Annotated in this window: 53 protein-coding genes and 1 tRNA gene; 21 read left to right on the forward strand and 33 right to left on the reverse strand. The window is 64.3% G+C overall.

Translation table 11 applies throughout. The annotated features are described in order from the left end of the window. Window positions 1–22: 22 nt before the first annotated feature. A complete protein-coding gene (locus FXV83_RS10505) occupies window positions 23–2,260 on the reverse strand; it encodes a GumC family protein (protein ID WP_148739103.1) in 2,238 nt (745 codons plus the stop codon). A gap of 202 nt (window positions 2,261–2,462) precedes the next feature. Here FXV83_RS10505 and FXV83_RS10510 point away from each other — a divergent pair, with 202 nt between their 5' ends. The 3 genes from FXV83_RS10510 (at window position 2,463) to FXV83_RS10520 (ending at window position 6,676) form a co-directional block, all read left to right on the forward strand. Then, window positions 2,463–3,596 (forward strand): glycosyltransferase family 4 protein, encoded by a 1,134-nt coding sequence (locus FXV83_RS10510; protein ID WP_148739104.1) that lies wholly within the window; start codon window positions 2,463–2,465, stop codon window positions 3,594–3,596. Window positions 3,597–3,714: 118 nt separating this feature from the next. Next, window positions 3,715–5,262 carry an undecaprenyl-phosphate glucose phosphotransferase gene (locus tag FXV83_RS10515; RefSeq protein WP_148739105.1) on the forward strand — a complete coding sequence of 516 codons (1,548 nt, stop codon included), beginning with the start codon at window positions 3,715–3,717 and terminating at the stop codon, window positions 5,260–5,262. A 160-nt stretch (window positions 5,263–5,422) separates the two neighbouring features. After that, complete coding sequence (locus FXV83_RS10520) at window positions 5,423–6,676, forward strand: O-antigen ligase family protein (protein WP_187435813.1); 1,254 nt, start codon at window positions 5,423–5,425, stop codon at window positions 6,674–6,676. Here the strand turns inward: FXV83_RS10520 and FXV83_RS10525 are convergent. Continuing rightward, a complete protein-coding gene (locus tag FXV83_RS10525; RefSeq protein ID WP_187435819.1) occupies window positions 6,648–7,121 on the reverse strand; it encodes a MarR family transcriptional regulator in 474 nt (157 codons plus the stop codon). The two genes, FXV83_RS10520 and FXV83_RS10525, sit on opposite strands and share 29 nt — an antisense overlap. 147 nt (window positions 7,122–7,268) lie before the next feature. Here FXV83_RS10525 and FXV83_RS10530 point away from each other — a divergent pair, with 147 nt between their 5' ends. Then, the gene (locus FXV83_RS10530; RefSeq protein ID WP_148739108.1) at window positions 7,269–8,465 is read left to right on the forward strand and encodes an FAD-dependent monooxygenase; all 1,197 of its coding nucleotides are present in this window, start codon (window positions 7,269–7,271) and stop codon (window positions 8,463–8,465) included. 108 nt (window positions 8,466–8,573) lie between these two features. Here FXV83_RS10530 and FXV83_RS10535 read toward each other — a convergent pair whose 3' ends face one another. Genes FXV83_RS10535 through FXV83_RS10545 form a run of 3 tightly spaced genes read right to left on the reverse strand, consistent with a single transcriptional unit; the run spans window position 8,574 to window position 11,372 of the window. Further along, window positions 8,574–9,758 (reverse strand): saccharopine dehydrogenase family protein, encoded by a 1,185-nt coding sequence (locus tag FXV83_RS10535; RefSeq protein ID WP_148739109.1) that lies wholly within the window; start codon window positions 9,756–9,758, stop codon window positions 8,574–8,576. 9 nt (window positions 9,759–9,767) lie between these two features. Then, window positions 9,768–10,550 (reverse strand): DUF169 domain-containing protein, encoded by a 783-nt coding sequence (locus tag FXV83_RS10540; protein ID WP_148739110.1) that lies wholly within the window; start codon window positions 10,548–10,550, stop codon window positions 9,768–9,770. 54 nt (window positions 10,551–10,604) lie between these two features. Continuing rightward, on the reverse strand, window positions 10,605–11,372 hold the full coding sequence (locus tag FXV83_RS10545) for a YdcF family protein (protein ID WP_235939377.1): 768 nt from the start codon (window positions 11,370–11,372) through the stop codon (window positions 10,605–10,607). Window positions 11,373–11,563: 191 nt separating this feature from the next. Between FXV83_RS10545 and FXV83_RS10550 the strand changes: the two genes are divergently transcribed. From FXV83_RS10550 to FXV83_RS10560, 3 genes are all read left to right on the forward strand, one after another. Then, on the forward strand, window positions 11,564–12,505 hold the full coding sequence (locus FXV83_RS10550; RefSeq protein WP_148739149.1) for an acetamidase/formamidase family protein: 942 nt from the start codon (window positions 11,564–11,566) through the stop codon (window positions 12,503–12,505). A gap of 224 nt (window positions 12,506–12,729) precedes the next feature. After that, window positions 12,730–12,927 (forward strand): hypothetical protein, encoded by a 198-nt coding sequence (locus tag FXV83_RS10555; RefSeq protein ID WP_007603456.1) that lies wholly within the window; start codon window positions 12,730–12,732, stop codon window positions 12,925–12,927. A gap of 72 nt (window positions 12,928–12,999) precedes the next feature. Then, entirely contained in the window at window positions 13,000–13,470 is a 471-nt protein-coding gene (locus FXV83_RS10560) for a GcrA family cell cycle regulator (protein WP_187435814.1), read from the forward strand. A gap of 275 nt (window positions 13,471–13,745) precedes the next feature. Here the strand turns inward: FXV83_RS10560 and FXV83_RS10565 are convergent, their stop codons facing one another. Next, a complete protein-coding gene (locus FXV83_RS10565) occupies window positions 13,746–15,224 on the reverse strand; it encodes a porin (protein WP_148739113.1) in 1,479 nt (492 codons plus the stop codon). Between the two features lie 404 nt (window positions 15,225–15,628). Between FXV83_RS10565 and FXV83_RS10570 the strand changes: the two genes are divergently transcribed. Continuing rightward, a complete protein-coding gene (locus FXV83_RS10570) occupies window positions 15,629–16,135 on the forward strand; it encodes a MarR family winged helix-turn-helix transcriptional regulator (protein WP_148739114.1) in 507 nt (168 codons plus the stop codon). A gap of 10 nt (window positions 16,136–16,145) precedes the next feature. Here FXV83_RS10570 and FXV83_RS10575 read toward each other — a convergent pair whose 3' ends face one another. From FXV83_RS10575 to FXV83_RS10585, 3 genes are all read right to left on the reverse strand, one after another. Further along, complete coding sequence (locus tag FXV83_RS10575; protein ID WP_148739115.1) at window positions 16,146–17,258, reverse strand: alpha/beta hydrolase family protein; 1,113 nt, start codon at window positions 17,256–17,258, stop codon at window positions 16,146–16,148. 231 nt (window positions 17,259–17,489) lie between these two features. Continuing rightward, the gene (locus FXV83_RS10580) at window positions 17,490–18,461 is read right to left on the reverse strand and encodes an SDR family NAD(P)-dependent oxidoreductase (RefSeq protein ID WP_148739116.1); all 972 of its coding nucleotides are present in this window, start codon (window positions 18,459–18,461) and stop codon (window positions 17,490–17,492) included. A 144-nt stretch (window positions 18,462–18,605) separates the two neighbouring features. Continuing rightward, the gene (locus tag FXV83_RS10585) at window positions 18,606–19,514 is read right to left on the reverse strand and encodes a dihydrodipicolinate synthase family protein (protein ID WP_148739117.1); all 909 of its coding nucleotides are present in this window, start codon (window positions 19,512–19,514) and stop codon (window positions 18,606–18,608) included. A gap of 328 nt (window positions 19,515–19,842) precedes the next feature. Here FXV83_RS10585 and FXV83_RS10590 point away from each other — a divergent pair, with 328 nt between their 5' ends. Continuing rightward, window positions 19,843–20,082 carry a hypothetical protein gene (locus FXV83_RS10590; protein WP_187435815.1) on the forward strand — a complete coding sequence of 80 codons (240 nt, stop codon included), beginning with the start codon at window positions 19,843–19,845 and terminating at the stop codon, window positions 20,080–20,082. A 120-nt stretch (window positions 20,083–20,202) separates the two neighbouring features. On the opposite strand, the gene FXV83_RS10595 is transcribed toward FXV83_RS10590, so the two are convergent. Then, window positions 20,203–21,177, reverse strand: coding sequence for an alpha/beta hydrolase fold domain-containing protein (locus FXV83_RS10595; protein ID WP_148739118.1), 975 nt, complete (start codon window positions 21,175–21,177; stop codon window positions 20,203–20,205). 121 nt (window positions 21,178–21,298) lie between these two features. On the opposite strand from FXV83_RS10595, the gene FXV83_RS10600 reads away from it, so the two are divergent. After that, complete coding sequence (locus tag FXV83_RS10600; protein ID WP_148739119.1) at window positions 21,299–21,931, forward strand: TetR/AcrR family transcriptional regulator; 633 nt, start codon at window positions 21,299–21,301, stop codon at window positions 21,929–21,931. 482 nt (window positions 21,932–22,413) lie between these two features. Here the strand turns inward: FXV83_RS10600 and FXV83_RS10605 are convergent. From FXV83_RS10605 to FXV83_RS10635, 7 genes are all read right to left on the reverse strand, one after another. Next, a tRNA-Pro gene (locus tag FXV83_RS10605) sits at window positions 22,414–22,491 on the reverse strand. Between the two features lie 105 nt (window positions 22,492–22,596). Beyond that, window positions 22,597–23,172, reverse strand: coding sequence for a MerR family transcriptional regulator (locus FXV83_RS10610; RefSeq protein ID WP_148739120.1), 576 nt, complete (start codon window positions 23,170–23,172; stop codon window positions 22,597–22,599). A 24-nt stretch (window positions 23,173–23,196) separates the two neighbouring features. Beyond that, a complete protein-coding gene (locus FXV83_RS10615; RefSeq protein ID WP_028171641.1) occupies window positions 23,197–23,538 on the reverse strand; it encodes an integration host factor subunit alpha in 342 nt (113 codons plus the stop codon). Between the two features lie 133 nt (window positions 23,539–23,671). Further along, window positions 23,672–24,652, reverse strand: a complete 981-nt coding sequence (locus tag FXV83_RS10620; RefSeq protein WP_148739121.1) for a beta-ketoacyl-ACP synthase III — start codon at window positions 24,650–24,652, stop codon at window positions 23,672–23,674. Beyond that, the gene (gene plsX, locus FXV83_RS10625; protein WP_148739122.1) at window positions 24,649–25,710 is read right to left on the reverse strand and encodes a phosphate acyltransferase PlsX; all 1,062 of its coding nucleotides are present in this window, start codon (window positions 25,708–25,710) and stop codon (window positions 24,649–24,651) included. Before plsX ends, FXV83_RS10620 begins: the two co-directional genes overlap by 4 nt. Window positions 25,711–26,009: 299 nt before the next feature. Beyond that, window positions 26,010–26,573, reverse strand: coding sequence for a YceD family protein (locus FXV83_RS10630; protein WP_148739123.1), 564 nt, complete (start codon window positions 26,571–26,573; stop codon window positions 26,010–26,012). Then, window positions 26,570–27,121, reverse strand: a complete 552-nt coding sequence (locus FXV83_RS10635; RefSeq protein WP_148739124.1) for a ubiquinol-cytochrome C chaperone family protein — start codon at window positions 27,119–27,121, stop codon at window positions 26,570–26,572. The genes FXV83_RS10630 and FXV83_RS10635 overlap by 4 nt, the downstream gene beginning before the upstream one ends. Window positions 27,122–27,219: 98 nt before the next feature. On the opposite strand from FXV83_RS10635, the gene FXV83_RS10640 reads away from it, so the two are divergent. Together FXV83_RS10640 and FXV83_RS10645 are read left to right on the forward strand one after the other, a co-directional pair. Beyond that, a complete protein-coding gene (locus FXV83_RS10640) occupies window positions 27,220–27,696 on the forward strand; it encodes an outer membrane protein assembly factor BamE (protein ID WP_187435816.1) in 477 nt (158 codons plus the stop codon). A gap of 98 nt (window positions 27,697–27,794) precedes the next feature. After that, window positions 27,795–28,796, forward strand: a complete 1,002-nt coding sequence (locus FXV83_RS10645) for a Bug family tripartite tricarboxylate transporter substrate binding protein (protein ID WP_148739126.1) — start codon at window positions 27,795–27,797, stop codon at window positions 28,794–28,796. 188 nt (window positions 28,797–28,984) lie between these two features. On the opposite strand, the gene FXV83_RS10650 is transcribed toward FXV83_RS10645, so the two are convergent. The 12 genes from FXV83_RS10650 to FXV83_RS10705 form a co-directional block, all read right to left on the reverse strand. After that, window positions 28,985–31,105, reverse strand: a complete 2,121-nt coding sequence (locus FXV83_RS10650; protein ID WP_148739127.1) for a sodium-translocating pyrophosphatase — start codon at window positions 31,103–31,105, stop codon at window positions 28,985–28,987. 222 nt (window positions 31,106–31,327) lie between these two features. Continuing rightward, window positions 31,328–32,329 carry a thiamine-phosphate kinase gene (thiL, locus tag FXV83_RS10655; RefSeq protein ID WP_235939369.1) on the reverse strand — a complete coding sequence of 334 codons (1,002 nt, stop codon included), beginning with the start codon at window positions 32,327–32,329 and terminating at the stop codon, window positions 31,328–31,330. Window positions 32,330–32,511: 182 nt separating this feature from the next. Continuing rightward, window positions 32,512–33,009 carry a transcription antitermination factor NusB gene (nusB, locus tag FXV83_RS10660; protein WP_148739129.1) on the reverse strand — a complete coding sequence of 166 codons (498 nt, stop codon included), beginning with the start codon at window positions 33,007–33,009 and terminating at the stop codon, window positions 32,512–32,514. Between the two features lie 2 nt (window positions 33,010–33,011). Beyond that, window positions 33,012–33,503: a 6,7-dimethyl-8-ribityllumazine synthase gene (ribH, locus tag FXV83_RS10665; RefSeq protein WP_148739130.1), complete on the reverse strand. Its 492-nt coding sequence runs from the start codon at window positions 33,501–33,503 to the stop codon at window positions 33,012–33,014. Between the two features lie 114 nt (window positions 33,504–33,617). After that, window positions 33,618–34,226, reverse strand: a complete 609-nt coding sequence (locus tag FXV83_RS10670; RefSeq protein WP_148739131.1) for a riboflavin synthase — start codon at window positions 34,224–34,226, stop codon at window positions 33,618–33,620. Window position 34,227: 1 nt separating this feature from the next. After that, the gene (ribD, locus tag FXV83_RS10675; RefSeq protein ID WP_148739132.1) at window positions 34,228–35,376 is read right to left on the reverse strand and encodes a bifunctional diaminohydroxyphosphoribosylaminopyrimidine deaminase/5-amino-6-(5-phosphoribosylamino)uracil reductase RibD; all 1,149 of its coding nucleotides are present in this window, start codon (window positions 35,374–35,376) and stop codon (window positions 34,228–34,230) included. Then, window positions 35,373–35,855, reverse strand: coding sequence for a transcriptional regulator NrdR (gene nrdR, locus FXV83_RS10680; RefSeq protein WP_007603426.1), 483 nt, complete (start codon window positions 35,853–35,855; stop codon window positions 35,373–35,375). The genes ribD and nrdR overlap by 4 nt, the downstream gene beginning before the upstream one ends. A gap of 15 nt (window positions 35,856–35,870) precedes the next feature. After that, complete coding sequence (gene glyA, locus FXV83_RS10685; protein ID WP_148739133.1) at window positions 35,871–37,181, reverse strand: serine hydroxymethyltransferase; 1,311 nt, start codon at window positions 37,179–37,181, stop codon at window positions 35,871–35,873. 269 nt (window positions 37,182–37,450) lie between these two features. After that, on the reverse strand, window positions 37,451–37,672 hold the full coding sequence (locus FXV83_RS10690) for a hypothetical protein (RefSeq protein WP_014494771.1): 222 nt from the start codon (window positions 37,670–37,672) through the stop codon (window positions 37,451–37,453). A 37-nt stretch (window positions 37,673–37,709) separates the two neighbouring features. Beyond that, the gene (locus FXV83_RS10695) at window positions 37,710–37,946 is read right to left on the reverse strand and encodes a hypothetical protein (protein ID WP_148739134.1); all 237 of its coding nucleotides are present in this window, start codon (window positions 37,944–37,946) and stop codon (window positions 37,710–37,712) included. Window positions 37,947–38,146: 200 nt separating this feature from the next. Then, window positions 38,147–38,665 (reverse strand): transcriptional regulator LdtR, encoded by a 519-nt coding sequence (gene ldtR, locus FXV83_RS10700; protein ID WP_007603420.1) that lies wholly within the window; start codon window positions 38,663–38,665, stop codon window positions 38,147–38,149. A gap of 415 nt (window positions 38,666–39,080) precedes the next feature. Further along, a complete protein-coding gene (locus tag FXV83_RS10705) occupies window positions 39,081–39,584 on the reverse strand; it encodes a DUF6163 family protein (RefSeq protein WP_148739135.1) in 504 nt (167 codons plus the stop codon). A gap of 122 nt (window positions 39,585–39,706) precedes the next feature. Here FXV83_RS10705 and hemB point away from each other — a divergent pair, with 122 nt between their 5' ends. The 3 genes from hemB to FXV83_RS10720 all read left to right on the forward strand — a co-directional run bounded on the left by hemB (window position 39,707) and on the right by FXV83_RS10720 (window position 42,546). After that, complete coding sequence (gene hemB, locus FXV83_RS10710; RefSeq protein WP_148739136.1) at window positions 39,707–40,768, forward strand: porphobilinogen synthase; 1,062 nt, start codon at window positions 39,707–39,709, stop codon at window positions 40,766–40,768. 302 nt (window positions 40,769–41,070) lie between these two features. Beyond that, window positions 41,071–41,622, forward strand: coding sequence for an RDD family protein (locus tag FXV83_RS10715; RefSeq protein WP_187435817.1), 552 nt, complete (start codon window positions 41,071–41,073; stop codon window positions 41,620–41,622). A 147-nt stretch (window positions 41,623–41,769) separates the two neighbouring features. After that, window positions 41,770–42,546: an arginyltransferase gene (locus FXV83_RS10720; RefSeq protein WP_148739138.1), complete on the forward strand. Its 777-nt coding sequence runs from the start codon at window positions 41,770–41,772 to the stop codon at window positions 42,544–42,546. Between the two features lie 122 nt (window positions 42,547–42,668). On the opposite strand, the gene FXV83_RS10725 is transcribed toward FXV83_RS10720, so the two are convergent. Continuing rightward, window positions 42,669–44,024, reverse strand: coding sequence for an Nramp family divalent metal transporter (locus FXV83_RS10725; RefSeq protein WP_148739139.1), 1,356 nt, complete (start codon window positions 44,022–44,024; stop codon window positions 42,669–42,671). A gap of 157 nt (window positions 44,025–44,181) precedes the next feature. On the opposite strand from FXV83_RS10725, the gene FXV83_RS10730 reads away from it, so the two are divergent. Continuing rightward, the gene (locus FXV83_RS10730) at window positions 44,182–45,426 is read left to right on the forward strand and encodes an MFS transporter (RefSeq protein WP_148739140.1); all 1,245 of its coding nucleotides are present in this window, start codon (window positions 44,182–44,184) and stop codon (window positions 45,424–45,426) included. Window positions 45,427–45,534: 108 nt separating this feature from the next. On the opposite strand, the gene FXV83_RS10735 is transcribed toward FXV83_RS10730, so the two are convergent. Beyond that, window positions 45,535–46,794, reverse strand: coding sequence for an adenylate/guanylate cyclase domain-containing protein (locus FXV83_RS10735; RefSeq protein WP_148739141.1), 1,260 nt, complete (start codon window positions 46,792–46,794; stop codon window positions 45,535–45,537). 166 nt (window positions 46,795–46,960) lie between these two features. On the opposite strand from FXV83_RS10735, the gene FXV83_RS10740 reads away from it, so the two are divergent. Together FXV83_RS10740 and FXV83_RS10745 are read left to right on the forward strand one after the other, a co-directional pair. After that, window positions 46,961–48,118: an MFS transporter gene (locus FXV83_RS10740; RefSeq protein ID WP_148739142.1), complete on the forward strand. Its 1,158-nt coding sequence runs from the start codon at window positions 46,961–46,963 to the stop codon at window positions 48,116–48,118. A 31-nt stretch (window positions 48,119–48,149) separates the two neighbouring features. After that, window positions 48,150–48,344, forward strand: a complete 195-nt coding sequence (locus tag FXV83_RS10745) for a hypothetical protein (RefSeq protein ID WP_148739143.1) — start codon at window positions 48,150–48,152, stop codon at window positions 48,342–48,344. An 8-nt stretch (window positions 48,345–48,352) separates the two neighbouring features. Here FXV83_RS10745 and FXV83_RS10750 read toward each other — a convergent pair whose 3' ends face one another. Continuing rightward, the gene (locus tag FXV83_RS10750; protein WP_148739144.1) at window positions 48,353–49,180 is read right to left on the reverse strand and encodes an N-acyl homoserine lactonase family protein; all 828 of its coding nucleotides are present in this window, start codon (window positions 49,178–49,180) and stop codon (window positions 48,353–48,355) included. An 80-nt stretch (window positions 49,181–49,260) separates the two neighbouring features. After that, window positions 49,261–50,214, reverse strand: coding sequence for a CDF family Co(II)/Ni(II) efflux transporter DmeF (gene dmeF / locus FXV83_RS10755; protein WP_148739145.1), 954 nt, complete (start codon window positions 50,212–50,214; stop codon window positions 49,261–49,263). 195 nt (window positions 50,215–50,409) lie between these two features. Between dmeF and FXV83_RS10760 the strand changes: the two genes are divergently transcribed. The 3 genes from FXV83_RS10760 to FXV83_RS10770 all read left to right on the forward strand — a co-directional run bounded on the left by FXV83_RS10760 (window position 50,410) and on the right by FXV83_RS10770 (window position 53,216). Beyond that, window positions 50,410–51,228, forward strand: a complete 819-nt coding sequence (locus FXV83_RS10760) for a chromate resistance protein ChrB domain-containing protein (RefSeq protein WP_148739146.1) — start codon at window positions 50,410–50,412, stop codon at window positions 51,226–51,228. Beyond that, window positions 51,228–52,613 (forward strand): chromate efflux transporter, encoded by a 1,386-nt coding sequence (chrA, locus tag FXV83_RS10765; protein ID WP_148739147.1) that lies wholly within the window; start codon window positions 51,228–51,230, stop codon window positions 52,611–52,613. The genes FXV83_RS10760 and chrA overlap by 1 nt, the downstream gene beginning before the upstream one ends. Before the next feature lie 189 nt (window positions 52,614–52,802). Beyond that, complete coding sequence (locus tag FXV83_RS10770; protein ID WP_187435818.1) at window positions 52,803–53,216, forward strand: nitronate monooxygenase; 414 nt, start codon at window positions 52,803–52,805, stop codon at window positions 53,214–53,216. Window positions 53,217–53,221: the final 5 nt, after the last annotated feature.

The following is a 53,221-nucleotide window of genomic DNA, read 5'->3' on the forward strand; positions in this document are numbered from 1 at the left end:
CCCACAAGGGGAGAGGGAAAAGTTACGCCGCCACGACGCGCGGCGCTTCCATCGGATCCGACGGCTGCACGGGCTTACTCAGCATCGTCACTTCGCTGAAGCCGACCGCCCTGAGCTGCTCGCACGTCAGCGCCCGCGCTTCGGCGGTCATGGACGCATCAGGCACCACGACGGCGCGGGCATTCGCCGTCAGTAGCTCCGCCGGAAGGTCCGAGGCGCTGCCGGCGTCGATCAGCACGTGATCATAGGCGCGCAGCAGGGCACCGATCGCGAGCGCCACCCGCGGCGATTGAAGCAGGCTGCGATCGAAACCGGGACGGCCGGCCATGACCAGATGCAGCCGCGAGAGCTTGTCCCTTGTGATGACTTGCGCGAACGACGCCTCGCCCTGCATCAGCTCGGCAAGACCAGGCGCCGAGGCATCCACGGACACCGCGGCAATCGTCGGCGAGGATGCGGCGAGATCGACCACGACGACACGGGCGTCGCGCGCCAAATGGCGGGCGAGCGTCAGCGTCGACAGCGTGATGGCGTCGCCCGACGCGGTGCCAAGCACCGTGACCTTCTTCGCCGCGGCACCCGCGGCGCGTAAGCTATCGGCCAGTTGCCCGATCTCGGCGAATTCCCTGACACCAGCATCGAAGTCGGCATCGGCCGTCATCTCGGGTTGGATTGGCGCGGTTTCCATGACCATCTCGTTGACGGCCGGCTCACGGCGAACCGGCGCCTGCGCCGGCATGATCGCGGCGACGGCGCGCGGCGCGGTCTGGCGCAGGAGCTCGCCGGTGATGACGACACCGGATGAGAGCAGCAGCGTCGCCAGCGTCGCGATCAGGACGATCGGCAACTTCTTCGGATAGGCCGGCGTGTTCGAGACGGCAGCGCGCGAGATGATGCGGCCCTCCGCCGGCGCCGTATCGATGCTCTCGCGGGTGCTGGCCTCGCGATACTTGGCGAGATAAGTCTCGAGCAGGTCGCGCTGCGCCTTGGCCTCGCGATCCAGCGCACGGAGCTGGACGTCCTGGCCGTTGGTCGAAGTCGCCTGCTTCTTGAGTTGCTCGAGGCTCGCGGTCAGGCCGTCGACCCGGCCACTGGCGATGCGGGCGTCGTTTTCAAGCGACCGCGAGATCTTGGCCGCTTCGTCGCGAATCTGATTGTCGAGATCGCCGAGCTGCGCCTTCAGCTCCTTGATCCGCGGGTGATTACCGAGCAGCGTGGATGATTGTTCGGCGAGCTGCGCACGCAGCGTTACCCGCTGCTCCAACAGCCGCCGCATCAATTCGGAGTTCACCACCTCGGACGCTTCGATCGGCTTGCCGCTCTGGAGCATCTCGCGGATCAGCCGCGCCTTGGATTCGGCGTCCGCCTTCATCGCGCGGGCATTGTTGAGCTGGGTGTTGACCTCGCCCATCTGCTGGTTCGACAGCGTGGTGTTGTTGGTGCCGACGAACAGGCTCGACTTGGAGCGGAAATCCTCCGCCTTGGTCTCGGCGTCGGAAACCTTCTTGCGCAGATTCTCGATCTCGCCCGCAAGCCACTGGCTCGCATTGCGCGCCTGGTCCTGGCGCGCATTCTGCTGGAGCACGAGGTAGCCGTCGGCGATCGAATTGGCGACGCGCACGGCAAGCTCGGGATCGGCCGACTGGAATTCGACCACGATCACGCGCGACTTGTCGACGGCGTAGGCCTGGAGGCGGTCGTAATAGGCGTCAAGTACGCGCTCTTCCGGCGTCATCGAGAACGGATCGCGGCCGATGCCGACGAGCGCCGCAAGCGACTTCAGCGGCGAAATTCCCTGCAGCACCGGATCGAATTCGGGCCGCTCGGCAAGCTTGTTCTTCTTGATGATGTCGCGCGCAAGATCACGCGACAGCACGAGTTGCACCTGGCTCGTGACGGCCTCGGGGTCGAGCGCCCGGCGCTCCTCGATGCTGCGGTCGCTGCTGGGCCGCAGGAACACGTTCTCGCGGCCGTCGATCAGAATCCGCGATTCGGATTTGTAGCGCGGCGTCACCAGGTTGACGACGGCGACCGAGGCGACGAGCGCCAGCACCGTCGGCACGATGACCCAGCTGCGCTTGCGGGCGAGCGCGCTCCCGAGCGCATGCAGATCGATATCGCCGGATTCGACTGGCGCCGGCTTGGCCGCGACGGGCGCGGGCTTTGCTTCGACCGTCGGCTTGGGTTCGGCTTTAGGCTTGGAAACAGCCCGCTCGATCACCGCCTTGTCCTTGCCGGCACGCCAGAACGCTAAACGCATCGAACACTCCCGCAGGGCAACGCCGCAACTCTACCTCGACCGGCCCGATTACACTCCATTAAGGTTGCTGCTGGGTTAATCGCACCCTGTCGGGTGTCGCGCGAGCGCCGACACACTGTTTGTTAACCACGAGGCCCCCTTAATCCGTCTCAATATTTCGAGAACTTTGTTCGGCATTCGCCGTCGAGCGCTGGTTTTGATCATGCCCCCCTCTCCCGACCAGCCGCTTCGCATCCTGCACGCCGTGCGCGCGCCCGTGGGCGGCATTTTCCGGCACATCCTCGACGTCGCCAACGGACAGGTCGACCGCGGCCATCATGTCGGCATTCTCGCCGACAGCCTCACCGGCGGCGAGCGAGCGGACAAGGCGCTGGCCGAGCTCGCGCCGCGGCTGGCGCTCGGCGTGCACAGGATGGCGATCCGCCGCGATCCGTCGCCGGAAGATTTTCTGGTGTGGCTCCGGATGCGGCAGCTGATCGCCAAGCTCAAGCCCGACGTTCTGCATGGCCACGGCGCCAAGGCCGGCGCCTTTGTCCGCATGCGGCGGCGCTCCGACGACATCATCCGCATCTACACACCGCATGGCGGCTCGCTGCACTATCCCCTCAACACCATCAAGGGCGAGTTTTACGCGCGGCTCGAGCGGGCGCTGATGGGCTCGACAGACCTGTTCCTGTTCGAGAGCGCGTTTGCCCGCGACACCTATCAGCGCATCGTCGGCACGCCGAAGGGCGTGGTGCAGTGCGTCTTCAACGGCGTCGCGCCCGAGGAATTCGAGCCGGTCGTCACCACCGAGGATGCCACCGACCTCGCCTATGTCGGCGAGTTCCGGCACATCAAGGGCGCCGACCTCCTGGTCGATGCAGTCGCGCGCCTGCACGCGAACGGCAGGAAGGTCACACTGACGCTTGGCGGCGACGGCGAGGAGACGGCGTCGTTGAAGGCGCAGGTCGAGAGGCTCGGCCTCGGCGGCGCCATCCGCTTCATCGGCCACGTCAAGGCCCGCTACGGCTTTTCCAAGGGACGGCTTCTGGTCGTCCCCTCCCGCGGCGATTCCATGCCTTATGTGGTCATCGAAGCCGGAGCTGCCGGGATTCCCATGATTGCGGCCCACGTCGGCGGGATCCCCGAGATCTTCGGAGCCGAAAGCCCTGCCCTGTTCGCAGCCAGCAACGCGGAAGCCATGGCAGAGGCGATTGCGGCTGCGCTCGATAACCCGCAGGCGACCATCCAGCGTGCGGCGTCGCTGCGCCAGCGCATCTTGGCGCATTTCTCCCAGCAGGCGATGGTTGACGGCGTGCTCGCGGGCTACCGCGACGCATTTGCCAATCATTAACCATCCTTAAGACCGCTTTAGAGAATCTTCCGATTTGTCCGCTATCCGGTGAGCCAGGGGATTCTCGCCCGGGGCGCAGAGGCTGCGCCGCCGGTTCTTGGAATGGACAGGGACGCCGGTGGAACCGCTCAACGCACGCTCGATGCTCGATGCCGCGACCAGCGCCGCGGCCAAGCCGGCCGACCAGCCCTTTGTCGAACGCCGTCGCCGCCTGACGCCCGCCGCGCTCGACGTCGTCAACCAGAAGGTCGCTCGCGCCTATTCGCCGATCGTGATCGCCGGCGCCGTGCGTGCGATCGATTTCGTCGTACTGAGCCTCGTCGGCATCGCGATCTATGTCGGCTATGTCATGCCGCTCACCGATTTTCGCTGGGACTATCTCGCGTCCATCTTCGCGGTGGCCATTGCCGCCGTGATTTGCTTCCAGGCCGCCGACATTTATCAGGTGCAGCTGTTCCGCGGGCAGCTTCGGCAGATGACGCGAATGATCTCGTCCTGGTCGTTCGTCTTCCTGCTGTTCATCGGCGCGTCTTTCTTCGCCAAGCTCGGGGGCGAGGTGTCGCGGCTGTGGCTTGCCGCGTTCTACTTCCTCGGGCTCGCCGCACTGCTTACCGAGCGTCTTGTGCTGCGTTCTCTGGTGCGCGCCTGGGCCCGCCAGGGCCGGCTCGACCGCCGCACCATCATCGTCGGCTCCGACCGCAATGGCGAGCAACTCGTCGAGGCGCTCAACGCGCAGGAGGATTCCGACATCCACGTGCTCGGCGTGTTCGACGACCGCAACGACAGCCGCGCGCTCGACACCTGCGCCGGCGCGCGCAAGCTCGGCAAGGTCGACGACATCGTCGAGTTCGCCCGCCGCACCCGCGTCGATCTCGTGCTGTTCGCGCTGCCGATCTCCGCCGAGACGCGCATCCTGGAGATGTTGAAGAAGCTCTGGGTGCTGCCGGTCGATATCCGCCTGTCCGCTCACACCAACAAGCTGCGCTTTCGTCCCCGCTCCTACTCCTATCTCGGCGAGGTGCCGACGCTCGACATGTTCGAGGCGCCGATCACCGACTGGGACCTGGTGATGAAATGGCTGTTCGACCGCGTGGTCGGCAGTCTCGCCCTGATCGCCGCACTTCCGGTGATGGCACTGGTCGCGGTCGCGATCAAGCTTGACAGCCGCGGCCCGGTGCTGTTCCGCCAGAAGCGTTTTGGCTTCAACAACGAGCGCATCGATGTCTACAAGTTTCGCTCGATGTATCACGATCAGGCCGACCCGCTGGCTTCAAAGGTCGTGACCAAGAACGATCCGCGTGTTACCCGCGTCGGCCGCTTCATCCGCAAGGCCAGCCTCGACGAGTTGCCGCAGCTCTTCAACGTGATCTTCTCCAGCAATCTCTCCCTGGTCGGCCCGCGACCGCATGCGGTGCAGGGCAAGCTTCAAAGCCGCCTGTTCGACGAAGCCGTCGACGGCTATTTCGCCCGCCACCGCGTCAAGCCAGGCATCACGGGCTGGGCCCAGGTCAACGGCTGGCGCGGAGAGATCGACAACGAAGAGAAGATCCAGAAGCGCGTCGAGTTCGATCTCTACTACATCGAGAACTGGTCCGTGCTGTTCGACCTCTATATTCTCCTGAAGACGCCGGTCTCGCTGCTGACCAAGAACGAGAACGCGTATTGAGATGAATTCCGTCATCATGCCCCGCCTTGTGCGCACTTGCGCACCGGGGCGGGGCATCCAGGACGCCGCGGCCTCTCGCTTGGACCTCCGGCGTACTGGATCGCCCGGTCAAGCCGGGCGATGACAGCCGTGTTGTGTCGAGCAGTCGTGTGAGCGTTTGATGGCGTATGCGGCAACAGCTGGAGATTTAAGTGCAGCGGCTCGCGCTGCACCCGGCGTGCTGGCCTTGCAGCGTGCGCTGGTGTGGCTGGTCGGCGCCGCCGGCGCGATCGTCTTCATCGAGCCGAGCCCGTACGAGATCGTGACGCTGCTTGCCACCGTCACCTTCTTCGCCACCGGCCTGCGTCTGAGGCTGGTGCTGATACCGCTGCTGCTCCTGCTGGTCTTGCTCAACGTGGGCTACACCATTTCCGCGATTCCGCTGCTCGAGCAGTCGGAGGTCGCAAGCTGGATCGCAACCTCCTGGTACATGGCAGTAACCGTTGTGTTCTTCGCCATGGTGATTTCCGAGGACACGACGGCGCGGCTCGACATGTTGCGCCGTGGCCTCGTGGTCGGCGCGATGATTGCTGCGCTCTCGGCGATCGCGGGCTATTTCAACCTCGTTCCCGGCGGACGCGACCTGCTGACGCTGTACGAGCGTGCGCGCGGCACCTTCAAGGATCCCAACGTGCTCGGCGCCTTCCTGATCCTGCCGGCGCTGTTTTGCCTGCAGAGCGCGGTCTCCGACCGGCTGGGCAAGGCGTTTCGCAACGTCATTGCCTTCGGCATCATGGCGCTGGCGATCCTGCTCGCGTTCTCCCGCGCGGCCTGGGGCGGCCTGGTCCTGACCTCCGCTTTCATGCTGGCGCTGATGGTCCTGACCAGCCGAACCAACGCGCAGCGCTCACGCATCATCATCATGACGATCGTCGCCGCGGTGCTGGGGCTGGCGCTGATCGCGGTGCTGCTGTCATTCGATCCCATCGCGGAGATGTTCAAGCAGCGCGCGAGCTTCGATCAGAGCTATGACGAAGGCCGCTTCGGCCGGTTCGGCCGGCACATCCTCGGCGCAGAGATGGCGCTCGACCTGCCGTTCGGCATTGGGCCGCTGCAATTCCACCGGTTCTTTCCCGAGGACACCCACAATTCCTATCTCAACGCCTTCATGTCCGGCGGCTGGCTCTCCGGCGTCTGCTATCCCGCGCTGGTCTTCACCACCGTGATCATGGGTTTTCGGCACATCTTCGTGCGCGTGCCATGGCAACGCGCCTATCTCGCCGTCTTCTCTGCCTTCATCGGCACCGTCGGCGAGAGCTTTGTGATCGACACCGATCACTGGCGCCACTTCTGGATGATGCTGGGCGCGATGTGGGGCATGATCGCGGCCGCGCAAGTCCACAAGCTCAAGGCTGACGAAGCTTCTTCAGCTTGAGATCTGGACGCTTCTCCGGCGGCGTGTCGAGCAGTCCCTTCAGCGCCTCGGTCGCCGCGAGCACGCCCTTGTAACCCTCCGTCGCGAAACGCAGCAGCAGCCGCAGTTCCTCGTCGGAATAGGTATTGAAGACCTTCTCCATCGCCTGCTGCATTGGCACGTAGAACTGGCCGATCTTCATGGCTGCCTCCGGCACGACAGCAATGAAGACTTTGCGCCGGTCGTTCTCATCCCGCTCGCGGCGCACCAGCCCTGCCTTCTCGAGCCGGTCGACCACGCCCGTGATGGCGCCCGTCGTGAGGCCTGTCACCTCGGCGAGCCGGCCTGCTGTGACGCGCCCTTCGAGATAGAGGATGTCCATGCATTCGAGGTCGGAGTTGGCAATTCCCGCCACGTTCGCAACGGTTTGCCCATAGAGCACGCCCTGCGCGGAGGACCGCCGCATCGCTTCCTCGAGCTGCTGCAACAACGCCGTGCGCGCCTTTGCCCTTGACAAGGTCGACCCCATATCTTAGCGAATATATATCTTAGTCACTAAGAGAATTAGCGACCTTAATTTCTCCTAGCACCATGGAAACGTCGGGAGCAAGCCATGTCTTACCGTCCACGCAAGGCGCTGATCATCGGTGCAGGCATCGCCGGGCCCGTCGCCGCGATCCTGCTGCGCCGGGCCGGCATCGAGTCCGCGATCTACGAAGCCTGGCCCTATTCCAAGGGCATCGGCGGCGGTCTCCAGATCGCGCCCAACGGCATGCATGTCATGGATGAGATCGGGCTTGCCGGCGAGTTGATCAGCCACGGCTCGATCGCGGAATCCTTCGACTTCTTTTCGCAAGGCGGCGAGAGGCTCGGCTCGATCAATCGCGACCTTGAGCGGCGCTTCGGGCAGCCCGCGGTCAACGTCTGCCGTGCGACGCTGAACGAGATCCTGATCGACAAGGCCTGGTGCGCCTGCGTCTCACTTTATTTCGACAAGCGCCTGATCAAGATCGAGGACCGCGGCGACCAGCCGATCATCGCCTATTTCGCCGACGGCACCACCGCCGAGGGCGACTTCCTGATCGGCGCGGACGGGGTGCATTCGGTGGTCCGACGCCAGGTGATCCCGGATGGGCCCGTGCCGTTCAACACCGGGCTGATCGGCTTTGGCGGGTTCGTGCCGCACGCAGTCCTCGACGGCAGACCAATCGGCAGGCACGTCGAGACTACCTTCGGCCAGAGTGGCTTCTTCGGCTACGGCTATTGCAGCCCGGATCCGAACGAGGGCGTGATGTGGTGGAGCACGCAGCCGGCGCACGGCATGGATGCCGCGACGTTCCGCGCGCTCGATGAGAGGACGCTGAAGCAGCATCTGCGCGGCTTCCATCGCGGCTGGCACGATCCGATCCCTGATATCATCGAGGCCGCCGAGAACATCGTCGTGACCGACACGCTCGATGTGGCGACATTGCCCACCTGGTCGCGCAAGCGCTCGCTGCTCATCGGCGACGCGGCGCATGCCACGAGCCCCCATGCCGGCCAAGGCGCCTCGCTGGCGCTGGAGGATGCGATGCGGCTCGCCCGGCTGATGCAGGATGGCCAGGAGCTCGGCGCCACTTTCCAGGTATTCGAGGCCGAGCGGCGCCCGCGCGCCGAGAGGATCGTGGCAATGGCGCGCCGCAACGGCAACAGCAAGCGCGAATTCAGCGCCACCGGCGCCTGGGTCAGGAATCAGATGATGAAATGGCTGTTGCCGCTCGGCGCCAGGGGGATGGACTTCATGTACGCGTATGATGCGCGGGCGGTGTAATGGCACGGTACCGTAGGGTGGGCAAAGGCGCAAAGCGCCGTGCCCACCATCTCTCCGCGATCGCGATAGAAGCGGTGGGCACGCTTCGCTTTGCCCACCCTACGGAAGCTACGCCTGGGCTTCCACCTCAAACGTCAGTCCCGCATGCTCCTGCAGCCGCTTGATGAGCTTGTGCTGCATCGCCGCGCCTGGGGTCCAGATCCCTCCAGGCACGTCGGTCGCATCGCGCAACAGGCAGAGCGCGCTTTCGGCAATCATCTTCGAGGTCGAACCATAGCCGGGATCGCGGTCTCCTTTCACCGACGCACGGACTTGGCGGCCGTCGGAACCGATCGCGACAAAAAGCAAATCGTAGAGTCCGCTCTCGCGTTCCTCTTTCGAAGGCCCCTCTCCCGGCTTGGGACCGGCCTGCGTAGCCATGCGGTTATTGGCAGCCACGATGCGCTTCGCCTCGGCCTCGCCCTCGTCGCCGGGCCCAGCGATCTGCATCTCGTCGTACACGAACTCACGCCCGTAAGGAAAACCCATTAACATGTTGGAGCGATGCACATTGCGCGTGTTGATGTTGGCCATGAAGAACGGCGTCAACCAGGTCTGCAGATCCTCGTCGAAGATCGGTTTGTTGCCTGGGGGCTGCTTTGGCCCTTGGAAGTCCGGCGTGAGCGCGAAGGGGTCGCGCACCAGCGCCAACAGGCTCGGATCCTTTGATGCGGCCTCGAAGATCGCCCGGCCGCTTGCGGCGGTTCCGCCGGAGAAGGTGCCGCGCATTTCGCGCACCCGACCCTTGACGCGCGGTGCAGGCGTACCGAGCACGCGCCTCGCCTCTTCCTGAACAAAGAAAGTCCCAAGTTCGAACGGGATCGAGTCATAGCCGCAGGAGAACATGATCCGCGCGCCCGACTCTTGCGCAGTTCCAAGATGGGCATCGATCATGCGACGCATCCACGGCACCTCGCCACACAGATCGAAATAATCGGTACCCGTAGCAGCACACGCCGCAATAAGCTCATTGCCGTAGAGCAGATACGGCCCAACGGTGCTGATCACCGACATCGTCTGCTCCGCCATCGCCTTCAGCGAGGCCGCATCAGACGCATCCGCCACGAGCAGCGGCGTGTTCCCGGGCGCACCGATCGCATCGCGGACCGATTTGAGCTTGCCGAGGCTACGGCCGGCCATCGCCCATTTGAGCGCGTTGTCGTCCTTGTAATGCGTCGTCAGGTATTCGGCGACGAGCTGGCCGGTGAAGCCGGTCGCGCCATAGACGACGATATCGAATTTCGTTGAGCTCATGGTCGACCTTTACCTCTTCGCGTAGCTCACGCCCATGCCGGCACGGACGTCGCTTTGAATTCCATAGGGCGGGATCGGATAACGCAGGCCGTTTTTCGCCAGCGCCTTCATGCCCAGAATCGCCTTGGCGAGGTGCTGAGGCTTCAACGCCATCAGCATCTCCTCGTCCGGCACGCCGCCATAGCGCCGTTCGGCATAGCATGGCAAGGACAGGCTGGGCTCGCCGGTCTTGAGCGCCCGCCCCCAGGAATCCGCGCAAGCCGTCTCGCCGACCACGCCCCATTCGAATTTCCTGTAGCCGGTATATTGCAGCCCGTTGATGAGGATGATCATCTGCCCCGGCGTTGCATAAACGAGGCAGATGTCCGGCGGATCGAGCCGGCCGCTCGCAAGCGGACTCACCGCGAGCGCGTGGTACTGGCCGAACGGAACCACATCCAGCGCCTCCTGGCGCTTGCGCGCATCCTCGGCCGTGCCGTGCCAGACACCGACATAGTTTTCGCCGGCGAGCCATTTGTCGTCCTGCGGGGCAAGGCCAATCACTGCGCGGCACTGCGCGCCGACGAGATCATCGGCGGTGATGCCGACGGTCCAGCCCAAACGCGCAGCCATGCTGACGATCTGGTCCGTGGTATGGATCGCGTTCGGCCGCCTGATCTTCGGGATCGCCTCCATCTCCGCGATGTGCGCGAACAGCTTCATGCCGATCACCGTCGTCTTCAGCCGCAACAGGCTGTTGAGATCGGCGGCGAGGCCGGCAAGATCGATCGTGTCTGCACTCTGCTGCGGCATGGCGTTCTCCCGGCCCGCGATCACGCGCGGGCGTTGTTGTTTCTTAGCCTCGTTCTAGTCCTTGGCAGGTGCCGGAAGCAACTCGTCGGTCCTGCCCATGAGGCGGTAGGCCAGAAGACCGATCCATTCGCGCACGGCCACGTCGGTTCTGCCGAGCCCATCGGCACCGATGTTGGTGAAGGAGAAAAGGTCGTCACGCCCGCCCATCCGCCAGTCGACGGGATAGGCTTCGACATTGAATCCGGCCTTGCGAAAAATCCCCATCGAGCGCGGCATGTGAAAGGCTGACGTGACCAGAATCCAGCGCTCCCCCGGCCTCGGTGTCACCAGCTGTTTCGTGAAGATTGCATTCTCGTAGGTGTTGCGCGAATTCCGCTCCTGGATCAGGCGCTCCTTCGGTACCCCCAGATTTTCCAGGATCGGCGCAGAGTAGTCGGCTTCCCTGGCATCGGTCGAGACCAGGTTCGCGGTTCCTCCGGTGAAGATGATGCGCGCATTGGGATAACGGCGCGCGAGCTCGGCCGGCGCAAACAAACGATCCGCCGCATGCGAAACGACGGGCGTGTGGTGCGCCGCCGACAGGTCGGTGTCGACGGAGCCGCCGAGCACGATAATGCCGTCCGGCGCACCGTGCGACGGATCCCATGGCGGAAAACGCGACTCAAGCGGATAGAGCAAGAGATTGCCGAGCGGAGAAAACGCCGCCAATGCCAGCAGGATCAGCGTGGCCGCTGCAAGCTTGCGGCCGACCGCGGCAAAGCGCGTCGCCATCAGCACGAGCGACAGGATCCCGAGCTCGACCAGGAGATTGATCGGCAGCAACGCGGCGCCAAAAGTCTTGGAGAGGACAAAAAGCAGGGGAGCCTCGCTGGAATGATCGTGCTTGTTGCGCGTGGGCTTGACCCGCCGGTCCATCTTCGGAAGTCTTCTTGGAAGAGGATCGATTGCCTGGTCAAGTCCGGCCTTTGCAGGTTCTCATGGCGAATTCAGATGAAATCAACTGGACGTGGCCGATGACCCATCATCACCTGCATTCAAGCCCGGAAACCTGCCACTGGGGCTTCTTCGAAGCGAGGCTCAAGCCGGTGCTGACGATCGACAGCGGCGACGAGGTCACGATCGACACCATCAGCGGCGGGCCGGACGTGGTGCCCGACCGCAACCAGTTTCACGTTCCGCCCGAGCTGTTCGAGGTGCATGCGAAATCCGAGCGGATGCTGCCCGGCCATATCCTCACCGGTCCGATCGCCGTTAACGGCGCCGAGCCTGGCGACGTGCTGGAGGTCGCAATCCTCGACGTCCAGCTTCGGCAGGATTGGGGCTGGAATCTCATCAAGCCGCTGTCCGGCACCCTGCCCGACGATTTCCACGAGACGCGTATCCTCAACATCCCCTTGGATCGGGCGCGAAGGGCCGGCCACATGCCGTGGGGCCTCGACCTCCCCCTCAAACCGTTCTTCGGCGTGATGGGCGTTTCGCCGCCGCCGGCCTGGGGCCGCATCTCCTCGCTGATTCCGCGCGCAATGGGCGGCAATCTCGACAACAAGGAGCTGGGTACAGGCGCGACGCTCTATCTGCCGGTGTTCGTCCCGGGCGCACTGTTCTCCTGCGGCGACGGCCATGGCGTGCAGGGCGACGGCGAGGTCTGCGTCACCGCGATCGAGACCGCGCTGCAGGGCCGCTTCCGCCTGACGCTGCGCAAGGACCTGCGGCTCGATTACCCCCGCGCCGAGACGCCGTCGCATTACATGACGATGGCGATGGACCCCGACCTCGACCAGTGCGTGGTGCGGGCGTTGCGCGACATGATCGTGCTGCTGGGCGAAAAGCGAAACCTGTCGCGCGAGGACGCCTACACGCTGTGCAGCCTGGCCGCCGATCTGCGGGTGACGCAGACCGTCAACGGCTCCAAGGGCATTCATTGCATGATCGAAAAGGCGATCGTGCACGGCTAGATCGGCCTGTCTCCCTTCTCCGGTCCAGCTCCACCGCCATTCTCCGGTCCAGCTCCGCCGCCGCACGGGATACCGGCGCGGCGCACGCCGTGGTGGATATTTTCTCTAGCGATTCCAACAACCTCAAGAACAGTCGCAATCTGGATTTGACTTCCGTCACCGAACCTAAATAGAGTCTTAATCGTTACTTTTATGTACATGAGTAAGAGGCTAGCGTTCGGGCCATGGCCACCGAAAAAGCCGAGACTGACCGCATTCCCGTAACCTTGGCGCTCTCGACCATCACCTATCTCGAAAAGCTGGTGAGACAGGGCACCCACGGCACCAGCGTTCCCGGCGTTGCGCGGACATTGATCGAGGAAGGCATCCGTCTCGCCATCAAGGATGGGCTTCTGTCGATTCGCGACAATGGCAGGACGTGAACGCGCGCCAACGTGAGGCGGACGGATCTCGAAAGGAGGATGGCCGACATCTGCAACCTGGGACCGTTACAAATGCCTGTTCTCTCACCAACCTGGACCGACGAGCGAATCGAACTTCTGAAGCAGCACTTCGAGGCCGGCCTGTCCTGCCGCGAGATCGCCGCCGACATTGGCGTCAGCCGCAACGCCGTGATCGGCAAGCTGTCCCGGCTCAATCTGACGCGCGGCAGGTCGACCGACGAGCGCAAGCTCGACAGAAGCTCTGCCCGCGCGCCCAAGGCGGTGCCGCGGCTGCAATATGAAATGCTTGCGACGCTCTATGGCGAGACCGGCGCCCCTGCGGTCACGGGGCCGATCGATGACGCTAATCGCTGCTCGCTGCTTGAGCTCGCCGAGAACCGCTGTCGCTGGCCGATCTCGACACCCGGTGCGGAGGATTTCTGCTTTTGCGGCAACACCGCGCCCGACGGCCAGTCCTATTGCGCCGGCCACAGCCGCCTCGCCTACCGGCCGAATTCCCGCGCGCGAATCATGCGCGGCTGAGGCCGCTTCGGCTTTTCCAAAATTGAAAAACCTCCGGCAGGGCATTGCCGGAGGTTTCTGGAGGCTTAGCATCAAACTAAGAGCCGTAACTTTCGAAATCGGCTGGCAACTATATAGCTTAGTAGCTCAGGTAAGTAAATAAGATTGAGGCCGATCGAACCGCATGGCTCGTCTTCGTCGGCTGCACGGGCTGCCCCGATTTTCCGAAAGCCCATCTCGCAAGATACCCCGGCGGTGTCCCGCCGGGGTTCTCTGATCGATCTGCGAGATCGATCTTAGAAGTTGCGCTGAGCGCGGAGGAGCATGCTGACCGAGTTCTGGTCCTTCAGCTCGTACACGGCCGCCGGCTTCGCAGCGGTGGCAATGCCCGGGCTCGCGATGGTGCCAGAGTACTTCTGGTCCAGATGCGAATAGCTCACGTCAGCTGTGAAGGTCAGGCCCTTGACCGGAGTCCACGCCGTGTTGACACCGATGACCGCGAAGTTGAAGTCCGGATTACAAGTAGCACCCGCGAGCGCGATAGCAGCGAAGTTGCCGCAGATCAGCGCCTTGCCGGCAGTGCCGTACTTCAGCTGGGCATAGCCACCGTAGATGGCGCTCGCCCAGTTCGGGCTCCAGTTGTGGGTATAGCCACCACGGAGGCCCCAGGTCTTGACGGTATCGATGCCGGTACCGACACCGAAGACGCCGTCAGAAAGACCGGCGAAACCGGTGCTCTGATACGCGCCGGCGCCGCTACCGCTGAACATGAAGAAGCTCTGCGGGAACAGGCTCTGGAAGTTGTAGCGAGTCGCGCCATCCGTGTAGACGGCCTGCAGGTTGATGCTGTCGCCCGCACCGGTCGGGATATTCTTGATGGACAACGCACCCTGAACCGCCCAGCCCCATTTGTCGCTAGGATGGCCTGTGGGTTCGGTCGCACCGTAGTAGGCGGTATGCAGCTCATGCGCGGCAACCGAGATCTGGGCCAGACCCCAGGCCTGGTCGACGCGGACCTGACCGATGATGTCGGGGGTACGCGTGCCGCCCCAATCGTTGGCACCGTAGACGCCCGTCACGAACTGAGCGGCCGTACCCGACGACACGTTCCAGAGGTTCGACTGGCCGTTGTTCGCCGTCGTCTCGTCCTGCAACGCGAGCGAACCGGTGATGCCCTGGCCAAAGTCAGCCGTGTAGGCAACCTGGTTCACGCCGTTGACATGATTGCTGCCGCCCGGAATGGTGTCGGGACCGCCAGCCGGATAGCTCTGCCACGGGGCGTCGAAGATCGAGACCGTGCGGCCGAAGGTGAAGCCAGCGAACTGGATGAACGCATGGTAGAGGCCGAGCGAGGCGGAACCGGTCGAGAACGCCGAGGGATTGCTGCCGGTGACCGTCTGAGAATCCCAGCTGAAGATCAAATCGGCGTAGGTTCGCACCACGCCGTACTCGGTCGCCGTACGCGTGTCGACGTTGAAGTCGAAACGAGCGCGGCCGGTATAGTAGTTGGTCAGACGGTTGTTCGATCCCGCGTTCGCGCCTTGCTGGAAGTTGTAGTCGCCTGCGCCGCCAAGGATGGCGTCAGCGCGCAGATAACCGCCCAGCTTGATGCAGGTGTCGGTGCCCGGCATATAGTAGAATCCGGCACCATACAGCGAGCAGATCTTGACGTACTCGACCGCCTTGGCCTTGACCGGAAGATCGGCCGCCTGGGCTCCACTCACGGCGATCAGACCCGCCGCAGTGCCGAGCAATAGGCTCTTCACCATTTTCATTTAAAATCTCCAAGTTGCTCATTTTGCGGAGACCGGACCGTAAGGCCCCCCAGATCCCCGTCTCTTCAATCCGCTCGGCCGCTTCGCGCTTTCGGACGCACCTGCTTGAACGCGAGGAACGTGAGCGAACCACCTGCAACGGGACGACGAGAACCCCCCACCGTCACGGATCAATATGCCTGCGTCGTTCTGTTAATCAAAATAGTTTATTGGATAAGCCTTGTGGTTTCACTAAACCTGTGCCTTGTGCGCAACACCCGGGGCCGGCCCAATATGCTGACGCCATCATCTTTGTAATATTACTGACAAAATTACCCTGCTCGGCACTTGCGTCAAGGCAGGCTTGCGTGGACTATCAGCTGCCAGAACGCCTGCCTGAAGAATCTGTTCACGGGAGTGACGCTGTGTCCGCGACGAGGAAAGAGGGAGCGCGCATGCGCTCCATCGGCAATCTGGACATCATCAAGCGCTTCACCTGGGAGATATCGTCAATCAACATGTATCTCGAGGAGCTGCGCCAGTTCTGGGCCAGGACGCTCGGCATCAGCGGCCCGCAATGGCTGATCTTGATGGCAATCTCCGACCTCGACAAGGACGACGGCATCCCGGTCAACGTCGTCTCCAAGCTGCTCCACGTCGATCCCTCGTTCGTCACAACCCAGTCGAAGCTGCTGGAGAAGAAGGGCCTGTTGCGCCGGCGGCCCTCGCCGACCGACGCCAGGGTGGTCCGGCTGTCCCTGACCGACAAGACGCAAAAGCACCTGGCAAGTCTCAACGAACAGTACAAGACGATCAAGGAATTCGTCTTCCAGGAGTTCGACGAGCACGAACTGACCGAGTTCACCACCAAACTCGCGACGTTGAAAACCCGTCTCGAAAAGGCCTGCGTCCGCCTGACCCTCGACTTCTGATCCGGCCCCTCTAGGCCCGCCCGCCAGCGCCGAGCCGCGATTCGAGCCAGTCGAAGATGTATTCGTTGGCAAGGCTCGGATTGTCCGCGTGGGACTGCGCCGCGCCGGTTTCCGCCGCGGTGAACACCTTCAGCATGATCTCGGAGCTGCCGAACCGGGAGTTCTGCACGATCTCACGGGCGCGATCGGCCTTGAGCCAGCCGTCCTCACCCAGCGTAATAAGCACCGGACAGTCGATGCTGCTTGCCATCAGCGGCGAATGCGGCACCGGAACGATGCTGACGTCGCTCATCGCAAAACGGCTGGCGAAGAAGGCGCGCTCGTGCAGGTCCCACAGGCCGCCGTCGCAGACGGCCGCGGCGAGCCGCGGCTCCTGCAACACCGCACGCGCGACGAACGAGGAGCCCCAGCCATCGGCGAGGACCCCGACGCGCTCGAAATCGACGTCGCCGCGCGTTTCCAGATAATCCATGACGCTGGCGATCGAGCTCTCGAGATCGCGGCGCTGAAGCAGTACGTCGAGATAATCGTCGCGCTGGTCGCCGAACAGGTCCAGCGCCAACATCGAGAATCCGCGCTCGCGCGCATGCGGCGCGAGCTTGAACAGGAATTCCTCTTTGCGGTGCCCGGGCTCACCGATGCAGATCACGGTGGGCGCCCGCCCGTTCGCCGACGGCGCAGGCAGGAAATAGCCCTGCAAGGAATGGTCGTCGATCCACGGCACCGTCACGACTTCGCCGGCTGGACCGCGGGCGGCGAGGAAGCGCCGGGCGCAATCCTGCATCGCGAGCACCGCGACCCAGCGGCGCTCGTCGGCCTGATCGAGCGGCATTGCGGCCGCGCCGTAGTAGTTCATCGCGCGCAGCCAGTTGCGCTGCGCGGTCGCCTTGTGGCCCTCCGCAAACGCAGCCTCGGCCCGCTCGCGGCTGGCCTGTGCAAGCTTCTTCCACTCGCGATGCCAGGACAGCTCGTCGCCACGCTTCAGTTGCCGTGCGATCATCAGGCATTCGGCGATAGTGGCGCCGCCATCCTGGGCCGCCGTCAGCAGCCGCGTGAACTCAGCGGAGATATCCTCTCTCTCCGGGCAGAGGATCCAGTCGTCGGAGAGGCATGCGGGTATCATCGGAGCTACGCTTCATCGCTGGCATTACCTCTGATTGATTAAACTATTTTGGTTCGCCAACCAAGCTGGCGTGCGCCGAATGAGACCCGCTCGAGATCACCATCGCTTGAACTCACCCATCATGTCGCATGAGTGACATTCGATTTCGAGGGAGGCACGCAAAAATTTTCCAGCGCGCCTCTTGCCATGATGGACGTCATACCTATCTCGGCGCGCGTTTCGCTGGCAGTCTCAGCCAAGCCGCCAGCCGACCTCCTGGGTAAAACTTTCGTAGAAGGCGCGGTCATAGGCCTGTTCGGGCGTAGCGCGGACGCGCTCGTCGAGTCGCACCGCGTCCTCGCCGACCAGGATGCGCCATCGCTCGGCTTTCACGCCGTCGAGAATGATCTTCGCGGCCTGCGCAGCCGAAGTCGGCGCATCCTCGAGAAAGCTGCGGGCGCGCTCGGAGAAGACCGCCTGGATGTCATCGTCCGACATTTTGTCAGCATCTGGCACGCCGGCCGCGACCATGCGTTTGCGGGTCAGCGCAACCTCGTCGGCATTGAGGCGGTCCGACCCGTCACTGCTCTGCACCTTGCGCGAATTGGAGACGATCGAGGTGCCGATGTGACCGGGCATCACCACCGAGCACTTGACGTGCGGGGCGTGCAGGCGGAGATCGTTGATCAGCGCTTCGGTAAATCCCTTCACGGCGAACTTGGCGGAGCTGTAGGCGGTGTGGGCCTGGTTCATGCCGATAGAGGCCCAGAAGCCGTTGACGCTGGCGGTGTTGACGATGTGGGCCTCGTCCGCCGCGACCAGCATCGGCAGGAAGGTGCGCACGCCGAGATAGACGCCGCCCCAGCAGATGTTGAAGGTGCGCTCCCACTGCTCGCGGGTGTTGCTAAACAGGCTGCCGCCGCCGCCGATGCCGGCATTGTTGAACAGAAGATGGATCTTGTCCGTCTTCTGCTGCTCGGCGAGCTCGTCGCGGAAGCGCTTGAGGTGATCTTCGATCGAGACGTCCGCGACATGGGTGGTGACGCGCAGGCCCTGCGGCAGCTTCTCGGCTTCGCACAGCCGCTTGGTCTCTGCCATCGCGGCTCCCGAGACGTCGCACATTGCCACATTGCAGCCCTCCGCAACCAGCTGCCGCGCGAGCTCGCGCCCCATCCCCGTGCCGCCGCCGGTGATGACGGCGATCTTTCCTGCAAAATCCTTCATGGGACTTCAGCCCCTCCCCTTGCCGGTATGTTTCTTCGTCGGTGCGCCAGCGTGCCGGTCGCGCGCAAAATGTAGCAGCGCCGCATCCGCAGGTAAAAGCGGATCGGCGCCTCCACACTCGCGTCAGTTATTTCGGGTGACGGGCTATTCCGCTGCCTCGACGCGCTGTCCGCTCAATGCGCCGAGGGCCTCCAGCGCCTTGCGGGTGGCGACCTGCTGGGCGGGCGAGGCCTCCGGCATCGGCGCGCGCGGATATGTCTTGGGCAGACCCTGGAGGGTCTGCGCGTAGCGCGTGCAGGCCGGCAGATTGTCGGCGATGATCGCGTTCCACAGCGTCAGCAGCTTCTTGTGCAGATCGAGTGCGCGCGGGTGGTCGCCCGCCTTCACCGCGTCCCACAGCGCGACGGAGGCATGCGGTGCGGCGGTCAGGATCGCGGCGATCGAACCATGGGCACCGAGCGTGTAGGACGGATACATCAGGGCATCGACCGCGCTGTAGATCAGCTTGTCCGGCGCCATCATCATGAGGTCCGCGAACAGCTTGAGATCGCCCGCGCTCTGCTTGACGCCGACGACCAGCGGCACCTCGGTCATGATCCGCGTCAGCAGCGTCGGCGACAGATAGGACCACGGCACGACGTTGTAGATGATGATGGGCATGCCGGTCTCGTCGGCCATGGCGCGGAAGTGCGCCACCATCGCCTCGTCGTCCGGCCTGAACAGATAATGCACCGGCGTGACCTGGAGAGCTGCGACATTCATATCGCGCACCAGCCGGCCGCGGCGGATCGCATCGCGGGTGGAGTCGACGATGATGCCGGCGATCACGGGGATGCGTCCGTTCACGGCGTCCACGGTCGCCGCGATCAGGTCGCGATATTCCTCGTGGTCGAGCGTATGCCCCTCGCCGGTCGAGCCGCCGGCTGCTACGCCGTGAGCGCCGGCACCGATCATCCAGTCGACCTGGGGCGCCACGAGCTTGAAGTCGATCTCGCCGTCTTTCCGGAACGGCGTCGTCATCGGCGGGATCACGCCGGTCGGTCGTACTTTCATATTCTGCCCTCGCGTTTCCATACACATTGTAGCGGCTCCGCTCTTTTGGCGGGTGTCCACGGTCTGCAAGCCTATCGGCTATGAGGGGGTTGTGAAGGACTGTCGGCGCGGCGCTGCCCTCACGATCAAACATCCCTGCGCTCATCCCTGCCGGTTCCCCGTATTTGTCCGGCTTCGGGTTAAGGGTAATTTTTTTACAATCCGAATCGTCAAATGGAATCTGGGCGCTGGGTCGAGTCGGCCAGGCCAGCGTGTTGTTTGCGTCACAGGCTCTGGCACTCCGCTTGCATCCTCTTCGTGGTCAGAAACTACCGATGAGGTGACAGGAATGTTCGTGACCGTCGTTGCCGTGCTCTGCCGGCTTAGCGCAGCCAGCTCAGGCAGTTGCGTCGAGGAAATCGTGACCGACAGCAACATGACGCCCGAGATGTCGATGATGCAGTGCGCGGTCGGCGCACAGGCCCCCCTTGCGAAATGGATGGGCGAGCATCCGATTTATCACGCCAACTGGCGCCTCGAGCGCTACAAATGCGTGCCGGGTCACTACGAGATCAAGGGCCACGCCTAAGGCCCCGCAAAACTACGTTATCGAGGAAACGCCCCGGGGGCTGCCTATTCCCTCCGCGCGGGCTGCACAGCGCCGGACCCATTGCGGCGGCGCGCCGTGTGACAACGATCACACCGCCCCTCAAGCCACAGCACCGAGAATCATCGCCCGTGCCTTCCGCCCTTCCGGCGTCGGCATCAACGCGTAATTGTGCGGCTGGTCGCGCAGGAGATGCAGTTCGACCGGCACGCCCGCCGCCCTCGCCCTCGCGGCGAGATCGACGCTGTCGGGATAGAGCAGATCGCGCGTCCCGGAGAAGATCAGCATCGGCGCGAGCGAGCGGAAGGCGCCGTTTAGCGGGCTGACGAAAGGATGGCCGACATCGAGCTCGCCGGCATAGAGCCGCCCCGCCGCGAGGATACCCGGAATGTCCTGGATGGGATCGCGGGCCGCGATCGTCACCTGTTCCGGGCGGCTGACCGACGCATCGGCCGCGGGCGAGATCAGCACCAGCCGATTCGGCTGCCGTTGCCCGCGATCGCGCAGCCACTGACATGCTGCGAGCGCGAGGCCAGCGCCGGCCGAATTGCCGACCACGGTGACCTTCGCGGACCCGGCATCCTCCAGCAGCATCCGTAGCAATTCGGCTGTCGCCGGTACGACCTCCTTGGCCGTGGCGCGCGGCGCAAGCGGATAAATCGGCACGACGCAAACGACGCGCGCCTCGCGCGTCATCCGGCCAATGAAGCGCCAATGCGCCGGTACGATCTCGTTGATGTAACCGCCGCCATGCAGGAACATGACGTAGTTGCGCCCTTCGTGGCCGGAGGACGGCGCCGTGTAGTAGACTGGCCATCCGCCCATCTTGGTCAGAATCACTTCGATGCCGCGGCCCAAACCGGTCGGCTCATGCGAGGCCGGCTGCAATGCCAGCTTGCGCACATGTGCCTGCACGGCCTCGGCCGACGCCAGCTGTTTCTTGAACGGAAGCAGGCCCAGCAGCACGTTGAAGCAACGGCTCCGCAAGCTGGGCCCTGGATCGTCGGTCGGCAACGCATCCAGCGTCCTGCCGCCCGGGCAAACCTGCAAGGCCGACACGATCTTTGCGACGCTCATGGTCACATCCCCGACTGGCTACGAAGGCGCGGCGACAGGACACTTGCACGTCCGCCGCCTCCTGCAGCTATAATGCGAGCTATCGCTCGCTTTTTCTACTCGCATTCGAAAGCGCCACCGCATGGCCCGCAAGCCGCCGACAAAGCCCCGGAAAAATGCCTCTCAGGAGAGGTCGCGCGCGACAGTCGACGCGCTGGTCGAGGCAACCGCTCGCATTCTGGTCCGGGAAGGTTTCGAGAAGGCCAGCACCAACCGGATCGCCGAGGTCGCCGGCGTCAGTGTCGGCTCGCTGTACCAGTATTTCCCCGGCAAAGAGGCGCTCGTCGCCGCCGTGATCGAGCGCCACAACCAGGAGATCATGGGGCTCGTCCGCGCCGCGCTCAACGAAGTCGCGGACATGCCGGTCGAGACGGCCGTGCGCAAGCTCGTTACGGTCGCGATCGAAGCCCATCGCATCGACCCGAAACTGCACCGCGTGCTCGCCGAGCAGATCCCGCGCACCGGACAGCTCAAAGACGTCGAAGCCTTCAACCGCGAAGTCCACACCCTCGTCCGCGCCTATCTCGAGAGCCGGCGCAAAGAGATGCGCAAGATCGACCCCGGGCTCGCCACCTTCATCTGCGTCAGCGCGATCGAGGCAGTGGCGCACAATACGGTGCTGAACCAGGCCGAGATGCTGTCGGAGAAGATGGTGAGGACGCTGGTGGACGAGACGACGCGGATGGTGGTGGGATTCTTACGACGGGCTGCCTAGCCGCGGTCAGACTGCAACCGCAAGGACGGCGCGCCGCCGAGTTACGGATTTGCACATCAAGATAACGTGCGTGAGCCCGTTCGGGGGTTGAACCACACGCAAAAGCCCCATCTATCCGTGCAAGTGGGAGAATCCCTGAGAAAGTTAACTAATGCAGTCATCAGAATGGAAGGGAATGACCGTTGCCGCGGCTGTTGCGCTCATCTCAGTATCCGTTTTGGCGGCCGACGCGGTCCTGGACCTGAACGTCAGCGGGTTCACCAAACGCCTCGAGGGCGCGCAGGCTTCCGTCGTGGAAGTGATAGGCAGCATCAAAGGATCGTCGCCGTTCGGACGTGGGCCCGCGGCAAAGCTCTTCCCGAGCAGCAGTGTCCATGCAACTCCTGCTAACTGCCCGCCGCTGGCATCGGCTCGTTCCGAAACAGGAGCTCGCTTGCCGATCCGCGATCGCGCAAGCGTTTGGTCCATTGCGGAAGAAAATTTGGTCGGAGCGAGAGGATTTGAACCTCCGACCCCTAGTCTCCCAGACTAGTGCGCTAACCGGGCTGCGCCACGCTCCGAATGCCGTTCCCTTAGCTAGGATCGCCGCTTTGCGCAAGGAGCGATACCAAATTGGTGTCGGCTCAAATCCCCGGAACTCACCGTGAAGACGATGGAATGCGGCGTCAGCCGTCCTTCAGCGCCAGGTCCAGCATCTCCCGGCAGGCAACGAGGTCGCCGAGCACCCGTCCCAGCCGTTCCCGGTCGAGGGCGCTGGGGCCGGCCGGCGGTGCGGTGCCGCCCTTGCGGAAGGTGGTGAGGATCTCCTCGTCGTCGGTCTCCGAAAAGCGGAAGTCGATGCCTTCCGCTTCCTCGCCCTGGTAATCGTCATCGTCGGTGTCGAGGGTGCCGCGGGCGCCCGTCTCTTCCTCGGGCTCCATCAGGCTGTGGCCGATGGCGTCCTCGATCGCGCCGAACGAGACGGCGGCCGAGCTGTCAGCCAGGCCTTGCACCGACTTGATGCCGTGCTCTTTGAGGATCCGCTGCACCCCGCGGATGGTGTAGCCCTCCCCGTACAGGAGACGGCGGATGCCCTTGAGCAGGTCGACGTCGTCGGGGCGATAGTAGCGGCGGCCGCCGCTGCGCTTCATCGGCTTGATCTGGGCGAATCGAGTCTCCCAGAACCGCAGCACGTGCTGCGGAATGTCGAGTTCCTGCGCTACTTCGCTGATGGTGCGGAACGCATCCGGCGCCTTGTCCAAATGCAAAATCCTTTGCGAGGGCGGTTACGCCTCCGGTTGTACCTTGCTGCCGTCGCCGTTGGTGCGGTGCTGGGCGTTGATGCGCTGCTTCAGGATCGCGGAGGGCTTGAACACCATCACCCGGCGCGGCGAGATCGGCACCTCGGTGCCGGTCTTCGGGTTGCGGCCGATGCGCTGACCCTTCTTTCGCACCATGAAGGAGCCGAACGAGGACAATTTCACCGTCTCGCCCTTCTCAAGGCAGTCGGTGATCTCCTTCAACACGAGTTCCACGAACGCGGACGATTCCGTGCGCGACAAACCCACCTTCTGGTAGACGGCTTCGCACAGATCAACACGCGTTACGGTTTTGCTGGTATCGGTCATCGCCCTGCCCCACATCACGGCGAACAATTGTTGTCTGAAATTATGAGGTTACGATACTGCGGTCAACACCGCTCATCAATGCAGACGCATAGATAATCGTCGCTGATTCGGGCAAAATTTTATCGACTGTGGCTTACCAGCGCACCAGCGCCGAGCCCCAGGTAAAGCCGCCGCCCATCGCTTCCAGCAGAACCAGGTCGCCGCGCTTGATGCGGCCGTCCTTGCGCGCCACCGACAGCGCCAACGGGATCGAGGCCGCCGAGGTGTTGCCGTGACGGTCGACCGTCAGCACCACCTTCTGCGGCGCAATATGCAGCTTGTGCGCAGAGGCGTCGATAATTCGCTTGTTGGCCTGGTGCGGCACGAACCAGTCGATGCTTTCGGCATTGAGCCCGGTCGCCTCGAAGGCGTCGACGATCACGTCGGTGATCATGCCAACCGCGTGCTTGAAGACCTCGCGGCCCTCCATGCGCAGATGACCGACAGTCTGGGTCGAGGACGGCCCGCCGTCGACGAACAACTTTGCCTTGTGCCGGCCGTCCGAGCGCAGATGCGTGGTCACCACGCCGCGATCGGTCGCAGCCTTGCCCGGCTGTTCCTGCGCTTCCAGCACGACCGCGCCGGCACCGTCGCCGAACAGCACGCAGGTGCCGCGATCGTTCCAGTCGAGGATGCGCGAGAAAGTCTCGGCGCCGATTACCAGTGCACGCTTGTAGGTGCCGCTACGCAGAAAATTGTCGGCGGTGGCGAGCGCAAACACGAAGCCCGAGCACACCGCCTGGAGATCAAACGCCGCGCCATGATTGATGCCGAGCGCATGCTGCACGGCAACGGCGGTTGCCGGGAACGTGTTGTCCGGCGTCGAGGTCGCGAGCAAGATCAGCTCGATAGACTGCGCGTCCACGCCGGCATCTGTGAGCGCGGCCTGCGCCGCCTTGATAGCCAGATGCGAGGTGAACTCGCCGTCGGCCGCGATGTGCCGCTCGCGAATGCCGGTGCGCTGCACGATCCACTCGTCGGACGTATCGATGCGCGCCGCCAATTGGGCATTGGTCACCACCTGCTCCGGCAGATAGGCGCCGCAGCCCAGCACGACCGAACGAATTTTGGTCACGAAACAGCCTCCTGCGCGGTTGGCGCGGAACTAAGCGCACCTCCGTCGCGGTTGAGCATCTGATTGATCTTGTTCAGGAGATCGAATTTGACCATTTCATAGCCAACATCGATTGCATAGGCAAAGCCTTCGGCGTTGGTTCCGCCGTGGCTCTTGACCACCACTCCGTTCAATCCCAGGAACACACCGCCATTCGACTTGTTGGGGTCCATTCTCTCACGCAGGGTCTGGAAGGCGCGGCGTGCAAAGAGATAGCCGATCCTCGACATCCAGCTCCGCCGCATCTCGTCACGGAGCAATGCCGCGATCTGCCGCGCGGTTCCCTCGGCGGCCTTGAGCGCGATGTTGCCGTTGAAGCCCTCGGTCACGATAACGTCGGCCAGCCCCTTGCTGATGCCGTCGCCCTCGACGAAGCCGATGTAGTCGAGTTGTGGCAGGTTCATCGCGCGCAGGATTTCCGCGGCCTCACGAATCTCCTCGTGACCCTTGATCTCCTCGACGCCGATATTGAGGAGTCCGACCGTAGGACGCGGCTTGTTGAACAACACGCTCGCCATCGCCGCGCCCATCACGGCCAGCGACACCAGATGGTGCGCATCGCCGCCGATGGTGGCGCCTAGGTCGAGCACGACGGTATCACCGCGCATGGTTGGCCACACCGCGGTGATCGCCGGGCGGTCGACGCCCGGCAGCGTGCGCAGGTGAAAGCGTGCCATCGCCATCAGCGCGCCGGTATTGCCGGCCGAGATTGCGACATCCGCCTCGCCCTTCTTCACCGCGTCGATCGCGAGCCACATCGAGGAGGTCTTGCGGCCGCGCCGCAGCGCCTGGCTCGGCTTGTCCTCCATGCTGACGGCAACGTCGGTATGGACGATCCTGGAGGCGGCCTTGAGCGCGGGGTGCTTCTCGAGCTCGGGCTCGATCTTGGCGCGGTCGCCGACCAGCACGAATTCGGTCTCGCGGTGCCTGCCGAGCGAGATGGCGGCGCCTGGAATGACCACGGCGGCGCCGACATCGCCCCCCATGGCGTCAAGCGCGATGCGAACCTTACTTGGCATAAAAGTCCTGGAAACCTGGTCTGGTGCGGTCGTCAACTAGCGGGACCGCGAAATGGATTCGCCATGGATATGGCGATCGGCGAAGCGCCACGCTGCGCCCCGACCGGGGCGCGACAATAGCGTTTTGTCATCCCGAAACAACCTCTTGCCCCCAGCCTTTTGCATTTGGGGCGATCCGGCTCAAGATGCCAGAATTGCGACAAAGCTGATGTAAATCAAGCGGATAAGCCACTCTCTCAAACCATCCAGGCAAACGCTTCGCGTTCCGTCGCAGAAACGACCTCGCACAGGATGGCCGCCTATTCGTCTTTCTTCTTGTCCTGGAGCGCTTTTAGCACCGCAAACGGATGATCACCGGGATCGGAGGTCGTGACCTCAGCCTCGAACACCGCGCCGGACTTGCGCGGATAGGGATCGATCGCCAGGAACAGCGCATCGGTGGCGAGCCGGCCAAGATCGATGATGCCGCCAACGATCGCCTCCGGCGGATCGGCAATTTCGGGCGGCTCCTCGTTATCCTGCCCCTCCTCGATCAGGTCGGCCAGCCGCCGCACCTCGGCCTCAGGCGCGAACATCAGGTCGATCTCCTCGTCGATCTCGTTCTCGATCGGATCGAGCGTCACCACGCAGGTCTGGCCGACTCGGGCCCGCGCGTAGCCCGTGACATGGACACGGCCTCCGCTTTTCGGCGTGACGTCGAAGGCCGCCTGGGCGGACAGGATCTCGCGCAGCCCGGCGAGTTCAGCCATCGCCTGCCGCTCGGCAGCGGAAGCCTCAAGCTTGCGATGCAGGCCTGTGTCGGGGACGTGCGCGACGGTAATGGGGACCCGCCAAGGGTCTGGTCCGGCAGTGGGTCGGCTCATGGCGTGACATCCTCGGGAAGCGCCGGTGGAAACACAAAGGTGGCGTCCAGAAGCGCCGCCTCACTGGTCCGGGCCAAATCGGCCGCCGTTGCCTGGGCGTAAGCCGACAGCTGCCGCGCCTGATCCATTCCAGCACCGTTCAAGATATTCTTGCAGATGGCGGATGCCAGCGCCTCGCCGCCATCCTCCATCGCCTCGTCATAGGCCTTCGCCCGGCCGTAAAAGGCCTCGCCGAAGGCCCGCATCCGCTTCGGCACGCTTTGGTCGCCAACCCCCATCTCGCGCAGATTGTCGTCCATGTCCTCGCAAAAGCGGTCGAACAGCGCCTGTGACAGCTCCGCGCCGCCCGAAACAGTGCGCAGGCGTCGCAGCAACAGCCACAAATGCAGCAGCAACAGGTCGAAACGCCCATTAACCGTATCGGGCACGCCCAAGTCGCGGTAAAATATGGGTTCTCGCGCCTGCGTCACGATCATGCCATAGATGGCCTCAATGGTGCCGCGCGGGGCGAGCCGGGGTTTCCTGAAGTGATTGAACGGCCAAAGCATTGTGGTTTCCGCAAGCGGGCGCGCGCGTGTTGCATTCAGAGCCTCCGCCCGGTACTTCAGCGCCTCGCGCGACGCAAGGGGACGGAATCGGTTCCGCAATGACGATAGCTAATCAAAACAGCCTGCGCGCGCACAAGCAGCGCGGCATTCTTGCGTGCTGGCGCATGGTCGTGGCCGCAGCCGTGATCGGGACGGCGCTCGCCGGGTGCACCGGCGAGCAATTCCAGAAGGGCTACATCCTGCCGGCCGGCGCGCTCGAGCAGATCCCGATCGGCGCGAGCCAGGACCAGGTGCTGATCGTGATGGGCACGCCCTCCACCGTCGCGACACTCGACGGCGAGGTGTTTTACTACATCTCGCAGCGCTCGGAGCGCATGGTGGCCTTCATGAACCAGAAGGTGGTCGACCAGCGGGTCATCGCGATCTATTTCGACAAGAACCGGCGCGTGCGCCGGCTTGCGAATTACGGCCTCCAGGACGGCAAGATCTTCGACTTCATTAGCCGGACGACGCCAACGTCTGGCCAGGAGATGAGTTACCTCACACCCATCTTCAAGCTGCTCAGCTTTAACTGAGCCTTCAGCCTGCGGCGTCGTGCCGCCCCGCGCGACTTGCCGTCGCACGTCGCCTTCCCTACGCTCGGCTGCAAAGCAAGAAGCTGGGGAGTGGATTCGTGCCCAAAACTTTGATGTCCCGTCGTCGCATACTCACTGGCGTTGCCGGCCTTTCCGCCGCAGCCATCCTGCCGCGCACGAGTCTTGCCGACTGGAAGCCCACCGAGAACGTGCGCATCGTCGTGCCAGCCGCGGCCGGCGGCTCGACTGACGTGATGGGCCGGCTGCTGGCCGCCCATCTGCAAACTGCCTGGGGACAATCCGCCGTCGTGGAAAACCGCTCCGGCGGCGGCGGCACGATCGGCACGGCGGAGGTAGTCCGCGCCAAGCCTGACGGGCACACCATCCTGATCGGCAATCCCGGTCCGAATGCGATCGCCTACAGCATCTTCAAGAACCTGAACTACAAGCAGGACCAGCTCCAGCCGGTCTCCAACATGATCCGGATCCCGAACATCGTCTCGGCGCATCCGAAGACCGGCATCAAGTCGATCGCTGAGCTGATCGCCTTCCTCAAGGCCAACCCGGACAAGCTCAGCTACGCCTCCTCTGGGGTCGGCCAAAGCCCTCACCTCACCGGCGCCTGGTTCTTGCAGCTCACCGGGCTGAAGATGACGCACATTCCATTCCGCGGCGCCGGCCCGGCGCTCCAGGCCGCGCTGGCCGGCGACATCCAGATCCTGTTCGACAATCTCTATCCGAGCCTGCCGCAGGTGCAGAACGGCACGCTCAACGGCCTCTGCGTCACCACGCCGGAGCGCAGCGACCTCGCGCCGAACCTGCCGACCATGCGCGAGAGCGCGCCGGAACTGGCCAAATTCGACGTGTCATCATGGTTCGCCGTGTTCCTGCCGAAGGGCGTCCCCGCTCCGGTCCTCGAAGCGCTGAACCTCCAGGTCAAGGCGATGCTCGAGCGCGACGACATCAAGAAGAACATCCTCGCGATGGGCGCCCGCGCCGACTACGGCACCCCGCAGCAGTTTTCCGACTTCCTCGATGCCGAGACGAAGAAGTTCGCCGGCATCATCCAGAAGGAAGGGCTGCAGATGGATGTGCAGTAGGCGACTGCGCGAACGCTAAACCACGACCTCCGTCATTGCGAGCGCAGCGAAGCAATCCAGACTGCCTCCGCGGAAAGACACTGGATTGCTTCGCTACGCTCGCAACGACGTGGTGAGAGATCACAGCCCGTCAAACAAAAACCCCGCGGCTTGCGCCGCGGGGTTTTGTCTTGAACGTGCTTCGCCGCTCAGTGTGCGAGGATCGCCAGCAGCAGCAGCGCTACGATGTTCGTAATCTTGATCATCGGATTCACCGCCGGACCGGCCGTATCCTTGTAGGGATCGCCGACGGTGTCCCCCGTCACCGCCGACTTGTGGGCGTCCGAGCCCTTGCCGCCGAAATGGCCGTCCTCGATGTACTTCTTGGCGTTGTCCCAGGCGCCGCCGCCCGAGGTCATGGAGATCGCGACGAACAAGCCGGTCACGATCACGCCGAGCAGCATCGCGCCGACGGCCGAGAACGCCGCCGACTTGCCGGCCGCACCGCCGCCCGCGATCGCGTAGATCAGGAAGTAGACGACAATCGGCGACAGCACCGGCAAGAGCGAGGGGATGATCATTTCCTTGATCGCCGCCTTGGTCAGCAGGTCGACCGCCTTGCCGTAATCCGGCTTGTCGGTGCCCTTCATGATGCCCGGCTTCTCGCGGAACTGGCGCCGCACCTCCTCGACGATCGCGCTGGCCGCACGGCCCACGGCCGTCATGCCCATCGCGCCGAACAGATACGGCAGCAGACCACCGAACAGCAGGCCCACCACCACGTAGGGGTTGTTGAGCGAGAAGTCCGGATTGACGCCGGCGAAATAGGGGTGATGCGCGGAGTCCGCAACGAAGAACTTGAGGTCCTGGTTGTAGGCCGCGAACAGCACCAGCGCGCCGAGACCGGCGGAGCCAATCGCATAGCCCTTGGTCACCGCCTTGGTGGTATTGCCGACCGCGTCGAGTGCGTCGGTCGACTTGCGCACCTCCTTCGGCAGGCCCGCCATCTCGGCGATGCCGCCGGCGTTGTCGGTCACGGGCCCGAACGCATCGAGTGCGACCACCATGCCGGCGAGCGCAAGCATGGTGGCGGTCGCGATCGCGATGCCGAACAAGCCAGCGAGGCTGTAGGTGACGAGGATGCCGGCGATGATGACGAGCGCCGGCAACGCGGTTGCCTCCATCGAGACGGCGAGGCCCTGGATCACGTTGGTGCCGTGGCCGGTCACCGAGGCCTGGGCGATCGACTTCACCGGGCGATAGTCGGTGCCGGTGTAGTATTCGGTGATCCAGATGATCAGCGCGGTGACGACGAGGCCGACGATGCCGCACTCGAACAGGGACATGCCGGTATACTCGACACCAGCGAGCTTGCCGAAGCCGATCAGGCTGTAGATCACGCCGGCGATGCCGATCAGCGACAGCACACCGGTTGCGATCAAGCCCTTGTAGAGCGCGCCCATGATCGACTGGCTCGGCCCGAGCTTGACGAAGAAGGTGCCGATGATCGAGGTGATGATGCAGATACCGCCGATCGCGAGCGGCAGCGTCATCATGGTCATGAGGATCGGCGTCTTGGCGAAGAAGATCGCCGCGAGCACCATGGTGGCGACCGCCGTCACCGCATAGGTCTCGAACAGGTCGGCCGCCATGCCGGCGCAGTCGCCGACGTTGTCGCCGACGTTGTCGGCGATGGTTGCCGGATTGCGCGGATCGTCCTCGGGAATGCCGGCCTCGACCTTGCCGACGAGATCGCCGCCGACGTCCGCACCCTTGGTGAAGATGCCGCCGCCGAGACGGGCGAAGATCGAGATCAGCGAGGCGCCGAATCCGAGCGCCACCATGGCATCGACGACGACACGGCTGTCAGGCGCGAGCTTCAGCGAATAGACCAGGAAGCCGAAATAGAGGGTCACGCCGAGCAGCGCGAGACCCGCCACCAGCATACCGGTGATCGCGCCCGCCTTGAAGGCGAGTTCGAGGCCGCCGGCGAGCGACGTCGTCGCGGCCTGGGCGGTGCGCACATTGGCGCGGACCGAGACGTTCATGCCGATGAAGCCGGCCGCCCCCGACAGGATGGCGCCGATGGCGAAACCAATGGAGACATAGATCCCGAGGAAATAGGCAAGCAGCACGAAGATGACGATGCCGACGAGACCGATCGTGGTGTACTGGCGCCGCAGGTAGGCCTGCGCGCCCTCGCGCACCGCTCCCGCGATCTCCTGCATGCGCGGTGACCCCGCATCCGCACTCAACACCGAAGACGTCGCCCAGATCGCGTAGACGACGGAAAGCACTCCGCAGAGCACAATCAACCATAATGCTGTCATGTGATTTTTTGCCTCAGATCCCTTGATGTACCCCCGGCGCCTTTTATTGTCCGTCGTGCGGTGCGGCGCCTTTATGTTGAACAGGGCCGCCCCCTACCCGAAGGGGCGGCCCTGATCGGTCGCAAGCTTGCCAAAATCAGAATGCGGGCGCAACGCCGTAAGCGGCCGAAAAAGCCGATCTCGGCAGGTATTTAGGGCGCGAGTGCCGGATTTGAGCGATTCCTAGAAGTGGCTGTACGAGAGCCGCTTCAAGGCCAGTTCCTTGCCCTGCCCGTCCAGGAAGCGTGGACGCTCACCGCCTTCGACGATCGTGCCGATTGCAGTGACGCCGATGCCGACCGCCTGCCCCGCGGCGATCAGGGCGCCGCATTGCGCCGGCGGAACGGTGCACAGCACCTCATAGTCGTCGCCGCCGGCCAGCAGCGTCTCAACGCAAACAGCGTTGCGCGCGACCAGGCTTGCCGCAGCAGCCGAGAGTGGCACACTTGCTACGTCCACTGCGGCCGAGACGCCCGATGCCGCACAGAGTTTTGTCAGATCGCCGGCGAGCCCGTCGGAAACGTCCATCGCAGCCGTCGCGTGGTTGCGCACGGCCTGCGCCAGCACGTTGCGTGGCTGCGGCACGCGATAGCGCGAGACCAGCATCTCCCGCGCATGCGGGTCGGAGGCGAGTGCTGCAGCCACCGCACCGCCCGTGAGCACGTCGAGGCCGAGCGCGGCATCGCCGATCGTGCCTGTCACCAGGATGCGGTCGCCCGGCCTTGCGCCAGTGCGGCCGACCATCCGCCCGTGGGGTACGCGGCCGAAGGCGGTGATCGAGATCATCTGCGGTCCCGGCGTCGACACCGTGTCGCCACCAAGCAGCGGGCATCCGAAGGTCCTGGCATCCTCGCCCAGCGCGTCCGCGAACGGACTGAGCCAGGCGTCCTCCGTGCTGCGCAACGCCAGCGTCAGCACGAAGCCGGCGGGCACGGCGCCCTTGGCGGCAAGATCGGACAAATTCACCCGCAGCGCCTTGCGCGCGATGGTCTCGGGCGGATCACCGGCAAGATAATGCACACCCTCGACCACGGCATCGGTGGTGACAATGATGTCCTCGCCGAGCGATCGCAGGATGGCGGCGTCGTCGACCAGCCCCAACGCGCCGGGATCAGTCGCCAGCGGCTTGAAATAGCGCGCGATGAGGGAGTCTTCGCCGGAGATCTGTCTTTGATCCTGTGTCACGGCAGCTGACCCGTCATCCCTGCGCAATGGCGAAGCCATTCTCGCTGGAGGTGCGAGCCCTTGCGAGCCTCGAAGGATGCACGGCCGAGGCGCAACCTTAGCGGCACGCCGTCGTCCTTCGAGGCCTCCGCTTCGCTACGGCACCTCAGGATGACGGCTACGGCCAAAGTCATCGTCTCGCCCTACCCCCGCCCGAACTCGTCACCGCGAAACTGGCGGCCGATCTGGTCGAGCACCGCGTTCACCATGCCGGTCTCCTCACGGTCGACGAAGGCGTTGGCGACGTCAACATATTCGGAGACGATGACCCGGCCCGGCACGTCCTTGCGGTGCTCCAGTTCATAGGCCCCTGCCCGCAGCACCGCGCGCAAAATCGCCTCGATGCGCTTCAGCGGCCACCCCTTCGACAGCGCCTCGTCGATCAGGGGATCGAGCTTCTTCTGGTCGCGCACCACCCCCGAGACGACGTCGCGGAAGAAGGCCGCTTCCGCCGGCAGATAAGTGTCGCCCTCGACCTCGTTGCCGAGCCAGTGGCTCTCGAACTCTGCAAATATGTCGTTGATGCCGGCGCCCCCGATATCCATCTGGTACAGCGCCTGCACGGCCGCGAGCCGCGCCGCACCGCGCCGGTTCGCCTTTTTCTCTGCGCCAGCCGGCGGCTTTTTGCTGTTGTCGACCATGATCAAACCCGCGCCAGCCGGCGCTTGATGCGCAGCATCGCAAGTGCCGCGCGTGCGGCATCGCCGCCCTTGTCGAGCTCGCTGGCGCGCGCCCGCGCCCAGGCCTGCGCCTCGGTGTTGACGGTGAGGATGCCGTTGCCGAGCGGCAGTTTTCGCGACACCGCGAGGTCCATCAGCGCGCGGGAGGATTCCTCCGAAACGATCTCGAAATGAATGGTGTCGCCGCGGATCACGCAGCCAAGTGCGATCACCGCGTCATAAGGCTTGCCGCTCGCCGCCGCGGCATCGATCGCGATCGCGACCGCCGCTGGAATCTCCAGCGCGCCGGGAACCGTGATGACGTCGTGCGTCAGCCCGGCCGCCTTCAGCTCGGCCACCGCACCGTCCAGCAGCGCGTCCTGGAGGTCGTCATAGAACCGCGCCTCGACTATCAGCGCGCGCGCGCCGGAAATGTCGGTCTGGTCCTTCAGGGGTGCGCGCCGCGCGTCTGCCATCGTTCAACCTTACTTTGTCATTGCCGGGCTTGACCCAGCAATCCATCGGGCTAAGCACCTCTTAAGAGCATGGATGCGCCGGTCAAGCCCGCGCACGACGAACTTTCTGCGCCATCACTTCATTTCCGTCAGCCGCGCCGCGTAGCGGGCCATCAGGTCGACCTCGATATTGATCTCGGCACCTGCCTTCCAGCCACCGATCGTTGTGACGGTCAGCGTGTGCGGGATAATCAGCACCGAAAAGGTCACGTCTTTCACCGTATTGATCGTCAGCGACACGCCGTCGAGCGTGATCGAGCCCTTGGTCGCAATGAACCGCGCCAGCTCCCGCGTGGTGGAGAGCTCGAACCGCGCCATGTCGGGCAAATCTTCGCGGCTGATGATAGTCGCGATCCCATCGGCATGCCCAGCGACAATATGGCCACCGAGTTCGTCGCCGATCTTCAGCGCGCGCTCGAGATTGAGCTTGGTGCCCACCTTCCAGTGCTTCGCGGTCGTCAGCGCCAGCGTCTCGGCCGCGGCATCGACGTCGAACCAGGTTCTGTCGCTGTCCACGCCCGAGGCAACCACCGTCAGGCAGACGCCGTTGCAAGCGATCGAGGCGCCGTCGGCGATGGTGGCCTGATCATAACGGCAGGCGATGCGCAGCCGGTGCAACTGGCCCTGCGCCGTCGGCGTAAAGCCGACGATCTCGCCGATATCGGTGACAATGCCGGTAAACATGTTAGGCGCGCTCATAGACGGTGAGGGTATCGTGGTCGAATGTCTCGCTAGCATGAACGCGGAAGCCCTGCGACTGCGTGATTTTCGACAGGGGCAATGCATCGAGCGCATCCACGCCGTCGCTGCCCACCTCTTGCGTTCCGCGGAACAGCCAGATCTCGTCAACCAGGTCGGCGGCCACAAATGACGCGGCAACGCGGCTGCCGCCCTCGACCATCAACCGCCTGATGCCCTTCTCGGCGAGCGCATGCAGCACGGCGGCAAGATCGAGCCCGGATGCGTGCCCCCGCGGCACGCGGATGACCTGCGCGCCGGCAGCGCCGAGCCGCATCGCCGCTGCGGCTTCGGCGAGCTCGGAGCCCACTACCCAGAGCGGCGTCTCGCGCGCGGTACGCACCAGCTGGCTCGATGCCGGAATGCGCAGGCTCTGGTCGAGCACCACTCGCACCGGCGAGCGCGCCGCCATCCCGGGCAGGCGGCAGGTGAGCTGCGGATCATCCGCCAGCACCGTGCCGATGCCGACGAGGATGGCGTCACTCTGCGCGCGCAACAGATGCACGCGATTGCGCGCGGCTTCACCCGTGATTGCGGCCGGCTTGCCGCCGGCGGCGCCGATCTTGCCGTCGGGCGAAACCGCGAGCTTGAGGATTACATGCGGGCGCTTGTCGCGGACACGGCGGAAATGCCCGGCATGATCGAACGCGGCCTCCGCCGCGCACAGGCCCACATCCACCGTGATACCGGCGGCGCGCAAGCGCGCATGGCCCTGCCCCGCCACTTCCGGATTGGGATCCTCGATCGCCGCCACCACGCGCTTGATGCCGGCTGCGATCACCGCATCGGCGCATGGCGGCGACTTGCCGAAATGCGAGCACGGCTCGAGCGTGACATAGAGCGTCGCGCCGCGCGCCGCCTCTCCGGCCCGCCGCAGCGCCTCAGGTTCGGCATGCGGCCGCCCGCCTGCTTGAGTCCAGCCGCGGCCCAGGATCACCCCGTCCTTGACGATGACGGCGCCGACGGCCGGATTAGGCGAGGTGCGCCCCTGCCCGCGCCGTCCCAGCGCGAGCGCAAGCTGCATGAAGCGACGATCGGCATCCTTGGACTCGCGGGCCTTCTGCGCGAACTGATCTTCCAGGATCCGGAAGATCATTTGCGGATCGCGGCGAGCCGCGCTTCCTCCTCGCCGGAAAGCTCGCCGAGCACGTCGGCGAAATCCTTGGCCTCGCGGAAATTGCGGTAGACCGAGGCGAAACGCACATAGGCGACGTCATCGAGCGTGCGCAGATGCTCCATCACGGTCTCGCCGATCACCTCGGAGGAGATTTCGGCTTCGCCCCCGGTCTCGAGCTCGCGCACGATGGTGGAGACCATCTTCTCCACCCGCTCCGGCTCGACCTGCCGCTTGCGCAAGCTGATCGACACCGAGCGCATCAGCTTGTCGCGATCGAACGGCACGCGGCGGCCGTTGCGCTTGATCACAGTGAGCTCGCGCAGCTGCACGCGCTCGAAAGTGGTGAAGCGGAAATTGCAGGCGACGCACACGCGCCGCCTGCGGATCACGGAAGAGTCCTCGGTCGGACGCGAGTCCTTTACCTGCGTATCGAGACTGTTGCAGTTCGGACAGCGCATCCGCTTGGCCCAGCCTTACTGATAGATCGGAAACCGATCGGTGAGCGCCTTGACCCGTTCCTTGATCGCGGCCTCGACCAGCGGCGCCTTGCCGTCGGACGATTGCGCGATCGCGTTCAACACCTCGGCGATCATGCCGCCGACCTGCTGGAATTCAGCGACACCGAAGCCGCGGGTGGTCGCAGCCGGCGTGCCGAGCCGAATCCCGGAGGTCACGAAGGGCGATTCGGGGTCGAACGGAATACCGTTCTTGTTGCAGGTGATGGCGGCGCGGACCAGCGCCTTCTCCGAGGCGTTGCCCTTCAGGCCTTTTGGCCTGAGGTCGACGAGCATCAGATGATTGTCGGTGCCGCCGGAGACAATATCGAACCCGTGGCTCTTGAGCGTCTCGGCCAGAGCCTTGGCGTTCTCGACGACGTTCTTCGCATAGACCTTGAAGTCCGGCCGCAGCGCCTCGCCGAAGGCCACCGCCTTCGCCGCGATCACATGCATCAAAGGTCCGCCCTGGAGGCCCGGGAAGATCGCCGAGTTGAGCTTCTTAGTCAGCGTCTCATCATTCCACAGCATCAAACCGCCGCGCGGGCCGCGCAGCGACTTGTGCGTCGTCGTGGTGGTGACGTGCGCATACGGCACCGGCGAGGCATGCGCGCCGCCGGCGACGAGGCCGGCAAAGTGCGCCATGTCGACCAGCAGATAGGCGCCGATGCTGTCCGCGATCTCTCGGAAGCGCTTGAAATCCCAGGCGCGCGAATAGGCCGAGCCGCCGGCGATGATCAGCTTCGGCTTGATCTGCTCGGCCTGCTTAGCCACGGCGTCCATGTCGATGATCTGGTCCTCGCGGCGCACGGTGTAATGCGCGGCCTTGAACCACTTGCCGCTCATGTTGACGGGCGAGCCGTGGGTGAGATGGCCGCCAGCCGCAAGGTCGAGACCCATGAAGGTATCGCCGGGCTGCAGCAGCGCCAGAAACACCGCCTGATTCATCTGGCTACCGGAGTTCGGCTGCACGTTGGCGAAGTTCGCGCCGAACAGCTTCTTGGCGCGATCGATCGCGAGGTTCTCGGCGACGTCGACCCACTCGCAACCGCCGTAGTAGCGCGCGCCTGGATAGCCCTCCGCATATTTGTTGGTCATCACCGAACCCTGCGCTTCCAGCACAGCGCGGCTGACAATGTTCTCGGAGGCGATCAGCTCGACCTCATGGCGCTGCCGGCCGAGCTCGCCCTTGATGGCGGCGGCGATTTCCGGGTCGGCCTGGTCGAGCGGGGCGGTGAAAAACGAATCGGGCGCGGAGGCGGACGCTGCAGAGTTCTTGGCGAAGGTCATCTTGCGAATATCTCCACCGCCGCAGCCTTTTAGCGGGCTACGGGCGGTCTGGTGTGGCGATCGGAAGCGGCGAGCGCGATCTACCACATTGCCCGCCCCCGGCCAAGTAGTTGCGGGTCGGGGCTGATATTTATGCAAGATATGGTGGCGCCTGGAGGAGGAGCCAGGCGGTCCTGTCGAACCGCCTGGTCGCATCCTTTCCCGAAAAAGGTCCGCTTTGGACCTTTAAACGCCTCGCGCGGCCAGCCGATGGCGCCGGCCAAGCTCCATTACAGCCCAGTATACCCCGCCTTCACCGGGTCCACGCTGCCGTCGAGCTGGCGCAGATAGGTCAGGCCGCACACCGTCAACCTGTGAGGGTCCTTCTCGCCGGCTTCCATCAACGTATTCAGGTAATTCGTGACCTTGGCACGCGCCTCCTCGCTCGCCGCCGCGGTGCGATTGGCGAGCAGGTCATAGGTCTGCATGATGCGGTCAATGGCAGCTTCCATGGCACCCTCTGGTTCTTGCCGAGTTTGGGAGTTTTGATCAGGCAACCGCTTTGGCCTCGGACTGCGCCTCGAACTTGAGGATGGCCTTGTTGGCCAGCCTGATCTTGTTGAATTCGCCGTTCTGGAACAGTTTGACGACGATCTCGAGCAGGTGTTCGTCGGTGACGAGGCTGTCGGGAATCGCACCGGAGCGGCGAAGATAATTCGCGGCGATGGCATAGGCCTCGCTTACGAGTTCCACGTTCATCGCCCCCAAGCCACGCTCGACCAGCATCGTCAGCCTCCGATCCGGAGGGGATAAGCGCCGAGCCGGGAACTCGTTCCTCCCGGCCAGAGATTTTTTTCGCAACTGCAAAAAATGGCAAAACGCACCGGTCCGGGCAAAGCCGGGCCGGCGCGCTTGGGGAAGTGAGGCACGTTCGGGAGGTTTGCCGGTCTTGTATGGGCCGGCTTGGCCTTACCGTCGAAATGAACTCAGAGACGATACAGGATCTGGTCGGTCCAGAAGCGCTCGAGCCGATGCAGCGACTTGTTGAGGGTCGAGAACTCCTCGCCCGAGATGCCGCCGACCTGCTCCACCGTCTTGACGTGCTTCTGGTAGAGAGAATCGACGATGCGGCGGACTTCCTGGCCCTGCGGGGTCAGGCGGATGCGCACCGAGCGACGATCGACGCGCGAGCGCTGATGATCGAGGAAGCCGAGCTCGACGAGCTTCTTCAGATTGTAGGAGACGTTGGAGCCGAGATAGTAACCGCGCGTGCGCAGCTCGCCCGCAGTCAGCTCCTTGTCGCCGATGTTGTAGAGCAAGAGCGCCTGCACCGAATTGATGTCGGCGCGACCACGACGATCGAACTCGTCCTTGATGACGTCGAGCAGGCGGCGATGCAGCCGCTCCACCAGAGTCAAAGCTTCCAGATAGAGCGTCTGCACCGAGCCCTGCTGGCCGGAGACGCGTTCTGCGGTATCTGCCGCGGTTGCGACGGCTTTCATCATGACACTTCCCCTGTTGTCGTTTTTATCGACACTTATTCGACGAAACTTGTGTCCCGTCTGATAGGTGCAACTTAAGGGGGCCCGTTTGAAGATCGGCTTAAATAAGAGAATAAAGAGATCATGAATTTAAGACAGTGAATTGCGGATTAAGCCTGTCCCGCAAGGGCTTTTCGCAACCCTCTGTTGACCGTCGCAAGGTCCTGTTCACCCTCCGTCCGCCGCCTCTGTCGCATTCCAGTACAGGCCGCCCCGTTTCGAAACGCACGCGTAACGGCTGTGGCGGAATCCACGGAGTCAATGAAAAGTTACCGCAAATTTTAGGCAACCAACGGTCAACCAAGCAGACACAACTGTGTCCCGGACGAGCGCAGCAAGGCAAGCGCAGCGCAGGAGAGTTCAAGCGATCAACAGCGCGCTACGGCGGTCGCTCGCGCGCGGCCATCCAGGCGAGCGCGAGATAAGCGGCGAGCATAAAGGCTTCCACGCCGACAACGATCAGGCTACCGCCATAGATTCCCGGGAACATCAGTTCGATCACCGCCATTGACACGACGGTCGTCAGCCAGACCACCGCCCCCCAGGGCGTTGCCAGCCACAGCCCGACCGCGGCAACGAGCTCGATCACGGCGAAGTAGATGGTCGAGGCCTGCCAGGCCATCGCCTGGTTCTCGAACGCCTCGTCCTCGCCGCCGACGAAGCCCGTGACCTGCGCCCAGTGATAGAGGCCCTTGAGGATCGACAGCAACGCCATCACCCGCAGGAACAACACCAGGCGGCGCGTCCAGACATTGTCGTCGGACTCCTGGCGCTCCGACGAGATCGCAGCCACCGACATTGCGCTGTCTCTGGCATTGTCTCTGGCAGCGTCCCTGGCATTGGCGCTGTCGCGGGCCGCGTCGCGGGTTGAGATCTCGGACATGGCCCCTTCTGGCTGCTTCGCCCCGCAAAATCAATCGGCTGCCACCCCTTGCGGCAGGTCAAGCCGCGGTGACGGGAACCATGCGAGCTGGTATAAGAATAATTCCAGCCGGAGGAAGTCTAATGGCGATCAAATACGGGCGTCCGATCGAGCTCCGCGAGATTTCGCGCCGGGATGGCGCGACAGCCTCCCCTGCCCTCGATCTGACCGTCCGGCCGCGCCGCAACCGCAAGGCCGAATGGGCCCGGCGCATGGTGCGGGAGAACGTGCTCACCACCGACGACCTGATCTGGCCGCTGTTTTTGATCGATGGCAACGGCAAGCGCGAACAGATTGCCTCGATGCCGGGCGTCGACCGTCTCAGCGTCGACCAGGCCGTGCGCGAGGCCGAGCGCGCCATGAAGCTTACCATCCCCTGCATCGCGCTGTTTCCCTACACCGACCCGTCCTTGCGCGACGAGGAAGGAACGGAAGCAACCAACCCGGACAATCTCGTCTGCCGGACCGTGCGCGCGATCAAGAAGGAATTTCCCGATCTCGGCATTCTCTGCGACGTCGCGCTCGATCCCTTTACCAGCCACGGCCATGACGGGCTGATCGCCGACGGCAAGATCCTGAACGACGAGACGGTCGCAGTCCTGGTGCGCCAGGCCTTGGTGCAGGCCGAGGCCGGGTGCGACATTATCGCGCCGTCGGACATGATGGACGGCCGCGTAGCCGCGATCCGCGAAGGGCTGGATCGCACAGGGCTGCTTGACGTGCAGATCATGGCTTATGCGGCAAAGTACGCCTCCGCCTTCTACGGCCCGTTCCGCGACGCCATCGGCTCGGCCAAGACGCTCACCGGCGACAAGCGCACCTACCAGATGGATAGCGCCAACTCCGACGAAGCGCTGCGCGAGGTCGAGCTCGACATCTCCGAGGGCGCCGACATGGTGATGGTGAAGCCCGGCATGCCCTATCTCGACGTCGTGCGGCGCGTGAAGGACACATTTGCGATGCCGACCTTCGCCTACCAGGTCTCCGGCGAATACGCGATGATCGCCGCAGCCGCGGGCAACGGCTGGCTCGACGGCGATCGCGCGATGATGGAGAGCCTGCTGGCCTTCAAGCGCGCCGGTGCCGACGGCGTGCTCAGCTATTTCGCGCCGAAGGCTGCGGAGCAGTTGAAGGCGCAGGGATAAGGTAATTTGTCGTCCCAGCGGAGGCCGGACCCATATCGCGTGATTTATTCGCGTGATTTATCCATGATGCGCAATATTGCTACCGGCGAAAGGATCTACTGACGTCTTCGCCAAACTGCTCCCTGGGATCATGGGTCCCCGCCTTCCCTGGGGGGTAGCGGCACAACAGCGCGCCTCCTTCCTTCTCACACCCCGCCCCCGAATCGCCGGAATATTTCGGCTTGTTAATCTCGGCGCCCTTGGCACGTGAATGGCCTGTCACCATGTCCTGCCATGGGAGTTTCCCCTCGGGAGGACGGACTATGTCGTATTCGGACTCGGGCAATTCAGGTCCCCAAGCGGACGCTTGGCGCAGCGACCGCGGGGTTCATGCCTATGATCCCTCCTTGCATCCGGAACTGTTCCGCGGTGTCGCGACCCGGCGGGTGTTTGCATTCCTGATCGACATGATCGTGATCTCGGTGCCGATCATCCTCGGCTACCTCTTCATCGCCGTGTTCGGCGTGGTCACGCTCGGCCTTGGCTGGATGTTGTTCTGGCTGGCCTGGCCGGCCTCCGTGATCTGGGCCATTGTCTATTACGGCGCCTGCATCGGAGGTCCCCACTCGGCGACGCTCGGGATGCGGGTCATGGATCTGGAGTTGCGAACCTGGTACGGCGCACCCGGCTATTTCGTGCTTGGCGCCACGCACGCCGTGCTGTTCTGGGTGACGGTCTCGTTCCTGTCACCCTTGGTGGTCCTGGTCGGGCTGTTCAACGGCCGTCGGCGCCTGCTGCATGATTTCGTCTTGGGAACGGTCATCATCAACAATTCCGTCCGGGCGCCGCTGCCTCAGGCCGCCAGGAGCTACTGAGTAAGCGCTACTGATCAGGAGCTACTGATCAAGGACCTATCAACCAGGACCGACTAAACTGACTGATCTGACCTGCTGAGCAGACCGATTGACCGAGAGCTTTCGTAGCGCGATGCTGACACACATTTCGGAGGCCCACGACGTCCCTTGACCCAGCACTCGCGCGACACCCCGCAGTTTTACCTCACTGCCCCCTCCCCCTGCCCCTATCTGCCGGGCCGGCATGAGCGCAAGGTGTTTACGCACCTCGTGGGGGAGCGTGCCGGCGACCTCAACGACCTGCTGACCCATGGCGGCTTCCGCCGCAGCCAGTCGATCGCCTACCGGCCCGCCTGCGACCAGTGCCGCGCCTGCGTCTCGGTCCGCGTGATCGCCAACGAGTTCCGCCCTTCACGCAACTTCCGGAAGGTGCTGGCCCGCAACGCCGACATCATCGGCGAGCAGCGCAGCGCGGTACCGACTTCCGAGCAATATTCGGTGTTCCGCGCCTATCTCGACGCCCGCCACCGCCATGGTGGCATGGCCGACATGACGGTGCTCGACTACGCCATGATGGTCGAGGACAGCCATGTCGAGACCCGCATCATCGAGTACCGCAAGCGCGGTCCCGACAGCGGCATCACCGGCCGCGGCGAGGAGCTGATCGCGGTCGCGCTCACCGACGTGCTCAGCGACGGCCTGTCGATGGTCTATTCCTTCTTCGACCCGGGACAGGTGAGCCGCTCGATGGGCACCTTCATGATCCTCGACCACATCGCCCGCGCCCGCCGGCAAGGGCTGCCTTACGTCTATCTCGGCTACTGGATCGATGGCTCCAAGAAGATGGACTACAAGGCCCGCTTCCTGCCGCAACAGCGGCTCGCGCCGTCAGGCTGGCTGCGCGTCGACGCACAGGGCGATGCTGCGTCCGAGCCGCAGGATTAGCTCTCCGTCATGCCCCGGCTTGACCGGGGCATCCAGTCCGTCGCGGCGTCTCGGCTCAATCACAACTGTCTCTGGAATACTGGGTCGTCCGGCCAAGCCGGACGACGACGGCCGTGGTGTGTTCACCCGAACAACGTATCCGCCAGCAGCTTCACGTTCAAAATCACGATGACGCCCGCCACGATCCACGCGATCGCGGCGACTGACGCGGATATTGCGAACTTGCCCATCTTGCGGCGGTCGGAGACGAAGCGGACGAGCGGGATGACGGCGAAGGGCAACTGCATCGACAGCACGACCTGGCTGAACACCAGCAAATCGGCGGTGCCGCGTTCGCCGTAGATCGCGGTGACGATGATCACCGGGATGATCGCAATGCCGCGCGTGAGCAAACGCCGCGCCCAGCTCGGCAGGCGCAGGTCGAGAAAACCCTCCATCACGATCTGGCCGGCGAGCGTCGCAGTGACGGTTGAATTGAGGCCCGACGCGAGCAGCGCGATCGCAAACAGCATCGAGGCGATGCCGAGGCCAAGCAGCGGCGAGAGCAGCTCGAAAGCCTGGCCGATCTCGGCGACGTCGGAATGGCCGGTCTTGTGGAAGGTCGCGGCCGCCACCACCAGGATCGCGGCGTTGATGAACAGCGCCAGCATCAGCGCGATGGTCGAGTCCGTCGTCGCCCATTTGATCGCCTCGCGCCGGCCGGCGTCGTTGCGCTCATAGGCGCGGGTCTGCACGATCGAGGAGTGCAGATAGAGATTATGCGGCATCACGGTGGCGCCGATGATGCCGATCGCGATGTAGAGCATCTCCGGATTGGTGAAGATCTCCGTCGATGGCACGAAGCCCCTCAACATCGCGGCAACCGGCGGCGCTGCCGCGGCAATCTGGATCGTGAAGCAAGCCGCAATCACGACCAGCAGCGCGATGACGAAAGCCTCCAGGAAACGGAAACCGCGGTTCATCAGGACGAGAAGCAGGAAGGCATCCAGCGCGGCAATCAATGCGCCGCCGATCAGGGGAATGCCGAACAGGAGTTTGAGCGCAATCGCGGTACCAATGACCTCGGCGAGGTCGCAGGCGATGATCGCCGCCTCGCAGGCGAGCCACAGCATGAAGTTCACGGCCGGCGAATAGCTCGCGCGGCAGGCCTGCGCGAGATCACGATCGGTGACGATGCCGAGCCGCGCCGCCAGTGACTGGAGCAGGATCGCCATCAGGTTCGAGAGCAGGATGACCGAGAGCAGCGTGTAGCCGAACTTCGATCCACCGGCGAGGTCGGTGGCCCAGTTGCCGGGGTCCATGTAGCCGACCGAGACAAGATAGCCCGGACCGACAAAGGCGAGCAGCCGTCGCCACCAGAGGCCGGCGGCGGGAATGGGGACGGTGCCATTCACCTCGGCGAGGCTCTTGGTGGTGGGTGCGTCGGAGCGCCAGCCGGCGGCGTCGCGGGTCGTCAGGTCGGGTGATCGGGCATCCATGGGCGGAGAATACCGAAATCGAACCTTATTGCAACTCATTTGCAACTGCATCTAGCGTTATCAGCTTCCCTTGCGGACGCACTGTCGGGAAGCGGGTGGGTTTGGCCGGGGTCGGCGGCGGATACTGGCGCAAACGCGACTTTGCAGGATATGCGCTATGTCAACGACGCCGAGTCTTCCCGACACCTTCAACCGCCTCGCCTGGTCCAACCTCGCGGCACAATCGGCCGAGCAGATCGCACTGGCCGCAGCCCCGATCGTCGCCGTGCTGACGTTCGGCGTCGCCGAGGGCCAGACCGGCCTGTTGCAGACCGCCCTCACCCTGCCCTTCGTGCTGTTCGCCATTCCGGCCGGCCTGCTCGCCGACCGCATCTCGCGCCGCTCGCTGATGGCGGGCGCCGAGGCGCTGCGGGCCGGCGCCCTCGCTGCCATCGTGCTCTTGCTCGCACTGGGTGCCCTCAACCTGCCTCTGCTGGCGCTGCTCGGCTTTGCCGCGGTGTGCGGCACCGTCGTCTACAGCGTGGCCGCGCCGGCCCTGGTGCCCTCGCTAGTGAGTTCGGACCTCTTGCCCGCGGCCAATGCCCGGATCGAGCTGGCGCGCACCATCGCCTTCGCCAGCGGGCCCGCGCTCGGCGGCGCCCTGGTCGGCTGGTGGGGTGCCAGCCCCGCGTTCAGCTTTGCCGCGGCACTTTCGGCGATTGCGGTCGTGCTGCTCTCCGGCATCTACGAGCCTCCCCGCGCACCCACGCCGCGTCGCCATCCGCTTCAGGAGATCCGCGAGGGCGCGGCCTTCGTGTTCCACCACAAGCTGCTGCGGCCGGTGTTCATCACCCAGTTCATCTTCAACACCGGCTGGTTCCTCCAGATCGCGGTGTTCGTACCCTACGCCGTACGTCATCTCGATCTGACTGCGGCCGGCGTCGGCACTGTGCTAACCATGTACGGCGTCGGCATGGTGATCGGCGCGCTGTTCGCTACGCGGGTGATGACGCGCATCGCCTTCGGCACCGTGGTCGGCCTCGGCCCCGTCACCGGCTTCGTCGCTTCCGTCGTGATGGCACTGACGGTGCTGATCCCCTCGCCCTGGCTCGCGGGCCTCAGCTTCTTCCTGCTCGGCGTCGGACCGATCCTGTGGGTGATCTCGACCACGACCTTGCGCCAGTCCGTGACGCCGCCGCGCCTGCTCGGCCGCGTCTCCGCCATCAACATCATGAGCTACGGCGCCCGCCCGCTCGGCTCGGCAGTGGGGGCGACCGTCGGCGGGTTCTGGAGCGCGGAAGCGTGCCTCTATCTCGCGGCTGCCGTGTTCGGCGCACAGGCGCTGGTGATCCTCCTGTCGCCGGCGATGGCACTGGACCGGCAGCCGGAGATGGTGGAGGACGCAGTGCCGGTGCGGTGCTAGCCCTCCTCGTCGGTGCGAGCGTAGCGAAGCAATCCAGAAATCCCTCCGCAGAAAGACCTGGATTGCTTCGCTGCGCTCGCAATGACGGAGCTTGTTGAGGCAACGAGCCTAACCCGCCAGATACCGCTCGTAGCTCCCCGTCACCGGCTCGTTGCTGTCGACGTCCGGATCGAGCGTGTAGAGGTCCTGCGCGCGGCCGATGCCGCGCAGCGCGTAGCGGCCGGTCGAGACGAGATAGCGGCGGCCGGCGGCATCGAGCCCTTTGTAGAACTCGGCCGATGCCAGCAGTTCGCGATCGACCGAGCGGCTCATCGAGGCAATGCGGCTGACCTCGTTCACGGTCGGCCCCACCACCGTGAAGTCGAGCCGGTCCGCGCTGCCGATATTGCCGTAAAAGACCTCGCCGACATGCAGGCCGATATAGGCCGACGTGGTCGGACGTCCATCGGACTCTCGCCTTGCGTTCAGCGCCGCAACGTTCTTGCGGAACAGATGCTCGGCGCGCAGCGCAGCGCGCCGCGCATCCGCCATATCCTCGCCCCAGAACATCGCGAGCACGCCGTCGCCGATCAGCTTCAGCACGTCGCCGCCGGCATCGTGGATCGCATCGATCACGGCTTGCGCATAGTCGTTGAGGAACGGGATGATCTCGTCGGGACCGATGCTCTCGCTGATGCCGGTCGAGCCGCGCAAATCCGAGTACCACAGCACGGCGTTGATGCGCTCGGTGACGCCGCGTGAGATGCGTCCGCGTAGCACCTGCTCGGAGGCATCGCGCCCGAGATAAACGCGGCCGAGCGTGCGAGCGATGTCGACCTGCTGCGCCGACTTGATCGCGAGCCCCAGCACCGGCACGAGATCGCGCAGCGCCGCGAGCTCGGCCTCCCTAAAGCCGTCGGCGCGCCGCGTCGTCCAATAGGAATAGAGGCAGTCCATCTGCCCGAGCGCGCCATTCTCGCCGAAGCGATGCACGAAGGCGAGAAAATGCCGATGCCCCTTCTCGGCGAGCTCGCCGATTTGTGAAAACTCGAGCGAAGCGACATCGGCCAGGTCGATCACCATCTCGTCCTGGCCGTGCTCGAGCAGATGGAAGAACACTGAACGGCGCCAGTTCTTGTTCGGATCGCCCTCCGCAGTCGAGCCGTATTCGAAATTGTCGCTCTCGTTGCTGGAACGATCGGTCCAGCGGAAGCCTCGGCCTTCATAGATCGGATGCAGCGTATCGATGAAGACCAGCCCGCGCGACAGATCGAGCCCTTCGGCACGGCAGCGCTCACAGAAGCCGCGGAGCAGTTCGGGTTCAGGCAGGCCCGTGAGCCCCTGGCTCGCCAGCCAGTTCATCAACGCCAGGCGCGAGGACAATTGCATACGCCATTATGGCGTGCATTCGTGACGAACGAAAGGCCGCACGGACCGAGCGCAACCAAGGCTGCCGGCCGCGGCAGGTCGCATATGCCGCGGACGCTGTTGACGTGCTCTCGCCGCGGCTGCAAATGGAACCGATGACGCCACCACCGACCAGAATCAAAAGGACATGAGCCAGCGCCAGCTTCCGATCATCCTGGCGCTCGGCACCACGCAGACACTGGCCTGGGCCTCCAGCTATTATCTGCCGGCGCTGCTTGCCGATCCCATGGCGCGCGACCTCGGCGTCTCTTCCAACTGGATCTTTGGCGCGTTCTCGGCCTCGCTCGTGATCTCCGCAATGCTCGGCCCGCGCATCGGCCGGCAGATCGATCTCGTCGGCGGCCGGCAGGTGCTGTCGGCCTCGAATTTGACGATGGCGGCCGGCCTCGTCCTGCTCGGCCTCTCGCAATCGGTGGCCGTGATGGCGATCGCCTGGCTGGTGCTCGGCATCGGCATGGCGATGGGCCTCTACGATGCCGCCTTCGCTGCCCTCGGCCGCATCTACGGCACCGAGGCGCGCCACTCGATCACCGGCATCACGCTGATGGCGGGATTCGCCTCGACCATCGGCTGGCCGCTCACCGCCTGGGGCCTGTCGCATATCGGCTGGCGCGACACCTGCTTTGCCTGGGCCGCCGCCAATATCCTGATCGGCCTTCCCCTCAACTTCTTCGTGCTACCGACGATCAAGGGGGCCAGGCAGGCCGTGGCGACGGCGGAAAAGCCGCACGTGCCGCTCGACCGCACCATGATCCTGCTCGCCTTCATCTTCGCCGCGGTCTGGACCGTCACCGGCGCGATGGCGGCGCATTTTCCGCGCATCCTGGAGACAACGGGCGCGACGCCGGTCGAAGCGATCGCAGCCGGCGCACTGATCGGCCCGGCGCAAGTGGGCGCGCGCATTCTCGAAGCGGGCTTCCTGAGCCGCTTCCATCCGCTGTGGTCGACGCGCCTCGCATGCCTCACCCACCCGATCGGCGCGGTGGTCGTCGCGATCTTCGGGGGCGCCGCGGCCAGCGCGTTCGCACTGTTCCATGGGTCGGGCAACGGCATCCTGACCATCGCGCGCGGCACGCTGCCGCTGTCGATCTTTGGCCCGAAGAATTTCGGCTATCGCCTCGGCATCATCGGCGCGCCGGCGCGGATGGCGCAGGCTGTGGCGCCGCTAGCCTTCGGCCTGCTCATCGACGTCATGGGAGCCAAGGTGCTGATCGTCTCGTCCGCGCTCAGCCTCTCGGCGCTGGCCGCGTTGTTTCTCGTCCGAGCGGAGCGGCGAGCGGATTGACCGCGCTGCCGCTTTCGCGCACAAGCCGACCATGAGCGACGACGACACCGGCCCGCCCCGCACATTCAAAGGCCTTCTGCGCTGGGCAACCACGCCGCCGCAGGCCTGGGGCGTCTATCTCCTCGCCATCATTCTGGTCTGGCTGCTCTCGTTCTACGCCGGCACGCTGAAGCCGAAGAAGACACCGCAAGGCGAACCGCCGCCGATCACGGCGCCCAAAGGCTGATCAACGCCTCAGTCGTAAAACTCCGGCGACATCTTCTGGCTGTCGCGCTGGGCCTTGTCGTGGTTGATCCAGAGCTGCGCCTTCTCCTTGCCGAGCGTGTCGGCGATCTTCTGCATCGAGGCCGTCGTCTGGTCCTTGCTGACGTTCATGCTGGGCACACGACGGTTGTCCCAGTTATCCCTAAAGTGAACGGCATCGCCTGACAGCACCACCGCGCCGGTCTTCGGCAATTTCACCAGCAAGGACTGGTGTCCCGGCGTGTGACCAGGCGTCGACAGCACCGTCACGCTGCCGTCGCCGAACACGTCCTTGTCGCCCGACAACAGCTCGACGGGGTGCGAAGGCTTGAAGCGCGGCTCGTTGTTGGCGCCGGGCCAGTCATATTCGGTCTTCTGCACGAAGAGCACGGCCTGCGGGAACAGCTCGACATTTCCGGTGTGGTCCGGATGCGTGTGCGAGACGCCCACCGCCTTGATGTCCTCCGGTTTGAGTCCGAGCTGTTCGAGCTGGGCCTGCAGCGTCTTAGGCCGGCGCCAGGTCACGGCCTTGGGATCGGCGGGCACAAGCCCGTTCGGCATCGCGGCAACCGCATCGGCGATCCCGGTGTCCCACAGGAACCAGCCCTTGCTGTGCTTGATGAGATAGCAGGTGTCGACGAAGTCCATCGTCTTGCCCTCGTTTAGGCCGGGCGTCCAGCGCGAGATGTCGCCGGCGGTGCCCTCCCCGCAATTGAGGACATAGAGCTTTTCGACGCCGGTCTTTTCCGATTGCGCGGTGGCCCCGTGGCCGGACAGAGCGAGTATGATGACGGCGAAAGCGAGCTTGATCCGGGACATTGTTCTTGTTCCCCTGTTACAGCGATGCGCGACGAAGACCGAGGATCAACCCCGCCTGGTCCGCAGAATTCCCGACAGCCTCAATGCGGGCAGGTCTCGACTTCGACTGTGACGTGGCTGAGCCCCTTCAGGCCGGCGAGCCGCTTCTTGTAGACGGCCGGTTGCTTCGGCTTGTCCGACACCACCGAGACCAGCACGGCGCAATGGCCGGGGCCGACCTGCCAGAGATGCAGATCGGTGACGCGGTCGTCTCCGACCTCCATGCGTGCGCGAATGGTGCGCTCGAGCTTCTCGTCGGCGCGCACGTCGAGCAGTACCGCGCCGGAGCTCTTGATCAGCCCGAACGCCCAGCTCGCGATCACCGCGCTGCCGATCAGTCCCACAGCGGGATCGGCCCAGGCCCACCCCGAATACATCGCGACCGCGAGCGCTGCGATCGCCAGCACGGAAGTCGCGGCATCCGCCATGACATGGATGTAGGCCGCGCGGAGATTGTTGTCGTGATGAGGATGGTGGTGATCATGGTTGTGGTGATGATCGTGATGATCATCATGTGCATGCCCGTGGTGATGATCATGGCTGTCGCGCAGCAGCCAGGCGCTGGCGAGGTTGACGCATAGGCCGAGCACGGCCACCGCGATCGCCTCGCCATAGACGATCGGCACCGGCGTGATCAGCCGCAGCACGCTCTCATAGGCGATCTCGACCGCGATCAAGCCCAGAATGATTGCGCTGGCGAAGGCGGCGAGATCGCCGAACTTGCCGGTGCCGAAGGTGAAATGCGCGTTTCCCAGATGCCGGCGCGCGAAGCGGTAGGCGAACGCGGCGATGCCGAGCGCCGCGGCATGCGTTCCCATGTGCCAGCCGTCGGCGAGCAGCGCCATCGAGCCGAACAACGAGCCGGCGACGATCTCGCCGACCATCATGACCAGCGTCAGGACGACGACCAGCCAAGTGCGCCGCTCGTTCTCGTCGTGCCTCTCGCCCAGGAAGGCATGGTCATGGGTCCATTGTTCGACGGAATGGGAATGCATCGAAAATTCTCCGATAGGTCCGGCTCATTGACCCGCAATATAGACCTGCGGGTCTTCCAGGCAAAATCAGCGAAACGAGCCGATTGACAGGCCGGCGCGGTTTCGGTGTAATGACGGTCATGGGGATTTGAGCGATCTCCCCACGAGGCGACATGCCCAAGTATCGCGTCCCGTTTGATTTTACGAGGGCGCATCATGTCTTCCTACACGACGATATCATCTGACAAACTGGCGCGGTTGATCGGCACGGCGAACGCCCCTGCCCTGATTGACGTGCGCACGGACGAGGATTTTGCCGCCGACCAGCGGCTGATCCCCGGTTCGATCAAGCTCAGCCACGAGAAAGTCTCGGACTGGGGCGCCGACTTCGCCGGCCGCTCCGCGATTGTCTCATGCTTTCGCGGCGAAAAGCTTGCGCAGGGCACCGCGGCCTGGCTCAGGCAACTCGGAGTCCGCGCCGAGACGCTGGAAGGCGGCTTCGAGGGCTGGAAGGCGGCAAAACTGCCGCTGGTCGATACCCGCAAGCTGCCGCCGCGCGACGGCAGGGGCCGCACCGTCTGGGTGACGCGGGCGCGGCCCAAGATCGATCGCATCGCCTGTCCCTGGCTGATCCGCCGGTTCGTCGATCCCAATGCGGTGTTCCTGTTCGTGGCCCCCTCCGAAGTGGTCGCCGTCGGCGAGCGCTTCAACGCGGCGCCCTTCGACATCGAGAACGTGTTCTGGAGCCACCGTGGCGAGCTCTGCACCTTCGACGTGATGATCGAGGAGTTCGGGATTACCGCGCCGCCGCTGCTCCGGCTCGCAACGCTGGTGCGCGGCGCCGACACCGCGCGGCCCGACCTTGCGCCGGAGGCCCCCGGCTTGCTCGCAGCCTCGCTCGGGCTGTCGCGGATGTATGACGACGATCTCGAACAGCTCGAGGCCGGCATGCTGCTCTATGACGCCTTCTATCGCTGGTGCCGCGACGCGACCGGCGAGACCCACAACTGGCCGACCAACAAGGCGAAGGCGTAATGGATACCCGTACTATCGAAGCAGGAGCTGATGCCGGTCACGGCATCAGCTTCGGTGAAGCGTTTCGCGTCTGGCTCCGCGTCGCCTGCCTGAGTTTTGGCGGGCCCGCGGGCCAGATCGCGGTGATGCACCGCATCCTGGTCGAGGAGAAGAACTGGATCTCCGAAGGCCGCTTCCTGCATGCGCTGAACTACTGCATGCTGCTACCGGGTCCGGAGGCGCAGCAACTCGCCACCTATATCGGCTGGCTGATGCACCGCACCGCCGGCGGGCTGATGGCGGGCGGGCTGTTCATCCTGCCCGGCATCATCGCCATCATGGGCCTCAGCTACGTCTACGCCGCCTTCGGCAATGTCAGTTTCGTCGAGGCGCTGTTCTTCGGGCTGAAGGCCGCCGTGCTCGCCATCGTCGTCGAGGCCGTGGTTCGTGTCGGCAAGCGCGCGCTGAAGAACCGCATCATGATCGCGCTCGCCGCGATCGCCTTCGTCGCCATCTTCTTCTTCGCAGTTCCCTTCCCGATCATCATCATCGCCGCCGGCGTGATCGGCTATGTCGGTGCCAAACAGGGCCGTCCCGAGTTCGCGCCGGGCGGTCACGGCCACGGCGGCAACGGCGCCTTGGTCGACAGCATGCTCGGCGAAGCCGTGCCCGATCACGTCCGGCCCGACACCGGCCGCACGATCCGCGTCGGCGCGTTGTGGCTGGCGCTCTGGCTCATTCCGGTGATCGCGCTACTTCTGGTGCTCGGACAGGCCAACGCGTTCAGCCAGATCGCGCTGTTCTTCTCCAAGATGGCACTGGTCACGTTCGGCGGCGCCTATGCGGTGCTGGCTTACGTCGCCCAGCAGGCGGTCGAGCATTATCACTGGCTCAAGCCGGACGAGATGCTCGACGGCCTCGGCATGGCCGAGACCACGCCCGGTCCGCTGATCATGGTGCTCCAGTTCGTTGGCTTCATGGCGGCCTACCGCGATCCGAGCGGCCTGTCGCCGATGCTCGCGGCGACGCTCGGCGGCCTGCTCGCGACCTGGGTCACCTTCACGCCTTGCTTCCTCTGGATCTTCGTCGGCGCCCCCTATATCGAGCGGCTGCGCGGCAACACCGGCCTTGCCGGTGCGCTCAGCGCGATCACGGCCGCGGTCGTCGGCGTGATCCTCAACCTCTCGATCTGGTTCGCGCTGCACACCCTGTTCCGCGAGACCGTGCCGGTGCAGGCCTTTCCGTTCGCCTTCGACCAGCCGGTGCTGACGAGCGTCGACGTTCCCGCGCTGGTGCTGTCGATCGCAGCCGCAACCGCGATCTTCCGGCTCAAGCTTGGCATGCTCACCGTGCTCGCGGGCAGTTGCGCGGCGGGCGTGGTGCTGCGGCTAGTAGGGGTGATCTAGGACGTGGACTCATCGATTCGTCGCGTCGGGCTTGCTGTCGGAAGGCAACGTTGAATCCGACAGGGCTGTATGGCGGACTTGGGCCAACTCCGGACCTTCAGAGCGTGCCACCTTGCGTCGAGCGCGGTCGGCGATGTTTACTTCCGCTGCCAGCGGCAGGGCAAGGTCGCATATGTACGGGAGGCTGTCGTGTTGCGCACCCCGCTCTCTGATCTGTTGGCCATTGACGTGCCCGTCTTTGCCGCCCCGATGGGGTTTATCAGCGGGCCCGAGCTTGCGGCAGCGGTGAGCAATGCTGGCGGATTCGGCATCATATCATTTAGCGGCAACCCGCCGCCGGTGCTGCGCGAGGAGATTGGCCGCCTGCGGTCGCTCACGGACAAACCGTTCGGGGTCGGTGTATTGCTGGGCGGGCCGCATTTGCCATTTCCAATCGAGGCGATCATCGACGTGTGCCTCGAGGAGCGGGTTTCAGTGCTTTTGACATTTTGGGGCGATCCGACACCCTTTGTAGCTCCGGCCCATGCGGCAGGGGTGAAGGTGATCGACCAAGTTGGCTCAGTTGCCGACGCCCAGAGAGCGGCTCGTGCCCATTGGCGCTAAAATAG

Origin of the sequence: Bradyrhizobium hipponense (assembly GCF_008123965.1) — a bacterium.
Lineage (GTDB): Bacteria > Pseudomonadota > Alphaproteobacteria > Rhizobiales > Xanthobacteraceae > Bradyrhizobium > Bradyrhizobium hipponense.

Bases quoted from the DNA above. Each gene is read 5' to 3' on its own strand.
- FXV83_RS10505 (WP_148739103.1), bottom strand. From the start codon at position 2,260: ATGCGTTTAGCGTTCTGGCGTGCCGGCAAGGACAAGGCGGTGATCGAG.
- FXV83_RS10510 (WP_148739104.1), top strand. From the start codon at position 2,463: ATGCCCCCCTCTCCCGACCAGCCGCTTCGCATCCTGCACGCCGTGCGC.
- FXV83_RS10520 (WP_187435813.1), top strand. From the start codon at position 5,423: ATGGCGTATGCGGCAACAGCTGGAGATTTAAGTGCAGCGGCTCGCGCT.
- FXV83_RS10525 (WP_187435819.1), bottom strand. From the start codon at position 7,121: ATGCGGCGGTCCTCCGCGCAGGGCGTGCTCTATGGGCAAACCGTTGCG.
- FXV83_RS10530 (WP_148739108.1), top strand. From the start codon at position 7,269: ATGTCTTACCGTCCACGCAAGGCGCTGATCATCGGTGCAGGCATCGCC.
- FXV83_RS10535 (WP_148739109.1), bottom strand. From the start codon at position 9,758: ATGAGCTCAACGAAATTCGATATCGTCGTCTATGGCGCGACCGGCTTC.
- FXV83_RS10540 (WP_148739110.1), bottom strand. From the start codon at position 10,550: ATGCCGCAGCAGAGTGCAGACACGATCGATCTTGCCGGCCTCGCCGCC.
- FXV83_RS10550 (WP_148739149.1), top strand. From the start codon at position 11,564: ATGACCCATCATCACCTGCATTCAAGCCCGGAAACCTGCCACTGGGGC.
- FXV83_RS10555 (WP_007603456.1), top strand. From the start codon at position 12,730: ATGGCCACCGAAAAAGCCGAGACTGACCGCATTCCCGTAACCTTGGCG.
- FXV83_RS10560 (WP_187435814.1), top strand. From the start codon at position 13,000: ATGCCTGTTCTCTCACCAACCTGGACCGACGAGCGAATCGAACTTCTG.
- FXV83_RS10565 (WP_148739113.1), bottom strand. From the start codon at position 15,224: ATGAAAATGGTGAAGAGCCTATTGCTCGGCACTGCGGCGGGTCTGATC.
- FXV83_RS10575 (WP_148739115.1), bottom strand. From the start codon at position 17,258: ATGATACCCGCATGCCTCTCCGACGACTGGATCCTCTGCCCGGAGAGA.
- FXV83_RS10580 (WP_148739116.1), bottom strand. From the start codon at position 18,461: ATGAAGGATTTTGCAGGAAAGATCGCCGTCATCACCGGCGGCGGCACG.
- FXV83_RS10585 (WP_148739117.1), bottom strand. From the start codon at position 19,514: ATGAAAGTACGACCGACCGGCGTGATCCCGCCGATGACGACGCCGTTC.
- FXV83_RS10590 (WP_187435815.1), top strand. From the start codon at position 19,843: ATGTTCGTGACCGTCGTTGCCGTGCTCTGCCGGCTTAGCGCAGCCAGC.
- FXV83_RS10595 (WP_148739118.1), bottom strand. From the start codon at position 21,177: ATGAGCGTCGCAAAGATCGTGTCGGCCTTGCAGGTTTGCCCGGGCGGC.
- FXV83_RS10600 (WP_148739119.1), top strand. From the start codon at position 21,299: ATGGCCCGCAAGCCGCCGACAAAGCCCCGGAAAAATGCCTCTCAGGAG.
- FXV83_RS10615 (WP_028171641.1), bottom strand. From the start codon at position 23,538: ATGACCGATACCAGCAAAACCGTAACGCGTGTTGATCTGTGCGAAGCC.
- plsX (WP_148739122.1), bottom strand. From the start codon at position 25,710: ATGCCAAGTAAGGTTCGCATCGCGCTTGACGCCATGGGGGGCGATGTC.
- FXV83_RS10630 (WP_148739123.1), bottom strand. From the start codon at position 26,573: ATGAGCCGACCCACTGCCGGACCAGACCCTTGGCGGGTCCCCATTACC.
- FXV83_RS10635 (WP_148739124.1), bottom strand. From the start codon at position 27,121: ATGCTTTGGCCGTTCAATCACTTCAGGAAACCCCGGCTCGCCCCGCGC.
- FXV83_RS10640 (WP_187435816.1), top strand. From the start codon at position 27,220: ATGACGATAGCTAATCAAAACAGCCTGCGCGCGCACAAGCAGCGCGGC.
- FXV83_RS10650 (WP_148739127.1), bottom strand. From the start codon at position 31,105: ATGACAGCATTATGGTTGATTGTGCTCTGCGGAGTGCTTTCCGTCGTC.
- nusB (WP_148739129.1), bottom strand. From the start codon at position 33,009: ATGGTCGACAACAGCAAAAAGCCGCCGGCTGGCGCAGAGAAAAAGGCG.
- ribH (WP_148739130.1), bottom strand. From the start codon at position 33,503: ATGGCAGACGCGCGGCGCGCACCCCTGAAGGACCAGACCGACATTTCC.
- FXV83_RS10670 (WP_148739131.1), bottom strand. From the start codon at position 34,226: ATGTTTACCGGCATTGTCACCGATATCGGCGAGATCGTCGGCTTTACG.
- ribD (WP_148739132.1), bottom strand. From the start codon at position 35,376: ATGATCTTCCGGATCCTGGAAGATCAGTTCGCGCAGAAGGCCCGCGAG.
- nrdR (WP_007603426.1), bottom strand. From the start codon at position 35,855: ATGCGCTGTCCGAACTGCAACAGTCTCGATACGCAGGTAAAGGACTCG.
- glyA (WP_148739133.1), bottom strand. From the start codon at position 37,181: ATGACCTTCGCCAAGAACTCTGCAGCGTCCGCCTCCGCGCCCGATTCG.
- FXV83_RS10690 (WP_014494771.1), bottom strand. From the start codon at position 37,672: ATGGAAGCTGCCATTGACCGCATCATGCAGACCTATGACCTGCTCGCC.
- FXV83_RS10695 (WP_148739134.1), bottom strand. From the start codon at position 37,946: ATGCTGGTCGAGCGTGGCTTGGGGGCGATGAACGTGGAACTCGTAAGC.
- ldtR (WP_007603420.1), bottom strand. From the start codon at position 38,665: ATGATGAAAGCCGTCGCAACCGCGGCAGATACCGCAGAACGCGTCTCC.
- FXV83_RS10705 (WP_148739135.1), bottom strand. From the start codon at position 39,584: ATGTCCGAGATCTCAACCCGCGACGCGGCCCGCGACAGCGCCAATGCC.
- hemB (WP_148739136.1), top strand. From the start codon at position 39,707: ATGGCGATCAAATACGGGCGTCCGATCGAGCTCCGCGAGATTTCGCGC.
- FXV83_RS10715 (WP_187435817.1), top strand. From the start codon at position 41,071: ATGTCGTATTCGGACTCGGGCAATTCAGGTCCCCAAGCGGACGCTTGG.
- FXV83_RS10725 (WP_148739139.1), bottom strand. From the start codon at position 44,024: ATGGATGCCCGATCACCCGACCTGACGACCCGCGACGCCGCCGGCTGG.
- FXV83_RS10730 (WP_148739140.1), top strand. From the start codon at position 44,182: ATGTCAACGACGCCGAGTCTTCCCGACACCTTCAACCGCCTCGCCTGG.
- FXV83_RS10735 (WP_148739141.1), bottom strand. From the start codon at position 46,794: ATGCAATTGTCCTCGCGCCTGGCGTTGATGAACTGGCTGGCGAGCCAG.
- FXV83_RS10740 (WP_148739142.1), top strand. From the start codon at position 46,961: ATGAGCCAGCGCCAGCTTCCGATCATCCTGGCGCTCGGCACCACGCAG.
- FXV83_RS10745 (WP_148739143.1), top strand. From the start codon at position 48,150: ATGAGCGACGACGACACCGGCCCGCCCCGCACATTCAAAGGCCTTCTG.
- FXV83_RS10750 (WP_148739144.1), bottom strand. From the start codon at position 49,180: ATGTCCCGGATCAAGCTCGCTTTCGCCGTCATCATACTCGCTCTGTCC.
- dmeF (WP_148739145.1), bottom strand. From the start codon at position 50,214: ATGCATTCCCATTCCGTCGAACAATGGACCCATGACCATGCCTTCCTG.
- FXV83_RS10760 (WP_148739146.1), top strand. From the start codon at position 50,410: ATGTCTTCCTACACGACGATATCATCTGACAAACTGGCGCGGTTGATC.
- chrA (WP_148739147.1), top strand. From the start codon at position 51,228: ATGGATACCCGTACTATCGAAGCAGGAGCTGATGCCGGTCACGGCATC.